We start from the raw sequence: 55808 nt of genomic DNA on the forward strand, positions 1-55808 counted from the left end.
ATGTACTTCCTCATGGTGGTGCTGTTCCTCGGGGCGCTCGGCACCTTCGCGGCGCGCCGCGCCGTGGGGCGGATCCAGCGGTCGGACGACGCGGTCGCGGCGACGCCGCGCACCGACGGCGCGGACGTCACGCGGGTCTGACTCGGCGGACGACCGTCGTGCCGCGAGCCGGCACCCTCCCCGCTACGCGCCGGGCGAGGGTGCCGGCTCGCCGCGTTCCGCCAGCGACCGGCTCCGCACGCCCTCGATGTGGCGGCGCATGAGCTCCTGGGCCTGCTCGGGGACGCCCGACCGGATGGCGTCGAGCACCGCGCGGTGCTCGGCGACGGCGACGTCCTTGTCCGTGACGCCGGTGCCGGAGAACTGGCGGAACCGCTGCACCAGCCCCCCGAGCGCCGCGAACGCGGCCTGCAGGTAGGTGTTGTCGGCGGCCTCCGCGACCAGGGTGTGGAAGCGCTCGTCGGCCTCCCAGTAGTCGCGGAACTCCTGGTAAGTGGGGCCGTTGGGGGAGGCCTCCAGCTCCGCGACGGCGCGCTCGAGCGCGGCGACGAACTCGCCGTCGCCGCGCGCGCAGGCGTAGAAGGCGTTCACCGGCTCGACGGCGAGGCGGGCGTCCATGAGGTCCGCCAGCTCCTTGGCCGTGGGGGCCGGTGCCACGAAGTAGCCCCGCAGGGCCACGCGGTGCACCATGCCGGTGGCCTCGAGGCGGGCCAGCGCCTCGCGCACGGGGGTGGGGGAGACGTCCAGGTCCCGGGCGAGGGCGTCGATGTTGAGGCTGCTGCCCGCCGCCAGGGTGCCGTCCATGAGCCGCGACAGGAGCTCGTCGAACACGTGGTCGGCGAGCACCCGGCGCCGCACGGGCGTCGTGGTCGGAGCGCTGGTCCTGGGCACGGGGGAATTCTATCGACGTGGTGGGGAAAGCGGTCGGCCTGCCCGTCGTTAGGCTGTCCGCAGGCGCGCCACGGTGCGAGCCGGCATCGGGCGGCGCCGTCGCCCCACGACGTGGAGGTGAGACGTGCCCCGAGCGAGGCTGCAGGACGTCGCCGACCGCGCGGGGGTCTCCCTCGCCACGGCTTCGCGGGTGCTCAACGGGTCGGCGCGCCAGCCCGGGGCCGACCTGGTCGCCCGGGTCAGGGCCGCTGCGGCGGAGCTGGGCTACGTCGTGAACGCGCAGGCGCAAGCCCTGGCGCGCGCCCGGTCGGGGCTCCTCGGCCTGGTCGTGCAGGACATCTCCGACCCGTACTTCTCCTCCATCGCCGCCGGGGCGCAGGACGCGGCGCGGGCGAGCGGACGCCTCGTGCTGCTCGCGTCCACCGGTCGGGACCCCGAGGCGGAGCGGGAGGCGGTCGCCGCCTTCGCCGCGCACCGGGTCGAGGCGGTCGTCGTCGCCGGCACGCGCTGGACACCCGACGAGGACGCCGCCCTCGCGGCCGAGCTCGACGCGTTCGTCGCCGCCGGCGGCCGGTCCGTCATCGTCGGCCAGCCCGTAGGCGACGGCGGGGTGGTGCGCCCGCCCAACGCCACGGGGGCCCGCGCTCTCGCGGAGGCCTTGCTGGCACAGGGGCAGCGGCGGTTCGTCGTGCTCGGGGGGCCGGCGCGCGTCGTGACGTCGCGCGAGCGGACCGACGCGTTCACGGCCGCCGCCGGGGCCGCAGGCGCCGAGGTCGCGGAGGTGCTGGTCACCGAGTTCTCCCGCGACGGCGGCTACGCGGCCGGCGACGACGTCGCCGCGCTGGTGCGCGCCGACACGGCCGGCGAGCCGCTGACGGTCTTCGCCGTCACCGACGTCATGGCGATCGGGCTCATCGCCCGCCTGCGCGAGCTGGGCGTCGAGGTGCCGCGCGACGTGCGGGTCGCCGGGTTCGACGACGTCCCCACCCTGCGCGACCATGTGCCGGCGCTGTCCACCGTGCGCATCCCGCTCGAGGAGATGGGCAGCCTCGCCGTGCAGGCCGCCGTCGGCGAGACCGCGCCCGGCGCCGTCACCGAGATCGACTTCGAGGTACAGCTGCGCGACTCCACGCGCTGACGGTCCGACGTCCGCGGCTCAGGCGCGCGCGAGCATCATCCCCAGCCCGCGGTGTGCCCGCTCGACCGTGGCCGAGTACGCCGACAGCATCCGCACGTGGCTGAACCGCGGCCTCGCCGCGACCAGCGCGCCGGTGAGGGCGTCCCGCCGCGCCGCGGCCTCGCGCCACGCCGCGGCGATCTCGGCCGGGTCGAAGCCGGTCACGAGACCGATCCCGTCCACGATCCGCGCGCTGTCGCCCACCGGCGTCGTGACCGGCACCGCCCCGCACATCGCGCCCTCGATGAGGCACAGGGGCGCGGCCTCGCCGAACGTCGACGTGAGCGCGACGACGTCCGAGGCCGCGAGCACCGCCTCCATGTCGTGCCGCACGCCGAGCAGGTGCACGCGGTCGAGCAGGTCGGGCCGGTCGCCGAACGCGGTGCGGAGGTCGGCCGCGAGGTCCGGGTTGGTCGGGGTCATGCCGGAGCCGCACATCACGACGTGCGCGTCGGCGTCGTCCGCGAGCAGCTCGCGCGCCGCGGCGACGAAGAGCCGGGGGTTCTTCATCGGGTCGTAGCGCGCCGCGTACGTCACGACCGTCCCGTCGGCGGGCAGCCGGTGCGCCCCGCGGACCGCCAGGCGGCGGGCGGGGCGCGCGGGACGGAAGCGGGTGAGGTCGACGCCGTTCGGGACGACCCGCAGCAGGTGGGCGGGCACGCCGGCGGCCTCGTAGGCGGCGCGCGTGGACTCGGCGCAGCAGACGACGGCGGCGAGCCGGCCGTCGTCCGCGGCGCGCAGCAGATGTCCGAGCCCCGACCCCTGGTGCTCCGGGTCGGAACGGTGCAGGCAGGCGACCACCGGGCGGTCGGGCAGCAGGTCCGGACGGGAGAGCAGCCGCATCGGCTGCTCCTTGAGCGACAGGACCACGTCGGTGCGCCGCAGCTCCCGGGCCAGGTGCTCGGCCTCGGCGTCGGTGAGGACCTCCGGGTCGTGGGGCACCTCGGACGAGCGGCCGAGCGACGTCACCCGCACGCCCGCGGCCACCAGCTGCCGGAACCGGCGGTCGTCGACCATGCGTTGCAGGGCGGCGTCGCGCCGCACCTCGTCGTGGACGCTCAGCACCGCGTGCTGCTGACGGCCCTGGGCGTGCAGCCCCGCCACGACCGACGAGTGCAGCACGCGGGCACCGCCGCTGAAGAAGCCCTCGTAGAGGGACAGGACTCGGACTGCTCCGTGCCGGACGTTCCGTTCGATCCTGCGCTCGGCCATGGGGACCACCTCCTGCTCCCAGAGTGAGCGGCGATGGTGTGAGGCGGATGACCGGCGTGTGACATTCTCATGACGCGTCGTGGCCCTGTGATGGGCAGGCCTTGGGCATCTGCGGTGCGGTCGTCGTCGCGTCGGGGTCACGTGCCATCGTGGGCCCATGGTCACGGGTCCGCGGTCGCCGACGTCGGTCGCGCTGCTGCGGGGGATCAACGTGGGGGGCAACCACCCGATCGCGATGTCCGACCTCGCCGCGTGCTTCCGCGACGGGGGTCACGGCGCGGTGCGCACCGCCCTGCAGAGCGGGAACGTGCTGCTGGCCGCCGACCCGGCGAGCGGGCCGGAGCTCGAGGACGCGATCGAGCGGATGCTCGCCGCCCGCTTCGGGTTCGCCGTCCCGACGCTCGTCCGCTCGCGGGACGAGCTCGCGGCCACCGTCGCCGCCGCGCCGCCGGACCACGGCTCCGGCGCGCTGCGCAGCGAGGTCCTCTTCCTCAAGCACCCGCTCACCGCGACGGAGGTGCTCGACCGGATGCCGGCGCTGCGCGACGGCGTCGACGCCGTCGCACCCGGGCCGGGGGCCGTCTACTTCTCCCGTGTCGCGGCGCAGGCGCGCAGGACCCGGATCACCCGGCTGATGGCCCTGCCCGTGTTCCGGCAGATGACCGTGCGGACCTGGCGGACGACGACCTGCCTCCTCGCGCTGCTCGACGAGCCGCTGCCCCCGTAGCCAGGGCGGCCCGCCTCAGTCGAGGCAGAACTCGTTGCCCTCGACGTCCTGCATGGTGATGCAGGACTCCTCCTCGCCGTCGGCGTACTGCGTGTACAGGTAGACGGCGCCCAGCGGCTCGAGGCGCTCCTGCTCGGCCCGCAGCGCGGCGAGCCGCTCGTCGCCGACCAGCCCGGTGCCGACGCGGACGTCGAGGTGCACGCGGTTCTTGACGACCTTGCCCTCGGGCACGCGCTGGAAGTACAGCCGCGGGCCCTCGCCGGTGGGGTCGACAGCGACGCTCGTCACGCCCTCCGGCATGACGTAGCCCAGCACCTCGCACCAGAAGCGGGCGACCCGCTCCGGTTCCGCGCAGTCGAAGGTCACCTGGAGGGTCCGCACCGTTGCCATGCGCCCACCGTAGGGGCCGGCCCCGTCGGGCACGACGGGATATCGGGCCGGCTCAGGCGAGCGGATCAGGGGGTGAGGAGTGCGCGGATGTCCCGCTCGGCCTGCGCCGGAGTGGCGGTGCGGCAGCCGAGGTCGGTCCACCGGCGCACCAGCGCCGGCTCGGCCCGCAGCAGCCCCCAGCCCCGGCGCACCAGCGTCGGCAGCGGCTTGCGCGACTCGGCGACGTCGCGCAGGAAGCGGAACCAGAAGGTCACCAGGCGCGGCTGCGTGAGGCAGATCGCGTCCGCGAGGATGCCGTCCGCCCGGCACGCGGCGACCAGCTCCGCCGCGAAGATGCCCTCCGCGACCACCAGTGGGGCGTCGCCGGCCTCCAGCACCGTGCCGCCCGTGCGGCGCGAGGTGGGGATGTCGTACACCGGCACGTCCGCGCGGCCCGTGCGCACCACCGCGCGCAGGGCATCCAGGGCGGCGGCGGAGTCCCAGCTGCGCGGGTCGTCCCAGTCGACGATGCCGTAGCGCATCGGCATCCCCGGGAAGTCGACGTCGTGGTAGAAGTCGTCGAGGTTCACCACCGGGAGGCCGAGGCGTCGCGTGAGCGCCGTCTTGCCCGATCCCGACGGGCCCGTGAGCAGCACGATCCGCCGGGCGGGACGACGGGCGCCGGGCGGCACCTCGAAGAGGGCGTCGGACTCGTTCGCCGGGTCGTCCACCGGCGGCGCGCTGTCGGTCACGGGCACCCATTGTGCGGCCTTCGACGCGCACTGACGACAGGCCGGCGCCGCGGCCTGAGCCATGACCGCCCGGCGACCGTCGCCCAGGTCTTGCGAAAACGTTATCGACATCGTTACCTTGCAGCACGTCGGACCAGTTCGACGGTCTCGCCCGAGCCCGTCGATGACCCGACCGGAGAGGAACAACGATGTCCCATTCCCCCCAGATGAAACGTGCCGCTGCCGTCGCGGCGGCGGCCGCCACCGTCCTCGCTCTGACCGTCCCCGCGGCCCAGGCCGCACGGCCGGAACCGACGCTGCGATCCGAGAGCCCGCGCGACCTCGAGATCGGCAGCGCCGTGTGGGGCCAGAACGAGCTGCTCGGCTACGACCGCAAGCACCCGAACGAGTTCCAGAAGATCCTCGGTGACGAGTTCGGCTCGCTCACCCCGGAGAACGACATGAAGTGGGCCGAGATCCATCCCGAGCCCGACGTCTACGACTTCTCGGGTGCGGACGCCGTCATGGCCTTCGCCCGTGCCAACGGCCAGGAGGTCCGCGGGCACACCCTGCTCTGGCACAGCCAGAACCCTGCGTGGGTGACCGAGGCTGCCGGTACCTGGACCTGCGACGAGGCGCGTGACGTCCTCGAGGACCACGTGCGCACCGTCGTCGGCCGCTATGCCGGCGAGGTCTACGAGTGGGACGTGATCAACGAGGTCGTCCAGGACGACTGGGACGCGGGCGGCGTGCGCCTGCGCACGGAGGCCAACCCGTTCCTCAAGGCCTGCGCGGACGACCCGGTCGGCCTGCTCGGCGACGTCTTCCGGTGGGCGCACGAGGCGGACCCCGACGCGCTGCTCTTCATGAACGACTACAACGCGGAGGGCATCAACGCCAAGACGGACGCCTACTACGCGCTGGCGAAGCAGCTCCTCGCCGACGGCGCGCCGCTGCAGGGGTTCGGCGCCCAGAGCCACCTGAGCCTCCAGTACGGCTTCGACGACTCGATGCAGGCGAACTTCGAGCGGTTCGCGGACCTCGGGCTGAAGGTCGCCGTCACCGAGGCCGACGTCCGGATGCCGCTCGGTGACGACGGCGAGCCGACCGCCGAGCAGGTCGCGCTCCAGGCCGACCGGTACGGCCGGCTGCTGGACGCGTGCCTCGCCGTCTCCGCCTGCACGAGCTTCACGGTCTGGGGCTTCGACGACGAGCGGTCGTGGGTCCCGGGCGTCTTCCCCGAGGGCTACGCCACGATCATGACCGGGGACTTCGAGAAGAAGCCGGCCTACGACGTGCTGCTCGCGGGCCTCCGCGACGCCACCCCGGGCAGGTCGCCGCGCACGCCGCCGGGGCTGAACCGGTAGGCGCGCGCCGCAGGCGCCGCCGGCACGCGGACCGCAGGGTCCACGAGCCGGCGGCGCTGCGCGCGGGGACCAGGCCCGTGGACGCTACGGCGTGGCGCCGACGAGCAGGACGTGCAGGGTCCGCGGGCCGTGCACGCCCTCCACGCGGTCGAGCTCGATGTCCGACGTCGCGCTGGGGCCGGAGATCCAGGTCTGAGGGCGCTCCGGGTGCGCGCCGAGCAGGCGCACCGCCTCCGGCACCGTCTGCACGGCCTGCTCGGCCCGCACGACGCACAGGTGCACGTCCGGCACGAGCGAGATCGCGCGCCGGCCCTGGTCGGGCTCGCCGTCGAGCACGATCGTGCCGGTCTCCGAGATCGCGACCCGGGCGGCGGTGACGACGGCGGCCACGGCGTCGAGGTCGGTCGCGGCGGTCGGGTCCTCTCGCGAGTCCCGCACGACGTCGACCTCTGCCGGCAGGGTCGCCAGCCACGCGTCGTCCAGCCCGGCGGGCACCACGACCCGCACCGACCTGTCAGAGCCAGGTCGGGCCATACCCCCGTCTGGCTCTGACAGGTCGGCGACGAGGGTCGCGATCGTGGCGGGCAAAGCGTCGGCGGCGACCTGGTGCACGTGCGCCTTGTAGTCCACCAGACGGTCGACGAGCTGCTCCAGCACCTCGGGCGACCCGACGGCGTGCTCGCCGGCGGCGCGGTACTCGCGCGGCACGGGCTCCGGGTGCGGCGGTGCGCCGACCCTGCCGGACGGCGTCGTGCCGGAGCCGGTCTGGCCCAGCGCCGCGCGCACGCGTGCCAGGACCTCGGTGCGTGCCTCGCTCATCGGTCGTCCTCCTCGGACGTCGGGCCGTCGGTCTCGACGGTCTCCACCGGCGACGTCTCGTGCTCCGCCGCCCACCACTGCCGGAACGTCTGCCGCGGCGGCGCGGGCAGGTCGCGGGACCGGGTCCAGGCGCTCGCGGGCGGCGGCGCTACCGAGATGGCGTGGTCCCGCCCGCCCAGCCCGCTGCCCAGCGTCGCCGCGCGGCCGGCGAGGGCGAAGCGGTCGCCGTCGGCCATGACCCACGACGCGGCCTTCATGGCCGTCTTCCACGGGTCGACGCCGTGCTTCGAGCGGTCGGCGTCGACCTCCCGCGCCCGCAGGTCGACGAGGATCGACGGGATGTCGATCTTCACGGGGCAGACCTCGTAGCAGGCGCCGCACAGCGTGGAGGCGTACGGCAGGGACGCGTTGGGGTCGTGGTGCCCGGAGACGCCGCCGGTCGACGCGGTGAGCTGCGGCGTGAGGATCGCGCCGATCGGCCCGGGGTAGACCGAGCCGTAGGCGTGGCCGCCCACCCGCTCGTAGACGGGGCACACGTTGAGGCACGCTGAGCAGCGGATGCAGTGCAGCGCGGCCCGCCCGACCTCGTCGGCGAGGACGTCGGTGCGGCCGTTGTCGAGCAGCACCAGGTGGAACTCCTGCGGGCCGTCGCCCGGCGTCACGCCCGTCCACAGGGAGGTGTACGGGTTCATCCGCTCACCGGTGGAGGACCGGGGGAGCAGCTGCAGGAAGACCTCGAGGTCGTCGAACGTGGGCACCAGCTTCTCGATCCCCATCACCGTCACGAGCGTCTCGGGCAGCGTGAGGCACATGCGCCCGTTGCCCTCCGACTCGACGACCGCGAGGGTCCCGGTGTCCGCGACGGCGAAGTTCGCGCCGCTCACCGCGACCTTGGCCGAGAGGAACTTGCGGCGCAGGTGCGCGCGGGCCGCCATCGCGAGCTCGCGCGGCACGTCCGACAGGTCGGGCGGGGCGTCGCCCATGCGGGCGAGGAAGATGTCGCGGATCTCCGAGCGGTTGCGGTGGATCGCGGGGACGAGGATGTGCGACGGCATGTCGTCGGCGAGCTGCACGATGAGCTCGGCAAGGTCGGTCTCGATGGCGGCGATGCCCTCGTCGGCCAGCGCCTCGTTGAGCCCGATCTCCTGGGTGGCCATCGACTTGACCTTGACCACCTCGTCGGCGCCCTTGGCCTTCGCGATGTCGGCGACGATCCGGTTGGCCTCCGCCGCGTCGCGGGCCCAGTGCACGACGCCGCCGCGGGCGGTGACCTGCTCCTCGAGCTGCTGCAGGAGGTCCGGGAGCTGGGCCATCACCTGCTGCTTGACGGCCGAGCCGGCGTCGCGCAGCGCCTCCCAGTCGGGCACCTCCCCGACGACGGCGGCCCGTTTGGTGCGGATGACCTGCGTGGCATGACCGAGGTTGCGGCGCAGCTGGTCGTTCTTCAGGGTCTGCTTCGCGGCGGCGGGGAAGGCGTCGCCCCAGCGCAGCGGCTCCTGGGGGTGCGGGACGGCGCCGAACGGCTCGTCGACGGCGCCCGCGTCGTCGGGCCGGCGCAGCGTGCGCGGCAGGCCGAGGAACGTGCGGCTCATCGGGTGGCCTCCGTCCGCTCGGACCGTTCCGGTCGGCTGAACGTCGTCGCCGGCATGGGCGTCGGATCCGTGCGGGTCGAGGCGAGCACCTCCGCGAGGTGCAGGGCGTGGATCCCCGTGCCCTGCCGGGACAGCCCGCCGCCGATGTGCATGAGGCACGACATGTCGCCGGCGGTGAGCACCTCCGCGCCCGTGCCGCGGACGTTCGCCGTCTTGTCCTCGAGCATCGCGGCCGACGTGTCGGCGTTCTTCAGGGCGAACGTGCCGCCGAAGCCGCAGCACGAGTCCGCGGCCGGCAGCTCGACGAGGTCGATGGCCTCGACGGCGCGCAGCAGTCGCAGCGGCTTGTCGCCCACGTGCAGCATGCGCAGCGAGTGGCAGGTCGGGTGGTAGGTGACGCGGTGCGGGAACCAGGCGCCGACGTCGGTCAGTCCGAGGACGTCGACCAGCAGCTCGGACAGCTCGTACGTCTTGGCGGACACCGCCTCCGCCGTGGCGGCGAGGTCGTCGAGCCCGGCACGGCGGCAGACCATCGCCTGCTGGTGGCGGACCGACCCGGTGCACGACCCCGACGGCATGACGACGGCGTCCCACTCGCCGTCGGCCACGGGCGCGAACGTCTCCACGTGGTTGCGGATCACGGGGACCGCCTCGCGGTAGTAACCGGTGTTGACGTGCATCTGCCCGCAGCACGCCTGGTCGGTGGGGAAGACCACCTCGTGGCCGAGCCGTTCCAGCAGCCGCACGGTGGCACGCGGGGCGCCGGGGAACAGCGTGTCGGCGAGGCAGGTGGCGGCGAGGGCGATGCGCATACGACTCCTCGTACTCGTTCGGTGCCGATGTGACCGCTGCGGTGCGGAGGTGGTCGGTCACCGGTCGGTCGTTCCAGCATGACCCGGGCGGGTCGTCGGCGCCACGGCGGTGGGCGCCGAGCGGCCACTGTAGCGGATGTGGTCTGACCACTGTGCCGCGGGGTGGTTACGCTGACCCCGTGCGCACCCACGAACGAGTCCTCGCCTATCTCGAGGAGGGCATCGCCGCCGGCCGCTGGGGCCTCGGCGAGCGGCTGCCCGGCGAGCGGGCTCTCGCGGAGGACCTGGGCGTCTCCCGTCCCTCGGTCCGCGAGGCGATCCGCGTCCTCGACGCGCTCGGCATCGTGCGCCCCGGCGTCGGCTCGGGGCCGAACGCGGGCGCCGTCGTCATCGACCGTCCCGCCGCGGGCCTGGGCGCCGCGGTCCGGCTCCACGTCGCCACCGGCACGCTCCCCGTGCGGGACGTCGTCGCCACGCGCGTGCTCCTCGAGTCGTGGGCCGTGGCCCAGGCGGCCGGACGGGTGGTCGACCGCGCGCCCGGCACGGCCGCGCACCTCGAGGAGGCGCGCCGGCTCCTCGCGCGGATGGAGGACGACGACGTCGCGGCAGCTGCGTTCCTCGAGCTCGACCAGGCGTTCCACCTGGAGTTCGTGCGGATGGCCGGCAACGTGCTCGTCGAGGCCGTGATGACCGGCCTGCGCGGCGCCATCGGGGGCTACGTCGCGGTGGGGATCGAGCGCCTGCCGTCGTGGCCGCGCACCGCCGACCGGCTGCGGACCGAGCATCGTGCCGTGCTGGACGCCGTCGCGGCCGGGGACGCCGCGGCCGCCTCCGCCGCGGTGAAGGCGCACATCGAGGGCTTCTCCCGGGAGGCCGGCGTCTGACCCTGCGGGGCCTGCGGGTGCGGGGCCCGTGGACGGCGGGCACCGGGGTGTCCCGGGCGGGTACTAGCGTCCTGCCCGGCGGTCGGCGCGGGCCACCGCCCGTCGGACGGAGGTGGGCATGGAGCGGGAGGCTGCGGCACGGCTGGCGCGCCGGCTCATGGCCGAGCACGGCCTGGCCGGCTGGACGTTCCGGTTCGACCGGGCGCGGCGGCGCGCCGGCCTGTGCCGGTACGACCGTCGTGAGATCAGCCTGTCGGGGCCGCTGACGGAGCTGTACGACGAGGCGGACGTGCGCGAGGTGGTGCTGCACGAGATCGCGCATGCGCTGGCCGGCGCCCGGCACGGGCACGACTCCGTGTGGCGTGCGACGGCGCGGTCGATCGGCTCGACCGGCCGGCGTGTGGTGCGCGACGGGAGCCCCGAGGTGGAGGGCGACTGGGTCGGCCGGTGCCCGGCCGGGCACCGGGTGACGCGCTTCCGCCGCCCCCAGCGCCCGCAGGCGTGCGCCCGTTGCTCGCCCCTCTTCGACCGGCGGCACGTGCTGTCGTGGACGTACCGCGGCCAGCCGGTCCCGGACCTCGGAGCGGCGGCGAGCACCGGCCGGGGTCCGGGGGCGGCCGCGGCGTCGCCCGGGTCGAGGGCTCGGACGGCGGCGGCCGGGCCGCGGGTCGACCCGGCGAGCGTGCGAGTGGGGGAGACGCTGCGCGTGGTGGCCCCGGGGAGGTACGACGGGGTGGTCGGTGCGCTGGTCAAGCGCGGCCGGACGCGGTTCCACCTGCGGGTGGGCCGGGCCGTGCTCACCGTGCCGTTCGGGCTCGTCGAGCGCCCCCGACCGGACGACCGTCCCCGCCCCGGTGAACGCGGGTGAGATCAGGGCGGCTGCGGTGGGATGATCGCTCCCATGAGTGAGACCACCGCACCCGCCCTCACGCTGCCGGCGGGCGCCGCCGGGTCCCGCATCGTCGGCCTCGGGCACCACCAGCCCGAGCGGGTCATGACCAACGACGACATCGCGCAGCTCGTCGAGACCAACGACGAGTGGATCCGCTCGCGGACCGGCATCGTCACCCGGCACGTCGCGGCCGACGACGTCACCGTCGCGGACATGGCGACCGCCGCCGCCCGGCATGCGCTCGACGACGCGGGAGTCGCCGGCACCGACGTCGACCTCGTGGTCGTCGCGACCACGACGGCCGTCGACCGCTCGCCCAACACCGCCGGCCGCGTGGCGTACGCGCTGCGCACCGGCGTGCAGCCGGGCGCCAGCACGCCCGAGGGCGAGGACGAGCCGGACCTGCGCAACGTCGTCGGGCCCGCCGTCATCGACCTCAACACCGCCTGCTCCGGCTTCGCGTACGCCGTCGGAGTCGCCGACCAGGCCATCCGCGCCGGCTCGGCGCGCACCGCCGTGGTCGTCGGGGCGGAGAAGCTCACGTCCGTCACCGACTGGTCCGACCGCAGCACGTGCATCCTCACCGCGGACGGCGCCGGCGCGGTCGTGCTGCAGGCTGCGGACGCCCCCGCCGTCGGGCCCGTCGTGTGGGGCTCCGAGCCCGAGCTGACGCCCGCCGTCGTGATCGAGGAGCCGGCGGGCACGTTCGTCCAGGACGGCCGCGCCGTGTTCAAGTGGGCGATCACCCGCGCCGCCGACCGTGCCCGCCGGATCGTGGAGGCCTCGGGCCTCACGCTCGACGACATCGGCGTGCTGGCCGCGCACCAGGCCAACCTGCGCATCATCGAGCCGCTCGCCAAGTCGCTGGGCCTCGAGGACCGCATCGTCCTCGCCGACATCACGGAGTCCGGCAACACGTCGGCCGCGTCCATCCCGATGGGCCTGTCCAAGTGGTGGCACGCGGGCAAGATCCCCGCGAGCACCCCGGCGCTGCTCTTCGGCTTCGGCGGCGGCTTCACCTGGGCCGGCCAGGTCGTCATCACCCCGTCGAGGTAGTCCGAACCGCGCCGAGGTAGTCCGAACCCTGCCGAGGTAGTTCGAACCGCGCCGAGGTAGTCCGAACCCTGCCGAGGTAGTTCGAACCGCGCCGAGGTAGTGGTCCAGTCCACTACCTCGGCGAGATCGGAACTACCTCGGCGAGAGGGGAACTACCTCGTGAGGGTGGGGCCGAGGGCGGCACTCGGGTAGGCTGTCGGAAACCGCTTACCCGACGTCGCCGTCGTGGCGACACCCTAGGAGATCGACGATGCCCTCCGTCCCCGCCGCCCCGACCGGTCCCGACCGTCGCCGCTACGCCGTCGCGGGCACCGGACACCGCGCCGCCATGTACGTGAACGCCCTGATCGGGGACCACGCCGACGACGGCGAGATCGTCGCGTGGGTGGAGCCCAACCCGGTGCGCGCGGCCGTGCACGAGGCCAAGGTCGCCGCCGCCGTGGGTGGCGAGCGCCCCGTCTACCACCCCGACCACCTCGAGAAGGCGCTCGACGAGCAGCGGGTCGACCGCCTCGTCGTGACGTCCGTGGACAACACTCACGCGGACCTCGTGTCCCGCGCCCTGCGCGCGGGCGTCGACGTCGTCGTCGAGAAGCCCGTCGCCGCCACCGAGGCCGAGGCGCGGCAGATCGCCGACGCCGTCACCGAGACCGGTCGCGACCTCACGATGACGTTCAACTACCGCTACTCCCCGCGGAACTCCGCGCTGCGCGAGGTCATCGCGTCCGGCGAGATCGGGCAGGTGCTGAGCGTCCACTTCGACTGGGCCCTCGACACCGTGCACGGTGCCGACTACTTCCGCCGCTGGCACCGCGAGAAGGTCAACAACGGCGGCCTGCTGGTGCACAAGTCCAGCCACCACTTCGACCTCGTCAACTGGTGGATCGACGCCGTCCCTCAGCGTGTCTTCGCCAGCGGCGGGCGCCGGTTCTACGGCGACGACGCCGCGCACGCGGTGGGCTACGAGCCGACGGCGGGGGAGCAGGCCCTGAACGAGCAGGGCGTGGACCCGTGGCGGATCGACGTCGACGCCGACCCGCACCTCGCCGAGCTGTACGGGCCCGAGGCGCAGGCCGTGGACGGCTACCGGCGCGACCGCAGCGTGTTCGACCCGGGCATCACCACTGAGGACACCCTCGGGCTCGTCGTCGAGTACGCGGGGGGCCCGGTGCTCACCTACTCGCTCACCGCCAGCGCGCCGTGGGAGGGGTACCGCGTGGTCGTCAACGGCTCGCGCGGCCGCGCCGAGCTCGAGGTGGTCGAGCGCGGGTCCGTCGTCTTCGGCGCCGACGGCAGGGCGACCGTCGACCCGAGCTTCACCGCGACCTTCGGCGAGGACACCGTGCGCCCCGAGGGCGAGCGGCTCGTGGTGCAGAAGCACTGGGAGCGTGCGGAGGAGCGGCCGATCGTCGCCGTCGGGCCCGGCGGTCACGGCGGGGGCGACGCCCTGCTCCTCGCGGACGTCTTCCGCGGCCGCACCGAGGCCGACCCGCTGGGCCGCGCCGCCGGGTTCCGCGACGGCCTGCGCGCGTCCGGCATCGGCTACGCCGGCAACCGGTCGCTCGCCACGGGCGACCCCGTGCGCCTCGATGACCTGGGCCTCGGCATCGACCTCTGACCCCCACGCCGAGGTAGTTCCTGGCCCTCGGGACAGGAACTACCTCGGCGGTGCTCGAACTACCTCGGCGGTGCTCGAACTACCTCGGCGTGGTGGAGCGGAGCACGCCCGCCCCGGCGCCGGCGTCGACGACGGCGGGCACGGCCCGGGCGGGCAGCAGCCGGTAGCGGTAGTGGTCGGACGGCGTCCACCGGGCGTCGTCGGCGAGGGGAGCGGCGGCCGTGGAGTTGAACGCGCCCACGACGTCGACGGGACGACCGTTCACCAGGGTGCCGGCCTCGCGGAGCATGGTGCCGCCGTAGGCGCCGACCGCCCGCGCGGGGTCGACGCCCGGCGCGAGCCGCAGCGCGTTGTTCTCCAAGACGAGGCTCGACTCCTTGCCGGCGCCCCAGAAGTACTGGAACTCCTCCGCCGTCGACTGCGCGTAGGAGTTGTCGTAGACGTGCACGTCCCCGAAGCGGACGCGCGGCGCGCGCTGGCCGATGTCCTGGAAATGGTTGTGGTGGATCGTCACCCGGTGCTGGCCCCGGTCCTGCAGCCGCGAGTCGGACGAGCCGATGATCATCGTCTTGTCGTGCGTCTCGAAGCGGTTCCAGGACACGGTCACCAGGTCGCCGCCGTGGGTCACGTCGAGCAGGCCGTCGTGGATCTCGAACGGGCGGCCGAACACCTGCGGCAGCGACGACGCCGGGTGGTCGCCGTCGTCGAAGGTGTTGTGGTCCACCCACACGCCGGTGGACGTCCAGACCGACAGGTTGTCGTACGCCGAGTTCCAGCTGCCGAGCTCCCCGTCGGTGGGGTCCCACTGCGGGAAGCAGTCGCGGCCGTCCGAGAGGGTCAGGTTGCGCACGATGACGTTGTGCGAGTCGCGGACCCGGAGGTTGGCGCCCACGACCCGGGCGTCGCCCACGCCGACGATCGTGACGTTCGAGCCGACGTGCACCTGCGTCTGCGCCGCCTGCACCCGGGCGGCGGCGACGCGCGCGTCCTCCAGCGGCCCGCCGGGCTCGTCGGTGCCCCAGACGGCCGGGTCGTACGCCGCGACGTAGTCGTCCATGGTGAACGGGCCGGCGCCGGCCACCGGGACCTGGTCGGCGAAGTCCTGGCAGTCCAGCGCCGCGCCGTCCGCACCCGTGAACGCATCGATCGTGCCGCGCACGTAGACGACGCGCGGCACCTCGAGCCCGCGGCCGTCGTCCAGGTCGGCGCCCGCACGGCCGCCCAGGGCGTCGCGCAGCTCGGCCCACGTGTCGACGACGTACACCTCGGAGGCCGATGCCGCGGCGCCGCCGGTGACCGGTTCGGCCTCCCGCGGGACGCCCTCGGGGGCGGTGGTCGTGGCGACGGACGCCCACCCGTCGGCACCGGGCGTGACGACCTGGCGGCCGAGGTCGGTGCGCGGGTGAGGGCCGGGCCCACCGGCGCCGCCGTGCGCGGCGGCCGTCGCGGCCCCGGACGTGAGGAGCAGGACGGCGGCGGCCAGCCCGGCGACCGCCCGTGAGCGGTGGCGGCCGCGCGGGCGCGCCAGGGCAGGGGAGAGGGGGTGCATGGTGCGAAACTCCTTCGTTCCGGCGGCGGCACCCGGCCGACGACGGTGTCGGCCCGGGGAAGGGTGAGGCAGCTCAGGCGGTCCAGGGCGCCCCGAGCTCGGCGAACGTGCGCTGCGTGCGCGCGACCTCGGCGCACCAGTGCTCGACGTCGCGCACCACGGGGTGGCGCTCGTCGCCGTCGCCCTGCCACTCGACGTGCTCGGGCGCGATCGGGGCCGGGTCGGCGCTGGTGCGCACCGCCTCGAGCACGCGCATGAACGCGCCGGTGTCGCGGACGTCGCACAGCAGGGGCCGGCGGTCGTCGGCGCGCGCGGCGAGCAGGTCCTCCAGCAGGGAGCTGCGCCCGTAGGTCTTGTCCATCTGCACGGCGTCGGTACGCAGCAGCAGACGGTCGTGCTCGTACTCGAGGACGAGCTCGCCGCGGGTGCCGCGCACCACCACGCGCGCGGGCGAGCGCTCGGGCGCGCACAGCGAGAGCCCGAAGCCGTAGCGCCGACCGCCGGCGTCCTTGACACGCACGGACGACGTGTCGTCGGCCTCGATCGGGTTGGCGCGGTACAGGTCGGTGTCCACCCAGGCGACGTCCTGCGCGGTGGTGGCGCCACCGAGCCGCAGCGTGGTCGCGACCGCGTGCGCCAGCGGGTTGGTCACGACGCCGTCGACGACGTCCCGGCCGTCGAGCCGGCGCCGGCCCGCCCATGCGGCGCGCTTCCAGTAGGACGCCGTGCGCACCCAGGTGCCGACGGCGCCGAGTCCCTGCACCTCGCCGATCTCGCCGCGGGCCAGGAGGTCGGCCGCCGCGGGCAGCGCGTGCGAGCCGAACGTCTGGAAGCCCACCTGGCAGCGACGGCCCGTGCGCTCGGCCACCGCGACGAGCTCCGCGTGCTCCGCGAGCGAGGCCGTCGTCGGCTTCTCCAGCAGCACGTCGATACCGGCCTCCATCGCGGCGCGCGCCAGCGGAAGGTGCGTCGGGATGGGGGTGCTCAGCACCACGACGTCCACGTGCGTCGACGGCGTGGACAGCAGGTCGCCGAGTGTCGGGAACCAGGGCGCCCCGGCATCGTGCGCGTCGTGACCCGGGCCCGGCTCGCGCGGGTCGACGACGGCGGCGAGCCGCGCTCGCCCGGCGCGCTGCAGCTCGAGCACGCGGCGCACGTGGGAGGCGCCGTGGCCGTGCAGGCCCACCACCGCGATCTGCGGGGCGAGGCCGTCGGGGGTCGAGTGCGTCATCGTCGTCCTGTCGGTGTCGTCCCGGCGCGCCGGGGTCTGGAGGTCGGGGCGGGCGTCAGCGCAGCGTCGCGGCGAGCGCGGCCGCCTCGGAGTGGTCGAGGGCGCGGTCCACGAGCGCGGCCACCACCCCGGTCTCGACGGTGCCGCCGGCGGGCACGACGAGCGGGGTGTCCCAGGCCAGCGCGGGGCCGGCGCCCGGGTACTCGGCGGCGCGCAGGAACCAGTGCCGCGGCGGGGACGTCTGCGCGAGCAGGAGCGTCGTCGGGCGGTCCTGCTCGTACGGGTCGTGGTGCTGCTGCACGTACGCCACCCACGGCGACGTGCTGCCGTGCGCGCGCTTCTCGCCCTCGCCCGACTCCGACAGCACGACCGTGCCCTGCGAGATCGGCGCGCGCCAGAAGACGCCGCCGTACCCCGCGCCCGGGCGGCCGTTGGTGGCGGGGGAGCGGATCTCCAGCGGCCCGTGCGACGCGTGCAGCGTGGTCCGCCACTCGAGCGCCCACGTGTCGTCGCCGAGGAGGCGGGCGCCGAGCCGGCGCTGCTCCTCGAGCAGGGGCTGGCCGTGCTCGTCGTCCCAGCGCACCGTGTCGTGCAGCACGTGCGGGGCGAGCGGGTCGACCTCGGCGCGGGTGCTCACCTGCCGCCCGTGGTTCGGCAGCAGGGTCGGGCCGACGTCGGCCATAAAGGTGCGACCGCCCCAGAAGCTCGTGCCGTTGACGTCCGGCACCGCCACGCTGACGCCGTAGTGGTGCCGGTGGTCCACCGGCTCGGACTCGGTGAGAGGGACGCCCGCCAGCGAGTGCACGGGGTGCAGGTACGGCCGCGGCGAGTGGATGGCGGGCAGTCGTTCGCCGTCGACGTACCGCGCGAGCGGCACCCGGTCGCGCGTGTGCCGCAGCACGATCTCGCGCGGCTCGACGGACCATGCCGGACCCGGGTCGACGACGTCCGCCTCGGGCGCGGCCGCGGGCGCGGGCTCGGTGACGACGGCACGCTGCAGGGCGCGGGGCGCCGGGCCGGTGCTGGAGCGCGCCTCGAGCCGGGCCGTGAACCGGGTGCTGGTGGCCGCGTGCGCGTCGTCGTCGATGACGGCGTGCAGCTCGCGCCACGCCTGCCGGCCGAGCTCTGCCTGCGGCACGGAGACCGTGGTGAGGCCGGGCGTGGCGTAGCGCGCCAGGTCGATGTCGTCGTAGCCGGCCACCGAGATGTCGCCCGGCACGGCCACGCCCGCCTCGTTGAGCGCGGCCAGAAGGCCGAACGCGACGAGGTCGTTGTACGCGACGACGGCCGTGGCGCGGCTGGCGAGCACCTCGCCCGCGGCGGCGTGGCCGGACGCGAGGTCGGCGCCCACGGGGAGCTCGACGATCTCCAGGTCGGGGTGGCGCTCGCGGGCGGTGGCGAGACCGGCGCGCCGGGCGACGTCGGTGGCCGCGGCCCGGGGCCCGGCGAGGTACGCCAGCCGACGGTGCCCGAGCCCCACGAGATGCTCGACGACCTGCACGGTGGCGTCCTCGTAGTCGATGACCAGGCTCGGCGTGGCCGGGTGCTCGACGGCGCGGTTGATCACGGCCGCGGGCGTCACGAGGGGGAGCAGGGCGTCGAGCGCGGCGCCCGGCATCCGGGGCGCGACCAGGATCAGGGCGTCGCAGCGCATGCGGGCCTCGCGCGCGATGGCCGCCTCCTCCGAGGGGTCCTCCGCGGCGTCGGCCACGAGCACGCGGTAGCCGTCCTCGGCGGCGGCGGAGGTGACGCCGCGCAGGATCTGCTGGAACACCGGGTTGCCGAGGTCGGGCACGACGAGCGCGACGGTCTCCGTGCGCCCCAGGGACAGGCTGCGTGCCACGTTGCTGGGGCGGTAGTTCAGGTCGATCGCCGCCTCCTGAACCCGCGCGGCGATGGCCGGGTCCACGGTGCTGCGACCGTTCATCACGCGGGAGACCGTGGCGCGCGAGACGCCGGCGGCGGTGGCGACGTCGGCGATGGTCACGGACGGTCGCCGGACGTTCAGCTCAGGCATCGATGCCTCCCGGGGCTCACGAGCCGACCGTACACCATTGGAAACCGGTTCCCCTCGTGGTACGTTCCCGAGAAGCAACCGGTTTCCAGGCGATGGAACCCTGGAAGCCCTCGGATCGACGATGATCGGGAGGCCGGCGATGACGCCCACCAGCACGCCGATCGGCAGCGTGATCGGCAGGTTGATCGGCAGGGTGCCACGATGGCGGTGATCCAGGAGGTCGCTCGCACCCGCGGTGCCGCCCCGGAACGGCGCAAGGGCGACGGCCGGGCCGCGGTGCTCTTCCTCGCCCCGTGGTTCGCCGGGCTGATCCTCGTCACGGCCTTCCCGCTGGTCGCGTCCCTGTACCTGTCGTTCACGGACTACAGCCTGCTCGAGGCGCCGGGCTGGATCGGGCTCGAGAACTACACGCGCATGTTCGACGACCCGCGGTTCTTCCAGGCACTGAAGGTGACCTTCACCTACGTGCTGGTCTCGGTGCCGCTGCAGCTGGCCGCCGCGCTCGCGCTCGCCATGGTGCTCGACAAGGGGCTGCGCGGCCTGGCGTTCTACCGGTCCGTGTACTACCTGCCGTCCCTGCTGGGCGGCAGCGTCGCCATCGCCATCCTGTGGCGCCAGGTCTTCGGGGCCGACGGCCTGCTGAACCAGGTGCTCGGGTTCTTCGGTATCGAGGGCGTCGGCTGGGTGTCGCACCCGGACTACGCGCTCGGCACCCTCATGGTGCTGAACGTCTGGACGTTCGGCGCGCCGATGATCATCTTCCTGGCCGGTCTGCGGCAGATCCCGGCGATGTACTACGAGGCCGCGTCGATCGACGGCGCGGGCCGCTGGCGCCGGTTCCGCAGCATCACGCTGCCGCTGCTCACGCCGATCATCTTCTTCAACCTGGTGCTGCAGCTCATCGGCGCGTTCCAGTCGTTCACGCAGGCGTTCATCGTCAGCGGCGGCACGGGCGGCCCGGTGGACTCCACGCTCTTCTACACGCTGTACCTCTACGAGAAGGGCTTCGGCTCCTACCAGATGGGGTATGCGTCGGCGATGGCGTGGTTCCTGCTGCTCGTCGTGGCGGGCATGACCGCCGTGAACTTCCTCGCCTCCAAGTTCTGGGTCTTCTACGATGACTGACGCTCCCGCGCGGACCGACCCGCGCCCGACGCCCGCCCGCCCGACGCTGTCCGAGGTGGCGGCGACCTACCCCGAGCGCCGCCCGCCGCGCCGTCGCGCCTGGGCCGCCGTCCGCCGCGTGCTGCGCCATGTCGCGCTGATCGCGTTCGGGCTGGTCATGCTCTACCCGCTGCTGTGGATGCTGGCGAGCTCGTTCAAGCCGACCGAGCTGATCTTCCGCGAGCCCGGGCTGATCCCCACCGCGTGGGACTTCGGCAACTACACCGACGGGTGGAACGCGCTGCTGGACCCGTTCAGCCACTACCTGCTGAACTCGGCGATCGTCGTGCTCGGCTCGGTGCTGGGCAACCTGGTCTCGTGCTCGATGGCGGCCTACGCCTTCGCCCGGCTGAAGTTCCGCGGCCGCAACCTGTGGTTCGCGATCATGCTCATGTCGATCATGCTGCCGATCCACGTGATCATCGTGCCGCAGTACATCCTGTTCTCGTCGCTGTCGTGGATCAACACGTTCCTGCCGCTGATCGTGCCGAAGCTGCTGGCCACCGACGCGTTCTTCGTCTTCCTCATGGTGCAGTTCTTCCGCGGCATCCCGAAGGACCTGGACGAGGCGGCCCGGCTCGACGGGTGCGGGCACGTGCGCATCTACCTGCGGATCATGCTGCCGCTGTCGCTCCCGGCGCTCGCCACCACAGCGATCTTCACGTTCATCTGGACGTGGAACGACTTCTTCAGCCAGCTCATCTTCCTGACGAAGCCGGACATGTACACCGTGCCCATCGCGCTGCGGACGTTCGTGGACGCCACGAGCAACAGCTCGTGGGGGCCGCTGTTCGCGATGTCGATCGTCTCGCTGATCCCCGTGTTCCTCGTCTTCCTGTTCGGCCAGAAGTACCTCGTCAAGGGCATCGCCACCACCGGCATCAAGTAGTGCGCACCCGACGTTCGAAGGAGAACCTCATGCGAGTCACAGCTACCCGGGCGACGCGACGCCGCGGCGTCGCGCTCGTCGCGCTCACCGCGGCGGGGGCGCTCGCCCTCACCGCCTGCTCCGGCGACTCCGGCGCCCTGCCGTCCGACGGCGACGGCGGCGGCGACGGGGACGTCGAGATCCGCTTCTCCTGGTGGGGGTCGGACGACCGGCACCAGACGACCCAGCAGATCATCGACCTGTTCGAGGAGAAGAACCCCGGCATCACCGTGGTGCCGGACTACACGGACTGGGACGGCTACTGGGACAAGCTCGCCACCGCGACGGCGGGCGGCGACACCCCGGACGTCATCACCCAGGAGGAGCGGTACCTGTCGGACTACGCCTCGCGCGGCGTGATCGGCGACCTCGGCGAGCTGGGGGTCGACACCTCCGAGATCGCGGACGACATTCTCGGCACGGGCGAGGTGGACGGCACGCTCGTCGGCATCCCGACCGGTGTCAACGCGTACGCGATGGTCGCCGACCCGCAGATCTTCGCCGACGCCGGCGTCGAGATGCCGGACGACACGACGTGGACCTGGGACGAGTACGTCGACATCGCGGGGAAGGTCGCGAAGGGCGCGGGCGACGGGGTCTGGGGCGCACAGGACTACGGCTTCAACGAGGCGGGGCTCAACGTGCTGGCACGGCAGCAGGGCGAGACGCTCTACAACGCGGACGGCACGCTCGGGGTCTCGAAGGAGACCGTGGCGCAGTTCTTCCAGACGTCGCTGGACCTCATGGCCAACGGCGGCCAGCCCGACGCGTCACGGTCGGTGGAGTACCAGAACGCCGGGCCCGAGGGCTCCCTGCTCGGCACCAACGCGGGCGCGATGGGGGTGTGGTGGTCCAACCAGCTCGGCGCGCTCTCAGACGCCTCCGGGCACGAGCTCGAGCTGCTGCGCCTGCCGGGAGAGTCGGAGTTCGACCGCACCGGCATGTACTTCAAGCCCGCCATGTACTACTCGATCTCGGCGAAGACGGAGCACCCGCAGGAGTCGGCGAAGCTCGTCGACTTCCTGCTCAACGACCCGGAGGTCGCCAAGCTGCAGCTCACCGACCGCGGCCTGCCGGCCAACGAGTCGGTGCGCGAGGGGATCCTCCCCGAGCTCACCGCCGCGGACCAGAAGGTCGCGGACTTCATGGCGGACCTGGAGCCCGACATCGTCGACAACCCGGCCGTGCCGCCGAACGGCGCGAACGAGATCCAGGACATCATGATCCGCATCAACACCGAGGTCCTGTTCGAGCGCATGACCCCCGACGAGGCGGCCGACGCGTTCCTCGAGGACGTCGGGGCGGCGATCGGCGGCTGACCCGCGCTCCCTCCGAGAACGGGATCCGTCCCGCCGTCCGACCGGGCGGCGGGACGGATCCCGTTCTCGTCCGCAGGACGACGAGGGACCGCCAAGGGCGGGACACGCCATGTCCGAATCTCGCCAGCGACGCCGTTCGGGCGGTGGTGTGCTGAGCGTCCGCCCTCGCCACGAGGCGGGGAGGACATCGTCTCTGAGAGGACCGCTCATGCAGATCGCACTCGTCACCGGGGCCACCCGCGGGCTCGGCCTGGCCACCGCGCGCCGTCTGGCCCGCGGCGGCGCGCACGTCGTCGTCGGGGCCCGGGACGCCGCGGCGGGCCGGGCGGTCGCGGCCGCGCTGGTCGACGAAGGGCTGGCCGCGAGCAGCGTCACGCTCGACGTCACCGACCTCGTCCAGGTCCGAGCAGCAGCCGCAGAGGTCGAGGTGGCGCACGGCAGGCTCGACGTCCTCGTGAACAACGCGGGCATCCTGCCGGAGGCGACCGCGGCCGAGGGGCGCGAGGTCGTGGACGCCGACCTGTTCCGCGCCACGTACGACACCAACGTGCTCGGGCCGGTCGCCGTCACCGAGGCGTTCCTGCCCCTGCTGCGCCGGAGCCCGGCGGGCCGCATCGTCAACGTCACCACCCGGATGGGTTCCCTCGCGGACCAGCAGGACACGACGTCGCCCTACTACGCCATGGTGGTGCCGGCCTACCAGTCGTCGAAGGCGGCGCTCAACGCCGTCACCGTCGCGCTGGCGAAGGCGCTCGCCGGGACCCCGATCAAGGTCACGTCCGTCTGCCCGGGCTTCGTCCAGACCGAGCTCACGCCGGTCAACCGGACCCAGGCACCGCTGACGCCCGCAGATGCGGCCGAGGTCGTGCACCGGGCGGCGACGCTCCCCGCGTCGGCGCCGTCGGGCACGTTCGTCGACGCGTCAGGCCCCGTGCCGTGGTGACTGCCGGGGGCCGGTCGGTCGCGCGCGGTCAGGCCTGCGGGTCGACGACGCGCGCGACGACGGCGCACCGGTCGTCGCCGGGCGCGGCGCCGGTGGCGGCGCGCACGAGCAGGTGGCGCAGGGCGTCGCGCTCCGCGTCGTCGAGGCCGGCGAGCAGCTCGTCCTCCGCGACACGCACGCGGGCGTCGAGGTCGGCGAGGACGACGCGGCCATGGTCGGTCGCGACGATGCGGCGCGCGCGACGGTCGGCGGGGTCCGGCTGGCGCTCGACGAGCCCGCAGCCGGCGAGCTCGTCCAGCAGGTACGTCATCACGGTGCGGTCGATGCCGAGCCGGGCGGCCAGCGCCGCCTGGGTGGGCGGGGCGTCGTGGGTGACCGCGGCGAGGACCTCGTAGCCGCGGCCGCCGTGCGGGACGTCGGCGCACGCGGCGGCGACGCGGGCGCTCCACTCGCGCAGCAGCGCGGCGAGCGACCAGCCCAGCGGGGACGGGGCGTCCGGGCCGGTCGTCGGGATCCGCGCGGTGCTGGGCGTCGGGTCGGCGGTGGTGCTCACCGGGCCATCGTAGACGGAATGCGCGGCATACCAGAAGAGTTGCCGCTGATATCGTCTGCCTGACAGACGATCTCCCGGACCTCGGGAGCGGCCCTCCCCGCGAAAGGCCCCGCATGACGGACTACGGCCACGACCTGGTCTTCGGCACGTTCATCACGCCCACCAACGCCGACCCCCAGGCGCCCGTGCGCCTGGCGAAGGTGACCGAGGCGGCCGGGCTCGACCTGGTGACGTTCCAGGACCACCCGTACCAGCCGGGGTTCCTCGACACGTGGACCCTGTTGTCGTGGGTGGCCGCGCAGACCGAGCGGGTCACCGTCGCGGGCAACGTGCTCAACCTGCCGCTGCGCCCGCCCGCCGTGCTGGCGCGCGCCGTCGCGTCCCTCGACCTGCTCTCCGGCGGCCGCGCTGCCCTGGGGCTGGGCGCCGGCGGGTTCTGGGACCCGATCGTCGCGATGGGCGGCACCCGCCTCACCCCCGGCGAGTCCGTGGACGCCCTCGACGAGGCGCTCGACATCATCCGCGGCATCTGGGACGGCCGTGAGCGCCGCGCCCTGCGGGTCGACGGCACCCATCACCGGGTGGCCGGCGCCAAGCGCGGGCCCGAGCCGGCGCACGACGTCCCGATCTGGCTGGGCGCGCTCAAGCCCCGCATGCTGCGCCTCATCGCCCGCAAGGCGGACGGCTGGCTCCCGTCCCTCGCGTACCTCAAGGACGGCGACCTGCAGCGGGGGCACGCGATCATCGACGAGGCCGCCCAGGAGGCGGGCCGCCACCCGGCCGAGATCCGGCGCCTGCTCAACGTGCAGGGAGCGGTCACCGCGCAGCCGCAGGGGTTCCTGCAGGGCCCCGTGGAGCAGTGGGTCGACGAGCTGGCGACGCTGGTGCTCGAGGACGGGATCGGCACCGTGATCCTGGCCGCCGACGACCCGAACCTCGTCCAGGTCTACGGGCAGGAGATCGCGCCCGCGGTGCGCGAGCTCGTGGCGCGCGAGCGCGCGACGTCGGGCACCGCGCCCGCCGCCACGCAGCGCGGCGGCCGGGCGATCGCGCTGCGCCGCCCCGGCATCGACTACGCCGCCGTACCGGCGGCGCTCGCGGCGGCCGCCGTCGAGCCCGGCGACCGCGCGTACGACGCGGTGCGCCACAACTACCTGCGCTCCGGCGCGCCCGGCCTCGTGCTGTATCCGGCCATGGCGGCCGAGGTGGCTGAGGCCGTGATCTGGGCACGCACGCAGGACGTGCCGCTCGGCGTGCGGTCGGGCGGGCACGGCATCAGCGGACGGTCGACCAACGACGGCGGGATCGTCGTCGACCTGGGCGCGCTGGACCAGGTCGAGGTGGTCGACGAGGCGACCCGGCGCGTGCGGGTCGGCGTCGGCGCCACGTGGGGCCGGGTCGCCGAGGCGCTCGCGCCGCGCGGCTGGGCCATCAGCTCGGGCGACTCCGGCGGTGTGGGCGTCGGCGGGCTCGCCACGGCGGGCGGCGTCGGGTTCCTGGGCCGCACCTACGGGCTGACGATCGACCACGTCGTCGCCGCCGAGGTCGTCACCGCGGACGGGCGCGTGGTGCGCGCGTCGGCGGACGAGCACCCCGACCTGTTCTGGGGGCTGCGCGGCGCGGGCGGCAACCTGGGCGTCGTGACGTGGGTCGAGATCGAGGCGATGCCGCTGGGGGACCAGGGCGCCGTCGTGTTCTCGCAGATGACCCTCGACGCGACCGACGTGGCGGGCGTGCTGGAGCGGTGGGGCGCCGTCGTCGAGTCGGCGCCGCGCGAGCTGACCAGCTTCCTCATCCTGTCGCCCGGGCGCCGGGGCAGGCTCCCCGACGGGAGCGACGACCAGGGCCCCGTGGCGCAGCTCATGACCGTCTGGGCGGGCGACGACACGGACGCGGCCGTCGAGCAGCTCGAGCGCCTCGCCGGCGCGGGCCCGCTGCTGGGCCACCAGGCGTACCTGCTGCCGTACGCGGGCGTCGTGCAGGCGGGGGAGAAGCACCACCAGGGCGGCGGCGACCCGGCCGTGCGCTCCGGGCTGGTGGCGCACCTGGACACGGCGACGGCCCGCGCGTTCGAGAAGCTCGCACTGTCGGGGGAGGCGTACTTCCTGCAGGTGCGCGCCACCGGTGGGGCGGGGAACGACGTCGAGCAGGGGGCGACGGCGTACGCGCACCGGCACCAGAACTTCCTGCTGTCGGCGATGTCCTCGTCGCAGGACCGGCTCGACGCCGTGTGGGACGCGGTCATGGCGCCGTACACCGACGGGCTGTACCTGTCGTTCGACACCGACACGCGGCCCGAGCGGCTCACCGACGCGTTCCCCGAGCCGACGCTCACCCGCCTGCGCGAGGTGAAGCGGGACTGGGACCCGGACAACGTGTTCCGCGCCAACTTCCCGGTGCCGCCGGCGGCGTGAGCGGCGGCGCGGCGTGTCGGTCGGGTGCGCGAGGATGGGGGACATGCCTCTCGCACCTCGGTACCTGGCCGACGACGCCCGCTACGAGTCGATGACCTACCGCCGCACCGGCCGCTCCGGCCTCGACCTGCCCGCGCTGTCGCTGGGCCTGTGGCACAACTTCGGCGACGTGAACCCGTTCGACACACAGCGCGCCATCCTGCGCCGCGCGTTCGACCTGGGGATCACGCACTTCGACCTCGCCAACAACTACGGCCCGCCGTACGGCTCGGCGGAGGAGAACTTCGGCCGTCACCTGGCGAAGGACCTCGCGCCCTACCGCGACGAGCTCGTCATCTCCACCAAGGCCGGCTACGACATGTGGCCCGGCCCGTACGGCGACCACGGCTCGCGCAAGTACCTGCTCTCCTCGCTCGACCAGTCGCTGACCCGCATGGGCCTGGACCACGTCGACGTCTTCTACCACCACCGTCCCGACCCCTCGACGCCGCTCACCGAGACGATGGGCGCGCTCGCGTCCGCCGTCCAGCAGGGCAAGGCGACGTACGTCGGCGTCTCCAACTACTCGCCGTCGCGCACCCGCGAGGCCGCGCAGGTGCTCGCCGACCTCGGCGTGCCGCTGCTCATCCACCAGCCCAGCTACTCGATGTTCAACCGGCACGTCGAGATCGCGGACCGGGACGACGCGTACGACGGTCGGCAGAGCGAGTCGCTGCTCGACGTCGTGGGGGACCTGGGCGTCGGCACGATCGTCTTCTCCCCGCTGGCGCAGGGGCTGCTCACGGGCCGGTACCTGGGCGGGTCGGCGCCCGAGGGCTCGCGCGCCGCGCGCAGCGACTCGCCGTTCCTGTCGTCGTCGAACCTCACCGGCACCTACCTGGAGCGGGCCCGCGCGCTGAACACGATCGCCGAGGGCCGCGGCCAGACGCTCGCGCAGCTCGCCCTGTCGTGGGTGCTGCGCGACGACCGGATCACGTCGGCCCTCATCGGCGCGTCGTCGGTCGCGCAGCTCGAGGACAACGTGGCCGCGCTGTCCGCCCCGGCGCTCACCGACGAGGAGATCGCCGCCATCGAGCCGCACGCCGTGGACGGCACCGGGCGCTAGGACGCACTCGGTGGCTGAGCCTGTCGAGCCCACGTCCTGGGTTCGACAGGCTCAACCACCGGGCAGGAAGGGTGGGCGGATGACGGTCTGCTGGTTCGTCGGGCTGACGACGCTCGACGTCGTGCACCGGGCGGCGGGGCGTCCCGGCGCGAACGAGAAGGTCACCGCCACGCGGCAGGACGTCGCGGCCGGGGGGCCGGCGGCCAACGCCGCGGTGACCGCGGCCGCGCTCGGGGTCCGGGCGGTGCTGGTCAGCGCGCTGGGCGCGGGCCCGGTCGCGCAGGCGGCCCGCGCCGACCTCGACGCGTGCGAGGTGCAGGTGCACGACGTCGCGGGCCCGGACGAGGGGTTCCCGCTCCCCGTGTCGTCGGTCCTCGTCGACGACGCGACCGGGGAGCGGTCGGTGGTCTCCGCCGACGCCGCGCTCGCCGTGGCGCCCGCGCCGTCGCCGGGCGAGCTCGGCGCGCTCCCGCGGCCCGACGTCGTCCTGCTCGACGGCCACCACCCCGCGATCGCGCGCGCCGTGCTCGCCTACGTCGACGGGCTGCGCCCGCGGCCACGGGTGCTGCTCGACGGCGGCCGGTGGCGGCCGGTGTTCGCCGAGCTGCTGCCCGCGGCGGACGTCGCGGCCCTGAGTGCGGACTTCACCGTGCCGGCCGACATCGCCCCCGGGGCGACGGACGCCGCGCACGGCGCGCTGCTGCTCGGCGCCCGGGCTGCGGTGGTGACCCACGGCGCCGACCCCGTGGAATGGACCGACGGGCGCGACCACGGTTCCGTGGCGGTGCCGCGCGTCACGACCCGCGACACCCTGGGCGCGGGGGACGCGTTCCACGGCGCGCTCGCCGCGGCGCTGGCACGCGGGGCCGGCGTGCCCGACGCCTGTGCCGCGGCCGTGCGCGTGGCGAGCACCCGGGTGCGGTTCGTCGGGCCACGGTCGTGGCTCGCCCACGTCCCCGACGTGTCGGGCCCGCGTGCCGCCATGGCCCCCCGCGGGTCCGGCCGCTCGCGGGAGGACGGGTGACGCGGGACGCGACGACCGCGGAGCTCGTCGCGCGCGCCCGCCGCCTGGCGGTGCCGGGGGAGCGGCGCGTCCTCGGCATCGTCGGCCCGCCGGGCGCGGGGAAGTCGACGCTCGCCCGCGTGCTGGTCGCGACGCTCGGCCCGGGGCTGGCCGTCGAGGTCGGGATGGACGGCTACCACCTGTCGAACGCGGTCCTGGCCGGCCTCGGACGCGACCACCGCAAGGGCGCGATCGACACGTTCGACGATGCCGGGTACGCGGCGCTGGTCGCGCGTCTCGCCGCCGCCCGGCCCGGCGACCCGCCCGTGTACGCGCCGGTGTTCCGCCGCGAGATCGAGGAGCCCGTGGCGGCGGGCGTCGCCGTGCCGTCCGACGTCCCGCTGGTCGTGACGGAGGGCAACTACCTGCTCGCGCCGTCGGGCGCGTGGCCCGCCGCGCGGGCCCGGATGGCGGAGGTCTGGTACCTCGACGTGCCCGGCGACCTTCGGCTCGCCCGGCTGGAGGAGCGGCACCACGCGTTCGGCAAGAGCCGCGACGACGCCCGCCGCTGGGCGAACGGCTCGGACCAGGTCAACGCCGACCTGATCGAGGCGACGCGCGACGGCGCGGACGTCGTCGTCCGCTGGACCTCCTGACCGCCGGTCGCCGTCGGAGACCGCGACCGCCGCCGTCCGGTGGTTGAGCCTGTCGAAACCAGGACGTGGTCTCGACCCTTCGACAGGCTGAGAGCGGCGCGGGCTCGACCGGGGAACCTGGCCGCGCCGACCGTCAGAGGTTGCGCCGCGCGGCCTCGATGAGCGGCTGGATGCGGTAGGGGATCAGCTCGCCCATGGACAGCGAGGTCTCGGTGCGCTCCACGCCGTCGATGGCGAGGATGGCGGCGTCGATGCGGAACAGGTGGTCGGTGTCCCGGCACACGACGTGCACGCGCAGGTCGGCGGCGCCGCTGTGCCCGTACGCCTGCACGACCTCGGGGATCTCGGCGAGCCGGTCGACGATGGCGGGCAGCTCCCGCTGCCGCACGGTGACCTCGAGGAAAGCCGTCAGAGGATGCCCGAGAGCGGCGGGGTTGATGCGCCGGTCGAAGGCGAGGAAGGCGCCCGACTCCTCGAGCCGGGTCAGCCGGGCGTGCACCGTGTTCCGGGACAGGCGCAGGCGCTCCGCGAGGGCGGCGATCGTGGCCCGCGGGTCCTCGGCGAGGGCCGTCAGCAGGCTCAGGTCCACGGCGTCGTAGCTGCGCACATCGACCAGCCTAGCGGGGGCTGGCTGAGCACTCTGCTCAACGTGTGGCGGGGTGCTGGTCGCACATCTGTGAGCGGCGTTACGTTCGCGGTATCCGGCGCTCGACGAGGAGCGTCCGGCGACACACGAGGTGAGGCGACGATGCCCAGCACCATGGGTTCGACGTCCCGCGACGACCTGTCACGAGCGGGTGGAGCGAGGGCGGAGACGGCGTCCGGTACGACGGACGGAACGACGGCAGGCAGCACGAACGGCGGCACGACGGCGGGCACGGCACCGCCGGGCGACGTCCCTGTCCGGCTGCTCGACGAGAAGGGCGTGCGGCACCCGGACCCGGGGCTCGACCGCTGGCTGACGGACGTGGACGCGGGCACGGACGACGCCCGGGGGGCGCTGCTGGCGCTGTACGAGGACATGGTCGTGGCCCGGCGGATCGACGCCGAGGCGACGGCGCTGCAACGGCAGGGCGAGCTCGCGCTGTGGCCGCCGCTGCAGGGGCAGGAGGCGGCCCAGGTGGGTTCGGCCGCGGCGCTGCGCGACGACGACTTCGTGTTCTCCAGCTATCGCGAGCACGCGGTCGCCCGCCGGCGCGGCGTCGCGTCGGTGGACCTGCTGCGCGTGTGGCGCGGCGTCACCGCGTCGGGCTGGGACCCGTACGCGGTGGGCATGGCGACCCCGCAGGTCATCATCGGCGCGCAGGCGTTGCACGGCGTGGGCTACGCGCTGGGGATCCAGGCCGACGTCGAGCGCGGTGTCGTCGCGCCGGGCGAGGGCGGGACGGCCGCCGTGGTCGCGTACGTCGGCGACGGCGCGATGAGCCAGGGCGACGTCAACGAGGCGTTCGTCTTCGCCGCCACGTGGCAGGTGCCGCTGGTGCTGTTCTGCCAGAACAACCAGTGGGCGATCTCCGAGCCGGTGGCGCTGCAGTCGGCCGTGCCGCTCGTGCGGCGCGCGTGGGGCTTCGGCGTGCCGGGCGTACGCGTGGACGGCAACGACGTGCTCGCCGTCCTGGCCGTGACGCGCGAGGCGCTGCACCGCGCGCGGACCGGCGGAGGCCCCACCTTCGTCGAGGCCGTGACCTACCGCATGGGCCCGCACACCACGGCCGACGACCCCACCCGCTACCGCGACGCGTCCGAGCTGGACGTCTGGGCCGAGCGCGACCCGATCGCGCGGCTCGCGGCGTACCTGCGGGCGGGCGGCCTGCTCACCGGCGACGACGAGGTGCGCGTGCGCGCGGCGGCCGACGCGGTCGCCGCCGAGCTGCGGGCCGGCGTCGTCGCCATCGAGGACCCGCCGCCGCTGAGCGTCTTCGACCACGTGTACGCCGAGCCCCACCCCACGGTGGCCGCCGAGCGCGCGGAGCACGCGGCGTACCTGGCGGGTTTCGCCGACACGGGCACCACGACGACCGGCACCACGACGACCGACACGACGACGAGCGGCGAGGGGGCCGACCGATGACCACCCAGACGCTCACCCTCGCCAAGGCGCTCGGCGCCGGGCTGCGCCGGGCCATGACCGACGACCCGACCGTCATGGTGCTCGGCGAGGACATCGGCCGCCTCGGCGGCGTGTACCGCGTGACCGACGGGCTGCAGGCGGAGTTCGGCCCGCGCCGGGTGGTGGACACGCCGCTGGCGGAGTCCGGCATCCTCGGCACCGCCGTCGGGCTCGCCTACCGCGGCTACCGGCCGGTGGTGGAGATCCAGTTCGACGGCTTCGTCTACGTCGCGTTCGACCAGATCGTCAGCCAGCTCGCCAAGATGCACGCCCGAACGAGGGGCGCGGTGAAGCTGCCCGTGACGATCCGCATCCCCGTGGCCGGCGGCATCGGCGCGGCCGAGCACCACTCCGAGTCGCCGGAGGCGTACTTCGTGCACACCGCCGGGCTGCGCGTGGTGTCGGTGTCGAACCCGCAGGACGCGTCGACCGTGCTGCGCCAGGCGATCGCCTGCGACGACCCGGTCGTGTTCTTCGAGCCCAAGCGCCTGTACCACGTCAAGGGCGAGGTGGACCCGGGCCTGCCGCTCGACGACGCGCCGCCGATGGGCACCGCGCGAGTGGTCAGTCCGGGGGACGACGTCACGCTCGTGACCTTCGGCTCGCACGTGGCGACGGCGCTCGACGCCGCGACCGCGGCGTCCGACGAGGGGGTCTCGATCGAGGTGATCGACCTGCGCTCGCTGTCCCCGATCGACCACGACACGATCGCCGCGTCCGTGCGGCGCACCGGGCGGCTCGTCGTGCTGCACGAGGGCCCGCGGCAGGCCGGCGTCGGCGCCGAGATCGCGACGTCGGTCACCGAGCGGTGCTTCGACTTCCTCGAGGCGCCGCCCGTGCGCGTCACCGGGTACGACATCCCGTACCCGCCCGCGAAGCTGGAGGGCAACCAGGTGCCCGACCTGGACCGCGTCCTCGTCGGCGTGGACCGGGTGCTGGGGCGGTCCCCGGCGTCGTCCGCCCCGGCGGGCGCGGAGGTGGGAGCGTGATGGCGACGCGCGAGTTCAAGCTGCCCGACCTCGGCGAGGGGCTGACCGAGTCCGAGGTCGTCGAGTGGCGCGTGGCGGTGGGCGACGCCGTCGAGCTCAACCAGGTGATCGCCGAGGTGGAGACCGCCAAGGCGCTGGTCGAGCTGCCGTCGCCGTGCGCAGGCATCGTGCGGGTGCTGCACGCCGAGGAGGGACAGACCGTCGAGGTCGGCGAGCCGCTGGTCACCTTCGACCTGTCCGACGGGACGCCGGTCGAGCCTGTCGAGACCACGGACCGGGTTCCGACCCTTCGACAGGCTCAGGACGGCGCAGGCTCCACCAGCGAGGACGGGCCGGAGCCGAACCTCGTGGGGTACGGCGCGCGGCCCGCGCGCACGGGGAGACCGGCGCGGCGACGCCGTCGGGCGGCCCCCGTCCCGTCGGTCGAGCCCGTCGAGACCAGGGTCTCGACGGCCCCGACCGACGGGGAGGCGAGCGACCGGCCGCGCTCGACACCGGTCGTGCGGGCGATGGCACGGCAGCGCGGGATCGACCTCGCCACGATCACCGGCTCCGGTCCGCACGGCCGCATCACGCGCGACGACGTCGAGGCGGCGTCGTCGGGCGCGACGACGAGCCCGACGACACCGGCCCCCGCGACGAGCGCGACCAGCGGCGAGGAACGCACCCCCGTGCGCGGCGTGCGCAGGCGCACGGCGGCGGCGATGGTCGCGAGCGCGGCGGCGCCGCAGGCATCGGTGTTCCTCACGGTGGACGTCACGGCGAGCATGGGGCTGCTGGCGCGGCTCAAGACGCACCCGATGGCGGGCGGGCAGCGGATCACGGTGCTCGCACTGACGGCACGAGCCCTCCTCGCCCTGCTCCCGAAGCACCCGGCGCTCACGAGCCGCTGGGTGGACCTGGCGGACGGCGAGGCGGAGATCGTGCGCCCGGCGCACGTGAACCTCGGCATCGCGGTCGCGACCGACCGCGGCCTGGTCGTGCCCCACGTCCCCGCCGCGGACACGCTGTCGTTGACCGGGCTCGCCGCCGCGCTGACGGACCTCACGACCACGGCGCGGGCCGGCCGCACCACCCCCGAACGGCTCAGGAACGGGACGCTGACGATCACCAACGTCGGTATCTTCGGCGTGGACGCCGGCACGCCGATCCTCAACCCGGGCGAGCCCGCCATCCTCGGCCTCGGCCAGGTCGCCCGCCGCCCGTGGGAGCACGACGGCGAGGTGGCGCTGCGCCAGGTGACGACGCTCAGCCTCACGTTCGACCACCGCGTCGTCGACGGCGAGCAGGGCGCCCGCTTCCTCGCCGAGCTGGGGGCGGTGCTCGCCGACCCGGCGCTCGCCCTCCTGCTGCCGTCGGTCGAGCCTGTCGAGCCTGTCGAGGCCACGGGGGCCCGGGTGTCGACAAGCTCGACCGGCGGGGTGGAGGGCGCATGACCGTCCTCGACTCGGCCGTCGACCCCCGCGCCGACGCCACCCGCGCCAACGACGAGGCGCAGCGGGCGCTCGCGGACCGCCTCCGCGAGCGCACCGCCGCCGCCGCCGAGGGCGGCACGCAGCGCGCCCGCGACCAGCACACGTCGCGCGGCAAGCTGCCGCCGCGCGAGCGCGTGGCCCGGCTGCTCGACGAGGGCAGCCCGTTTCTCGAGGTCGCCCCGCTCGCCGCCTACGGGCTGGACGACGGCGCGTGGCCCGGCGCGGGCGTCATCGCCGGCATCGGTCTGGTGAGCGGGCGGCAGGTGATGGTGGTCTGCAACGACCCGACCGTCAAGGGCGGCACCTACCACCCGCTCACCGTGAAGAAGCACCTGCGGGCGCAGGAGATCGCGCTGGAGAACCGGCTGCCCTGCGTGTACCTCGTGGACTCGGGCGGTGCGTTCCTGCCGCGGCAGGACGAGGTGTTCCCCGACCGCGACCACTTCGGCCGGATCTTCTACCTCCAGGCGAGGCTGTCGGCGGCGCGCGTCCCGCAGGTCTCGGCGGTGCTGGGTTCCTGCACGGCGGGCGGCGCCTACGTGCCCGCGATGAGCGACGAGACCGTCATCGTGCGGGGCCAGGGCACGATCTTCCTCGGCGGCCCGCCGCTGGTGAAGGCCGCCATCGGCGAGGAGGTCACGGCCGAGGAGCTGGGCGGCGGCGAGCTGCACGCCCAGCGGTCGGGCGTCGTCGACCATCTCGCCGAGGACGACGAGCACGCGCTCGACCTCGTGCGCGACATCGTGAGCACGCTGCCGCCGGACCCCGAGCCGGCGTGGGACGTCGTGCCGTCCCGCGAGCCCGTCGTCGACCCGCAGGGCCTGTACGCCGCCGTGCCCGTGGACGTGCAGCAGCCCTACGACCCGCGCGAGGTGATCGCCCGGATCGTCGACGGCAGCGAGCTGCACGAGTTCAAGCCCGAGTACGGCACCACCCTGGTCACGGGGTTCGCGCGCATCCACGGCCACCCCGTCGGTGTGCTGGCCAACGCGGGCGTGCTGTTCCGCGAGTCGGCGCTCAAGGGCGCCCACTTCGTCGAGCTGTGCGACCAGCGCGGCATCCCGCTGCTGTTCCTGCAGAACATCTCCGGCTTCATGGTGGGGCGCGACGCCGAGGCAGGGGGCATCGCCAAGGACGGCGCCAAGATGGTCACGGCCGTCGCGACCACCCGGGTGCCCAAGCTGACGGTCATCGTCGGCGGGTCCTTCGGCGCGGGCAACTACGCCATGTGCGGGCGGGCCTACTCGCCGCGGTTCCTGTGGTCGTGGCCCGGGTCGCGGATCTCCGTGATGGGCGGCGCGCAGGCGTCGTCGGTGCTCGCCACCGTGAAGCGCGACCAGCTCGCGCGCCGCGGCGAGGAGTGGGACGCGGGCGAGGAGGCGTCGTTCCGCGCTGAGATCCGTGACGGCTACGAGGTCGCCGGCGACCCGTACCACGCCACGTCGCGACTGTGGGACGACGGCATCGTCGACCCGCCCGACACCCGCCGCGTGCTCGGCCTGGCGCTCGGCGTGTGCGCCCGCACGCCGCTGCCCGGTGCCGACCCGACCGAGCCCCGCTTCGGGCTCTTCCGGATGTGAGCGGCGTGAGCACCCGACCCTTCACCACCGTGCTCGTCGCCAACCGCGGCGAGATCGCGTGCCGCGTGATCGGCACGCTGCGCCGGCTGGGCATCCGGTCCGTCGCCGTGTACTCCGACGCCGACGACGGCGCCCGCCACGTGCAAGAGGCCGACGTCGCCGTCCGGCTCGGCCCGGCGCCCGCGGCACCGGGCCTGCCTCGACTCGGGGGCTACCTCGACGTCGACGCCGTGGTCGCCGCGGCCGTCGCGACCGGTGCGGACGCGATCCACCCCGGTTACGGCTTCCTGTCCGAGAACCCGGCCCTGGCGCGGGCGTGCGAGCGCGCCGGGATCGTCTTCGTCGGCCCGTCCGTGGCCGCGCTGGAGACGATGGCGGACAAGGCGGCCGCCAAGCGGCTGGTCGCGTCCCACGACGTGCCCGTGCTGCCCGGCACCCACGAGGACGGGCTCGACGACGCGGCCCTGGTCGCGGCGGCGCACGAGGTCGGCTTCCCGCTGCTGGTCAAGCCCGTCGCGGGCGGCGGCGGCAAGGGGATGGTCGTGGTGCCGGCGGCGCACGAGCTGCCCGCGGCGCTGGCCTCCGCCCGCCGCGTCGCCGCGTCGTCGTTCGGCGACGACGGGCTGCTGCTCGAGCGGCTCGTGGAGCGGCCGCGGCACATCGAGGTCCAGGTGCTCGCCGACGCGCACGCCGGCGTCGTGCACCTGGGGGAGCGCGAGTGCACGCTGCAGCGCCGCCACCAGAAGGTGGTCGAGGAGGCGCCGTCGCCGGTCGTCGACGCCGCGACCCGGGCACGCCTCGGCGAGGCGGCCTGCGCCGTGGCGCGGTCGGTCGGGTACGTCGGCGCGGGCACGGTGGAGTTCCTCGCGCCCGGCGACGACCCCGGCACGTTCTGGTTCATCGAGATGAACACCCGCCTCCAGGTGGAGCACCCCGTGACCGAGATGGTCACCGGCCTCGACCTCGTGGAGCAGCAGCTGCGCGTGGCGGCGGGGGAGCCGCTCGCGGTCCGGCAGGAGGACGTGCGGCTCACCGGGCACGCCGTCGAGGCCCGCCTGTACGCGGAGTCCCCCGCGCGCGGCTTCCTGCCCGCGGCGGGCCGCGTGCTCGCGTACGACGACGCCGGCGCGGGGGCCGGGCCCGCCGCCACGCCCCTGCGGCTCGACAGCGGGCTGCTGCCCGGTGCGGAGGTGACCGGCGACTACGACCCGATGCTGGCCAAGGCCGTCGCCTGGGCGCCGACCCGGGCCGAGGCGATCGACCGGCTCGACGGGCTGCTGGCCGACGTCGTCGTGCTCGGCGTCGAGACCAACGCCGGGTTCCTGCGCGACCTGCTGGCCGACGACGACGTCCGCGCCGGCCGCCTCGACACGAGCCTCATCGACCGCTTCGTCGCCCGGTCCCTGGAGGAGCCTGCTCCGGCGGTCGAGCCTGTCGAGACCCAGGTGGCCGTGGCGGCGGCGGTGCTCGCCCTCGTCAGCGGCACCGCCGGGGCGTCCGGACCCTGGGCCGCCGCCGACGGTTTCCGCCTCAACGCGCCCGCCGCGCCGCGTCGCGCGGTGCTCGCCCACGTGACGGGCGCCGAGCACAGGGTCGCGGTCACCGGGACGCCCGACGACGCCGTCGTCACGGTCGACGACGGCGAGCCGGTCCGCGCGTCCGCGCGCCCGCTCGGCGACGACCGCTACCTGCTCACCGTCGACGGCACCACCAGAAGCCTGGTCGGTGCTGTGAGCGGACGACTGGCCCACGACACGCCGACGGACGGGGCCGAAGCCCCGCTCACATCGTCGCCCGCGGTGGTGTGGGTGCACGTGGACGGGCGGACGACGTCGTTCACGGTGCTCGACCGGGCGGCGCTGGCCGCTCACCGTCGCGCCGCCCGCGCGCTCACCGGCGACGGCGCGGCGGGCGGAGCGACCCGTGCGCCGGTGCGCGTCGCGATGCCCGGCACCGTGTCCGCCGTGCCCGTCGCGGACGGTGACGTCGTCGCGGCGGGCCAGCCCGTCGTCGTCGTCGAGGCGATGAAGATGGAGCACCCGCTGCTCGCACCCGTCGGCGGCGTCGTCCGCCTCGACGTGCGGGCCGGCGACCAGGTGCGCCTCGACCAGGTCGTCGCCGTCGTCGACCCCGACGGCGCGCCCGCGAACCCTGCTCCCGCCCCGGCAGACCCCGCCGTGGCGGCAGCACCCACTCAGGCCGACCCCGCCACCCGAGGAGCGTCATGATCAGCGAGACCCAGTCCACCGTGCTCACCGACGAGCAGCGCAAGCTCAGCGCCGTGGTGCGCGAGTTCGCCGACCAGGTGGTGGCGCCCGCCGCGTACAAGTACGACACCGAGCGCCGCCTTCCCCTCGAGATCATCGGCCAGATGGGCGAGCTCGGGCTGTTCGGCCTGCCGTTCCCGGTGGACGTGGGCGGGCAGGGCAAGGACTACGTGTCGCTGTGCCTCGCGGTCGAGGCGCTCGCCCGCGTGGACCAGTCGATCGCGGTGACGCTCGAGGCGGGGGTCGGGCTCGGCATCATGCCGATCTTCCGGCACGGCACGGACGCGCAGAAGCAGCGCTGGCTGCCCGACCTCATGGCCGGGCGCGCGCTCGCCGCGTTCGGGCTCACGGAGGCGGCCGCCGGGTCCGACGCCGGGGCCACGCGCACCAGCGCGCGGCGCGACGACGCCGCGGACGAGTGGGTGATCGACGGCTCGAAGCAGTTCATCACCAACTCGGGCACGCCGATCACCAGCGTCATCACGGTCACTGCCGTGACCGGGCGCCGTCGCGCCGAGGACGGTACGGAGCAGCCCGAGCTGTCGTCGTTCCTCGTGCCGGCGGGCACGCCGGGGCTCACGGTGGAGCCCAGCTACGACAAGGTCGGCTGGCACACCTCCGACACGCACCCGCTGTCGCTGCGCGGCGTCCGCGTCCCCGCCGGCAACCTGCTCGGCGAACGGGGCCGCGGCTACGCGAACTTCCTGCGCGCGCTGGACGAGGGGCGCATCGCGTTCGCCGCGCTCGCCACGGGCGCGGCGCAGGGCTGCCTCGAGGAGGCGCTGCGCTACGCCAAGGAGCGGCATGTCTTCGGGCACGCCATCGGCAGCAACCAGCACATCGCGTTCACGCTGGCCCGCATGCAGGCGCGCGTGCACTCGGCGCGGCTGTGCTGGCTCGACGCCGCGCTCAAGCAGGTGCACGGCAAGCCGTTCAAGGCGGAGGCGTCGGTGGCGAAGCTCGTGGGCGGGGAGGCGGCGATGGCGAACGCCCGTGACGCGTCGCAGATCTTCGGCGGCTACGGCTTCCTCAACGAGAACGCGGTGGCCCGGCACTATCGGGACTCCAAGATCCTCGAGGTCGGCGAGGGCACCACGGAGGTGCAGCTCATGATCCTCGCCCGCGACCTGGGGCTGGCGTCGTGAGCACGAGGAGGGGAGAGCGCGATGCGTGACGAGGTGCAGCGCGGCCTGTACTACGACGAGCTGGAGCCGGACGTGCGGTACGTGCACCGGCCGGGCCGCACGATGACGGAGGCGGACGACGTGCTCTTCACGTCCGTCACGATGAACCCCCAGGGGCTGCACCTGGACGCGGCGTGGGCGGCGACCCAGCCGTTCGGGAAGCCCCTGGTGAACTCGATGCTCACGCTGGCCACCCTCGTGGGCCTGTCGGTGGCGCACCTGACGCGCGGCACGCTCGTGGCGAACCTCGGCTTCACCGAGGTGGCTTTCCCGCACCCGATGTTCCACGGCGACACGCTGTACGGGGAGACGACCGTCGTCGACCGGCGGTTGTCGCGCTCGCGCCCCGGCACGGGCGTCGTGACGGCAGAGCACGTGGGGCGCAACCAGGACGGTGACGTCGTGGCCCGGGCGGTGCGGACGATGCTGATGTGGACGCGCGAGGGCCACGAGGAGCACGAGCACCAGCGCGAGAGCTCCCACGGCGGGGGAGTGCTGTGAACCCCGCCCCCTTCACCCTCGGGCCGGCGCTGCTGTTCTGCCCGGCCGACCGGCCCGACCGGTTCGCCAAGGCCCTGGACCGCGCGGACGCGGCGATCCTGGACCTGGAGGACGCCGTCGCGCCCGGTCGCAAGGCGGCGGCCCGCGCCGCGCTCGTCGACACGGTGCTCGATGCGGAGCGCGTCGTCGTGCGGGTCAACGCGGTCGGCACCCCGGAGCACGACGCCGACCTCGCCGCCCTCGCCCGCACGCCGTACCGCACGGTGATGCTGCCCAAGGCGGACGGCCGGTTCGTGGGCCCGCTGCTGGCGCCCGACGGGGGCCCGTACGCCGTCGTCGCGCTGTGCGAGACGGCCGCGGGGGTGCTCGCCGCGCCCGCGCTGGCCGCCCGGCCCGACGTCGTCGCGCTCGCCTGGGGTGCGGAGGACCTGGTGGCCTCCCTGCACGGCACGTCCAGCCGGGCCGACGACGGGAGGTACCGCGACGTCGCGCGGCACGCCCGGTCGGCGGTGCTGCTCGCGGCGGGCGCCGCGGGCAAGGCGGCGATCGACGCCGTCCACCTGGAGCTCGACGACCTCGAAGGCCTGCGGGACGAGGCGCGGGACGCCGCGGCCAGCGGGTTCGTCGCCTCGATGTGCGTGCACCCGAGCCACGTGGCCGTGGTGCGCGCCGCGTTCGCGCCGTCCGAGGCGCAGGTGGAGCGGGCGCGCGAGGTGCTGGCCGCGGCGTCCGGGCGGGCGGCGGCGCTCGCCGACCTGCCTCCCGGGGCCTCGGCCGACTCCGGGGTCCTCACCGTGGGCGGGCAGATGGTCGACGCCCCCCTGCTGCGGCACGCCGAGGCGGTGCTGCGGCGGGCGGGCGAACCAGGCGTCGAAGGGACTCCCGGCGGCCCCGCCGCCGGACGTACGGTCGAGGAGAACGGGGGACGACGATGACCAGGACCACGGACCGGCGGCAGCCCAGCGCCGTGGCCGCGCTGGACGGCCTGCTGCGCGACGGCATGACGATCGCGGTCGGCGGGTTCGGCCTGAGCGGCAACCCGACCGACCTCATCGAGGCGGTGCGCGACTCGGGGGTGCGGGACCTGACGGTCGTGTCCAACAACATGGGCGTGGACGGCAAGGGCCTCGGCATCCTGCTGGAGAACGACCAGGTGCGGCGCGTGCTCGCCTCGTACGTGGGGGAGAACAAGCTGTTCGCGCAGCAGTACCTGGACGGCGCTCTCGAGGTCGAGTTCGTGCCGCAGGGCACGCTCGCCGAGCGGCTGCGGGCGGGCGGCGCGGGCATCCCCGCGTTCTACACGCCCACGGGCGTCGGGACGCCCGTGGCCGAGGGCAAGCCGGTCGACGAGATCGACGGCCGCCGGTACGTGCTGGAGCGGGCCGTCGTGGCCGACCTGTCGCTGGTGCACGCGCGGCGCGCGGACCGGTTCGGCAACCTCGTCTACCGGTACACGGCGCGCAACTTCAACCCCGTCGTCGCCATGGCGGGCCGCGTGACGGTCGTCGAGGCGGAGGAGATCACCGACGAGCCGATCGACCCGGACGTCGTCGTGACGCCCGGCATCTACACCCACCGCCTCGTGCTGGCGCGCGAGCGGGTGAAGGACATCGAGCAGCGCACGGTGCGCCCCGACCCGCTGGTCGAGCCTGTCGAGACCACTCCGCCGGTCGAGCCCGTCGAGGCCCGGGTCTCGACAGGCTCGACCGACGGTCGGGACCAGGGAGGTGCGGCATGACCTGGACACGTGACGAGATGGCCGCCGTGGCGGCCGCCGAGCTGCGCGACGGCGACTACGTCAACCTCGGCATCGGCATCCCGACGCTGGTGGCCAACCACCTGCCGCCGGGCGTCGGCATCACCCTGCAGAGCGAGAACGGACTGCTCGGCATCGGCCCGTTCCCGCTGGAGGGGCAGGAGGACGCCGACCTCATCAATGCGGGCAAGCAGACGGTCACCGCGATGCCGGGCGCGAGCTACTTCGACGCGGCGGCGTCGTTCGCGATGATCCGCGGCGGGCACATCGACATCGCGATCCTCGGCGCGCTGCAGGTGTCGGCCACCGGCGACCTGGCGAGCTGGACCGTGCCCGGCAAGCTCGTCAAGGGCATGGGCGGCGCCATGGACCTGGTGGTCGGCGCTCGACGCATCGTGGCGCTCATGGAGCACGTGGCCCGCGACGGGTCGCCCAAGCTGCGCCGCCGCTGCACGCTGCCGCTCACCGGCGAGGGCGTCGTCGACCGGATCGTCACCGACCGGGCGGTGCTGGACGTGACCGACCACGGGCTCGAGGCGGCGTTCGTGCTGCGCCGACTCGCGCCGGGCGTCACGGTCGACGAGGTGCGCGAGGCGACCGAGGCGGAGCTGCTCGTGGAGCTGGAGGAGCCCGTCCCGCAGGTCGAGCCTGTCGAGACCCGGGTTCCGACAGGCTCGACGGACGATCAGGAGGAGCAGTCATGACCGTGATCGCGGGATACCGGCGGACGCCGTTCGTGCGCTCGAACGGGGCGTTCGCGACCGTCCCGGCGACGGCGCTGGGCGCGCACGCGCTGGCAGGTGCGCTCGCCGCGGCGGGCGTCGAGCCGGGCGAGGTGGACGTCGTCGTCGGCGGGCAGGTGCTGCAGGGCGGCGCCGGGCAGAACCCGGCACGGCAGGCCGGGGTCGGCGCGGGCGTGCCGATGACGGTGCCGGCCGTGACGCTCAACGCCGTCTGCCTGTCGGGGGCGGAGGCCGTGGTGCAGGCCCACCGGCTGATCGCGGGCGGGGAGGCCCGGGTCGTCGCCGTGGTCGGGATGGAGTCGATGACGCTCGCCCCGCACGCCTGGGTCGGCTCGCGCGCCGGGCAGAGGTTCGGGTCGGTCGAGCTGATCGACACGATGGCGCACGACGGCCTCACCGACGCGTTCGAGCACGACTCGATGGGGCTGAGCACCGAGCGGCACGGCGAGGCGATGGCGGCCGCGGCCTGGAACACCCGCGAGGCGCAGGACGCGCTCGCCGTCGCGTCGCACACGCGCGCGGCCAAGGCCGCCGACCTGCTGGCCGAGGAGATCGCGCCCTACGACGTGCCGGGCCGGCGCGGCACGGTGCGCGTGGATGCCGACGACGGCGTGCGACCCGACTCCACGCTGGACGGCCTCGGCCGGCTGCGTCCGGCGTTCCGCGAGGACGGCACCATCACGGCGGGCAACGCGTCGCAGATCTCCGACGGAGCCGCGGCGCTGGTGCTCGTGGCGGACGACGTCGCGGAGGCCCGCGGACTGACCGGCGTCCGGGTGCGCGGGCACGCGCTCGTCGCCGGGCCCGACGTCGGGCTGCACGCCCAGCCCGCGAACGCGATCGCGACCGCCTGCGAGCGGGCCGGCGTCGCGCCGCGCGACCTCGGCGCCGTCGAGATCAACGAGGCGTTCGCCGCCGTCGTGCTCGCGTCGGTGGACATGCTGGGGCTCGACCCGGAGCTGGTGAACGCCCACGGCGGCGCCATCGCGCTGGGCCACCCGATCGGGGCGTCCGGGGCCCGGGTGGTGGGTCACCTCGCCCGCCGGCTGCAGCTGCTCGGCCCCGGGTCGGTCGGCGCGGCGGCGCTGTGCGGTGGTGGCGGCCAGGGGTCGGCGGTGCTGCTGGAGGTATGACGGCTTCGCCTTCGGGCGGGCTACTCCGCGGGCATGTTCGCCAGCAGCGCGCTCAGCGCGCTGGCCTGGGTGCGCCAGTCGAACACGTTGGCCTTCTCCGTGCCGCTGCCACCGGCCCAGCGCAGACCGAGGCGGTCGTCGCCGTCCCGGTCGTGCGCCCAGACGGACGACGCCTGCCGGTCGACGAACTTGCGGTACGGGTGGTCGTCCAGACTGTCGTCGAGGTCGTCCAGGTACCGCACGAAGATCCCCTTGAACTGCTTGGCGTTGTCGTCGCAGTCGCCGGCGACGTCGCACTTCTCGGTGAGGATCCCGTCGGAGACCAGCTCGGGCGCCGTGGTCCCGGCGTCGGCGAGCTCGCGCGCGGTGGCGAGCACCTCGGCGTCGCCGGTGGCCCGGTAGAGCTCGATGCCGCCACCGATCGCGAGGCCCTGGTTGTAGCTCCAGACGGTGTCGCCGTTGGACCGGCAGTCGTCGGTCAGGCCGTCGCGGACCAGGCCGTCGGCGTCGATCATGCCGCTGCCCTGCATCCAGTCCCAGCCGGTCCGGGCGCGGTCCAGCCACTGCGTGTCGCCGTCGATCCGATTGTGCAGCTCGGCCGTCAGCCGTACCCACAGGCCGTTGGTGACGGCGTTCTTGTAGGTGCGCTCGTGGTTCCACCAGATGCCTCCACCACAGGTGGAGGTGTCCCAGTACCCGTGCATGAACTCGCCGATCGTCTCGGCCATGTCGAGGTACTTCTGGTCGCCGGTGAGGTCGTAGGCCTGCACCCACGCCAGGCCCCACCACCCGGCGTCGTCGATCGCGCGACTGGTGAAGTTGCCCCAGATCTCGTCGCTGGACATCTCGCCCGCGGGGAAGGGGGCCTTGTTGCGCTCGAACGTGCGGTCCACCTGCGGCAGGTAGCCGGTGTCCCCGGTGCGCTGCATGTACTCGATCACGGTCTCCGTCGCGACGGCGGAGTTCCACCAGCTCGACGGCCACCAGGCCTTCTCGGGGTCGTAGTCGTCCATGAGCACGGCCGCGGCGCGGGCGGCCTTCGCCTCGGCGCCGGGTTGCGGGTGGCCGCCGCCGCCGCCGGCGGCGGCCGCGGTCGTCGCGCCCAGACCGGCGGCGGCGAGGGTGGCGGCGACGAGCGCCGCGGCCGCGCGGCGCACACTGCGGCGGCGGGGGTGGCGGGACGGGGTGGTGCGGGCGGAGCGAGCAGGCATCGTTGTCCTCTGGCTTCCTGACGGCGGGGCGCCGTCGAGTGACTCGGGCGACAGTGACCGTGCGCCGAACAGCCAACCACAGGGGGGCTCGGATGCAAGCGACGCGCGCGGCGCGCCGCGCATCGCCGGAAGGAGTCGCCACCCCGTGAGCGGTTCCGACCGATCGGTGGCTCCGGGCGGGTGTCGCCGGGCAGGATGGGGCGTCGTGACGACGACGCGCGACTCCCGACCGCCCCGCATCCTGATCCTCGCCGGCCGTGGCCGCCACGAAGACCCCTGGCACGACCACGCGGCCACCTCCCACCGGCTGGCGCTGGTGCTCGCCGGCCCGGACGCCGGAGCCGACGCCCCGGAGGTCGTCGTGCGCAGCACGTTCCCCGACTCCCTCGACGACCTCGACGACGTCGACCTGCTCGTGGTCAACGCCGGCAGCCCGTGGCCGGGCCTGCGGGACGCCGGCATCGGCCCCGACGACGCGGCGTGGGCGCCGTTCCACGCCCGCCTCGACGCGTGGGCCCGCGCGGGCGGGAGGATCCTCGCCGTGCACCAGGCGGCCAACGCCTTCGGCGACCACCCCGCGTGGGAGGAGGTGCTGGGTGGCCGGTGGGTGCCGGGCACCTCGATGCACCCGCCGCTCGGGCCGACCTCCGTGCCGCTGGCCGTCGGCGCGCACCCGATCACCGAGGGCCTGGGCGCCGTGGACGTCGTCGACGAGCGCTACTGCCACCTCCGCGTGGCGCCGTCGTCGCAGGTGCTGGGCTGGGTGACCGACGACGAGGGCGAGCGCCACCCCGCCGTCTGGGTCGCCGACGCCCACGGCGGTCGCACCGTGTACAGCGGGCTGGGGCACGACGTGCGCGCCTACGACTCGCCGTCGCACGCCGAGCTGCTGCGCCGCGCGGCCACCTGGCTGCTGGAGGGCTGAGGGGTGCGGGTGCTCGTGATCGCGGTGCTGTTCGTGGTCGCGGCGGGTGCGTCGGTCTACGTCGTCGAGTGGCTCGCCCCGGGAATCTCCGACCTGGGCCGCGCGGCCGTGACGGCACCGATCGTCATCGGGGGCGGGCTGTCGGTCCGCGCCGCCGCGGAGCCCCGCCGTCGGGAGCGGGCCCGCGACCGGATATCTTGACGTCGAGATACTTCGACGACGAGGGAGAAAACGTGCGACTCCATCATGTGCAGGTGGCCTGCCCGCGGGGCGGGGAGGACGCGGCCCGCGCGTTCTACGCCACGGGCCTGAAGCTGACCGAGGTGGCCAAGCCGCCGGAGCTGGCGGGCCGGGGCGGCTGCTGGTTCCGCGGCTACGACGAGGACGGCGCGGTCGTCGCCGAGATCCACGTCGGCGTGGAGGACCCCTTCGCCCCGGCGCGCAAGGCGCACCCGGCGCTGGTGGTCGACGACGCCGCCACGCTCGACGCCACGGCGGACCGGCTCGAGGCCACCGGGTTCGCCGTCGACCGCACCGAGCGTGAGACGTTCAGCGGCTACCTGCGGTTCCACACCCGCGACGGCGCAGGCAACCGGGTCGAGGTGCTCGCGCCCGCTTGAGCGGTCCGGGCGGCCCTCGGGCCGCCCGGACCCGGCGTCAGTTCTGGTTCGGCAACGGGTGGCCCTCGGAGGCCTGCACGACGACGATCCCCTGGCCGGTGAGCCCCAGCTGGTACGCCTCGCCCGAGCCACGGCCGATGGCGGCGCCGAGCTTCGCCGTCTTGCGCACGGTGCTGGTGAGCGACGTCGACCAGAGCACCACGCTCTGCATGTCGACGAACGTGGGCTCGTCGACCTCGAGCACCACCGGGGTGCCGTACGCGGTGACCGCGAGGGCGCCGGAGCCGGTGAACGTCGTGTTGAAGAGCCCGCCGCTGAGCACGGACGCGCCCTGGACGCGGTTGATGTCCCAGGTGAGCGTGCTCTCGAACGCCAGGATGTTGCTGCCGGAGACCGTGACGCTCTCGTTCTCCAGGTAGAGCACGAACACCTCGTCGGCGTCCTGGGCGAGGAAGACGTCGCCACCGCCGGAGACCTTCATCAGCGACATGCCCTCGCCGGTGAACGCCTTCTTGAACAGCTTGGTCATGCCGCCGGCGCCCTCGTAGGCGAAGTCGACGTCGCCCTGGTAGGCGACCATCGACCCCTGCTTGGCGTAGAAGAACCCGCCGGAGCCGGCGAGGTCCACCTTGAGCATCCGGGGGTTGACGAGCTGGAAGCTGCCGGGCTCGCCCTGCGGCTCGGTGTGGTGGAAGAGGCTGCTGCGCATGGTCGCCATCCTGCCGTGCAGCGGGAGGCGGGGCATCCGCCGGAGGGATGACAGCCGGTCGGTCAGGGGTATCCGAGCTCCCGGCGCAGCTCGGACACCCCTTGCTCGAGCCGGTCCGCGGACCGATATCGCAGCAGACCTGTGAGAGCGACCTGGCGGGCGGACTCGTCGCTGCAGCCGAGGGCGACGGCGATGCGCGTGACGGCCTCGTCGTCCGAGCGGGCGGTGGGTGGGACCCGGCCTCGCGTGCTTCCAGTGGGAGCCACCGACTGCCACCGGGACGCGCAAGCCGCCGGGACCCCGTCGTCAGGAGGCGCCCGGGAAGCCCGCCTGCCGCCACGCCTCGTACACGACGATCGACGCGGCGTTGGTGAGGTTGAGCGACCGGCGCCCGGGCAGCATGGGGATCTTCACGCGGTCGGTGACGCGCGCGTGGTCCATCGCCTCGTCGGGCAGGCCGGTGGGCTCGGGGCCGAAGAGCAGCACGTCGCCGGGGCGGTACGCGAGGTCGGTGTAGGTGGTGTCGGCGTGCGCGGTGAAGGCGAAGACGCGCGCACCCGGCAGGGCATCGAGCGCGGCGTCGAACGTCGGGTGCACGTCCATGACGGCCAGGTCGTGGTAGTCCAGCCCGGCGCGCTTGAGCTTCGCCTCCGTCAGGTCGAAGCCCAGCGGCTCCACGAGGTGCAGCCGCGCGCCGGTGACGGCGGCGAGCCGGATGGCCGAGCCCGTGTTCCCGGGGATCCGGGGCTCGTAGTACACGACGTGGGCGAACGGGGACCCCTCGACAGGCTCAGGGGGGACCGGTGGCGTGGGCGGGAGCTGGTCGGGCACGGGCCGATTCTCCCACCGGCCGGACGACACGCCGCCGTCCCGATGACGCGACGTGCTCGCGCCCCTAGGCTCACTTGATGGCGGAGATCCCGGCGGTGATGAAAGCGGTCCAGCTCGTCGGCCACGGAGGCCTCGACCGGCTGGAGTATCGCGACGACGTGCCCACGCCCGTGCCTGCGGCGGGCGAGGTGCTGATCGACGTTCACGCCTGCGGCATGAACAACACGGACGTGTGGGTCCGCGAGGGCGCGTACGGCACGGAGACCGACCCTGGCTCCGTCTCGACCTGGAGGCGAGGGAGATCGACCCTCACGTTCCCGCGGATCCAGGGCGCGGACACCGTCGGCGTGATCGCCGCCGTCGGCCCCGGGGTGCCCGCCGACCGGGTCGGGGAGCGCGTGATGGTGGACTTCTCGATCTACCACCGGCCCGAGGGCGACGACAGCCTCGCGGACATCGACTACATCGGGCACGGGCGGGACGGCGGGTACGCCGAGTACGTGGCCGTGCCCGCGGAGAACGCGTACGAGATCACGGCCGCCATCGCGGACGCGGAGCTCGCGACGTTCTGCTGCGCCTACCTCACCGCCGAGCAGATGCTGGACCGGGCGCGGCTGGGCGCGGGGGAGCGGGTGCTCGTGACGGGCGCGTCCGGCGGGGTGGGCTCCGCTGTCGTCCAGCTGGCGCGGGTGCGGGGCGCGATCCCGTACGCCGTGACGAGCGCCGGCAAGGAGGACGCGCTGCGGGCGGTGGGCGCGCAGGACGTCGTGCTGCGCGACGCCCCGGACCTCGTCGCCGAGGTGGGGCGCGTGGTGGACGGCCCCGTCGACGTCGTCGCTGACCTGGTCGCCGGGCCGATGTTCAACGACCTGCTGCGCATCCTGCGCCCCGAGGGCCGGTACACCACGGCGGGCGCCATCGGCGGGCCCGTCGTGCAGCTCGACCTGCGCACCATGTACCTCAAGCAGCTCGAGCTGCACGGCTCGTCCCAGGGCACGCGCACCGCGTTCCGACGGCTCGTGCGGTACGTCTCCGAGGGCGCGGTCCGGCCCCTCCTGGACCGCACGTTCCGGCTGTCGGACCTCCGCGAGGCGCAGCGCGCGTTCCTGGCCAAGGCCTACGTCGGCAAGCTGGTCGTCGTCCCCGACCGGCACTGGGACCTCGTGGGGGCGCCGTATGCGCAGCCGTGAGCGCACCCTCGAGCTGATCGACGCGCAGTCCGGCGGCGACGTCAGCCGGGTCGTCATGTCCGGCGTCGAGCCGCTGCCGGGGGCCACCGTGCTGGAGAAGGCGCGCTACCTGCAGCGCGAGGGCGACGGGCTGCGTCGCCTGCTGCTCTCGGAGCCTTACGGCGACCCGGCGATGTCGGTGGACCTGATCGTCGAGCCGAGCCATCCCCGGGCGCAGGCCGGCTACGTGATCATGGAGGCGATGGGGTACCCGCTGTACTCGGGCTCCAACACCATCTGCACGGCCACCGCCCTGCTGCAGAGCGGGGCCATCCCGCTGCGCGAGGGCGACGGGCTGCAGGACGTGACGCTGGAGTCGCCTGCGGGCCTGGCCCGGGTCAGCGCCCGGGTGGTCGACGGCCGCGTCGTGTCCATCACCACCGAGGGCGAGCCGGCGTACGTGGCGGACGAGGCGCTGAGCGTCGAGGTGCCGAACCACGGCGACGTGCTGTTCGACCTGGTGTGGAGCGGCGCCTACTACGCCCTCATCGACGCGTCCCGGTACGGGTTCGGCCTCGGGGTGACCGAGCAGATCGCGCTGACCGCGTTCGGGGACGCCTTCGTCCGCGCGGCCCGGCCGGGACTGCGGCAGGAGCACCCGGACCTGGGCGACGTCGGGCCGCTGCCGTTCGCGCACTTCATGGGGCCGCTGCGCGAGGTCGGCGACGGACGGTGGGAGTCGCCGTCGGCGACCTACGTGCATCCCGGCGTGCTCTGCCGCAGCCCCACCGGCACCGGCACGTCCGCGCGGCTCGCGCTGATGGCCCGGCGCGGGGAGATCCGCGAGGGCGAGTCGCTGGAGACGGTCTCGCCGCGCGGCAGCAGGTTCGTGGGCACGGTGCTGCGGCGCACGCAGGTGGGCGACTACCCGGCGCTCCGGTCCGCCATCACCGGCGCGGCCCGGGTGATGGCGCGCTCGCAGCTGACGGTCGACCTCGACGACCCGCTGGTGGACGCCTCGGACCTGGAGCCGTTGCTCACGCCCCCAGCCAGGACGCACGCGTGAGGGTGGTCCCCCCGGCCGTACGGCAGGGGGACCACCCCGGCGTCACGCCTGGACGAACGCCACCAGGTCCTTCGTGAACTCGTCCTCGTACGCACCCACGATCCCGTGCGACGCGCCGGGGTAGACCTTGAGCGTCGCGTCGCTCAGGATCTCCGCCGAGCGCAGGCCGGCGGCCTTGATCGGCACGATCTGGTCGTCGTCCCCGTGCGCCACGAAGACCGGGACGTCGATCTTCTCGAGGTCGGCGGTGTAGTCGACCTCGGAGAACTGCGCGATGCAGTCGTACGCGGGCTTGAGCCCGGCCTGCATCGACAGACGCCAGAACTGGTCGAGGGCGCCCTGGGAGACGGACGAGCCCTCGCGGTTCGCGCCGAAGAACGGCACCGCGAGCTCGCGGTAGTACTGCGCGCGATCCTTGAGCACGCCCTCGCGGATCCCGTCGAAGACCTCGATGGGGGTGCCGTCCGGGTTCTGGGGGGTCTGCACCATCAGCGGCGGGACGGCGCCGACCAGCACGGCCTTGCGCACCCGCGCCGAGCCGTGCCGCGCCAGGTAGTGCGCCACCTCGCCACCGCCGGTCGAGTGCCCCACGAGCACGACGTCCGTGAGGTCGAGCTGCTCCAGCATGGCCGCGAGGTCGTCGGCGTAGTGGTCCATGTCGTTGCCGGTGGAGGTCTGGGTGGACCGTCCGTGGCCGCGGCGGTCGTGCGCGACGGCGCGGAAACCGGCGTCGACGACCTCGGTCATCTGACGGTCCCAGGCGTCGGCGTTGAGCGGCCAGCCGTGCGAGAACACGACGGGCGTGCCGCTGCCCCAGTCCTTGTAGAAGATCTCGAGACCGTCGGTGGTGGTGATGAACGGCATCACAGCCCCTTTTCCTTGAGCCACGCGAGCGCGGCGTCCGCGACCTCGGTCCAGCCGTGGTCGATGGTGAGCGAGTGCCCCCGGTCGGGGAACTCGACGAGATCGGTGACGGCGCCGGAGTGCTTCCGGTAGATCCTCGCGGACGTCCGCGTCAGGGACGCGGGCGCCGTGTGGTCCATGCCGCCACCGATGAACAGGAGTGGACCGCGGTCCGCGTCGTGGGTGTCGACGCGCGCGGGGGACCCGGGCAGCAGGTTCGCGGCGGCGTCCTCGAACAGCGGACGGCCGGGGGACGGGATCGTCCACTGGTCGTAGAGCGCCGCGGCCTCGTCGTCCGAGAGCTCGTTGGCGAAGCCGTAGCGGAACTCCTCGGGGGTCAGCGCGACCGTGCCCCGGAAGCTCGCGGGGTTCCTCAGCGCGACGGCGGCCACCCGCAGCGAGCTCGGCGGCAGCAGGATGTTGCCGCGCATGGGCGCGGGGTCGATCGCGACGGCCGCGGCGGCGTGGCCCTCGGTGAGCAGCCGCTGGACGACCAGCCCGCCGAACGAGTGCCCGACGACGACGGGCCGCGGGTCGAGGCCCTCCACGTGCAGGCCGTCGAGGACGTCGGCGTAGTGCGCGACGACCTCGTCGAGGCCGACGCCGCCCGCCCGGTCGGGGTTCTCGCGTGCCTCGGCGACGGTGGCCGAGTCGCCCGGCCAGCCCGGGTTGTGCGGGTCGTACCCGGACTCCGCGAAGCGATCCATCCACGGCGTCCAGGAGTCGGCGTGGAGCCACAGCCCGTGGACGAAGACCACGGCGCGGCGGGCCGTGCTGAACTCGGTCATGGTGGTGCCTCCCGTCGGGGTCGGAGACATCACCATCGCCCGGCCGGGCGGCCGGGCGCTTCTGTCAGATGACTGGTCCTCGTTCTGCGGCCGGGTCGACGAGGTCACGCAGCTGGGCCCGGGACGTCACGCCCAGCAGGGGGAACACCCGGTAGAGGTGGAACCCGACGGTGCGCGGCGACAGGAACAGGCGCTCCGCGATCTCACGGTTGGTGCGCCCCTGGGCGGCCAGGCGCACGATGCGGCGCTGCTGCGGGGTGAGCTGCGCGAGCGCGTCGGGAGTGCGCTCGGCCACGGCGACGCCCGCGGCCCGTAGCTCGGCGGTCGCCCGGTCCGCGTAGGTGGCGGCGCCGACCCGCAGGAACGTCTCGCGGGCCGCGCTCAGCTCCGTGCGTGACTCGCTCACGCGGTGCAGCCGCCGCAGCCGCTCGCCCAGGTCGAGGCGGACGAGGGCCCGCTCGAACGGCCAGGTGGCGCCGGCGGGGTCGACGAGGGCGGCGCGGTACTCGCGCTCCGACTCCTCCGGCGGGGCCAGCAGCCCGCGGGCGTGGTGCAGCAACGAGGCCACGCGCGGCCCCGGCTCCGCACCGACGTGCGTCGCGACGGCCGCGACGACCCGCGCCGCGTCATGGGCCCGCTCCGGCCGCTCCGTGTGCGCGGCGGCCGACGCGAGCAGCGCGACCCCGTGCACGGACGCGTGCCGGTGCGTCGGGAGGCCGTCGGGCGTGAAGGTCTGCCGCAGCGTGTCGTACGCGGCCTCGGGCTCACCGGCGGCCAGCGACGCGAGCCCCAGGGCCTGGCGTGCGCGCACCTCCACCGACCGGGTCGCGCCCGGCCCGACGTCGGCGAGCGCGTGCTGGGCCAGGTCCCGCGCCTCGTCGACGCGGCCGCGGCCCGCGGCCAGGAGCGCCGCCGTCTCGACGGCCGACGCCCGGACGACGGGCATCCCGGTCGCCTCTGCCACCCGCACCGCGTCCTCGGCGTGCGCCTGCGCCTCGTCCCACCGCCCCAGCTCGTGCAGCGCCGCGGCCAGGGTGGCGGAGACCAGCGCGTTCGTGCCCTCGGTGGGGCCGTGGGCGAACAGCTCCAGCAGCTCGCCGAGGAGCCGGGCGGCGAGCACGGTCTCGTCCAGCACCCAGGCGGCGCCGCCGAGCACGTTGAGCTCGTTGATGCCGAGGTGCGTGTTCGCGCGGACCGCGCGGTCCAGCGTGGCCCGCGACGCCGGCGCGAACGGCGCCGCCGTGCCGCGCACCCACGCGGTGACCGGCAGGGTGTCGTCGGGCGCCAGCGCCTCGAGGCAGGCGACGACGGAGGCGATCAGCTCGTCGTCTCCGGAGTTGTAGGCGGCCACCGCGGCGGGGGCCAGGGCGGCGAGGGCCAGGTCCGGGTCGGCGGCGCCCGCACGGCGCGCGACCGTCGTCAGACGCTCGACGGCGGCCCGGTGCCGCGGCGTCGAGGCGGCGGCCCAGCCCGCGTACAGGTCGGCCTCCCACCGGGTGTGCTCGTCGTCGGTGGTGTCGCGGGCGCGCTCGGCCAGGCGCTCCACCCAGGGCGTGCGCCCGGTGTACATGGCGGCCGGCGCGGCGAGGAGGAACCGCCGGGCGGCCTCGGCCGGGTCTGCCGAGAGCTCCCCGGCGCGCTCCAGGGCGCGGGCGCTGGCGGCCCAGCCGCCGCGCTCGCGGGCCCGGTCGGCGGTCTGCTCGAGCTCGGCGGCGACGTCGGTGTCCGGGCCGACGGCGGCGGCCGCGCGGTGCCACGCGCGGCGGTCCGGGTCGTCGATCGCCTCCGCCAGGGCCAGGTGCGCCCCGCGCCGTCCGGCGAACGGGGAGGCGTGGTAGACGGCCGACCGGGCGAGCGGGTGGCGGAAGCGGAAGCGCGGGCCGTCCAGGCGCACCAGCCCGGCGGCCTCGGCCGGCACCCAGGCTGCCAGCGGGTCGTCCTCGCCTTCGTCGTCACCGCGGCCGGCCGCGAGCACCGGGGCGAGGTCGTCCCCGTCCGCAGCGGCCGCCAGGAGCAGGAGCCACCGCGTCGCCGAGGGCAGCGCCGGGAGCCGTGCCGCGAACGCCTGCTCGATCCGCTCGCTCACGGGCCAGTGGCCGCCCGGGGACTGCCCGGGCGGGGGCACCGCGCCGTCGGGCCGGGACAGCTCCACCAGCGCCAACGGGTTGCCCGCCGCGTGCTGGATCAGGTCGTGCCGCACCGCCGGCGACGGCGGGACGGGCTGCAGGTCGAGCACCCGGGCGGCGTCCCGGGTGTCGAGCCCGGCCAGCGTGATCGTCGGGAGAGGGTCCGGAGGAGGGGCCGGCCGCGTCGCCACGAGCAGCGCTGTGGCCGCCGAGGCGTCGGCCAGGCGGCGCGCACAGAACAGCAGCACGTCGCGGGACGCGTCGTCCGCCCAGTGCAGGTCGTCGACGACGGCGAGCGTGCCGCCGTCGTCCGCGGCGCCCGGGCCCACCTCGCACAGGAGGGTGAGCGCCCCCGCCGCGAGGTGCAGCCGGTCGGGGATCGCCGTGTCCTCGCGCAGCCCGAGCGCGACGCCGAGGGCCCGCGCCTGGGGTGCAGGCAGGCGGTCGAGGTGGTCGAGGCGCGGCAGGAGGAGCTGGTGCAGGGCGGCGAACGGCAGGTCGCGCTCGCCCCGGGCGCACCGCGCCGTCAGGACGCGCCGGCCCGCCCGCCGCGCGTGCACGAGGCCGTGGTCCAGCAGGCTCGTCTTGCCCAGGCCGGGCTCGCCGACGATCAGCAGCGCCCCTCCCGCGCCGGGGCCCGCGAGGCGCTCGACCCGGGCGAGCTCGGCGTCACGCCCGAGGATGCGTCCGTGGCCGGCGTCGCGGTGCGGGTCTCTCTCCACGGGAGCATCTGATCACGGCCCGCGCCAGGACTGCGCCCCCCCGCGGGACCGCACCCCCGTCCCCGCGCCGGCGTAGGGTGGACGGTATGACGACGCGCGCGTGCTGGTGGTGGCTGCCTCCGCAGCCCTGACCCGACGCGCCCACGTCCCCGTCCCGAGCTGCCCGTCGCAGCCGGGACGTCGTCATGTCCGGACCGGACCGACGGGCGGCGATCCCCCGAGGAGCCGACCCGATGACTGCACCGACCGTCCTGACCGCCCCGACCGCGCCGGCCGTCCCGACCTCCGCCGCACCCACGGCGACGGCGAGCGCCGCCGTCGCGCAAGCCCGTTCCGCCGAGATCGAGGCCGAGATCGCGCGCGACCCGGGCCGCTTCCGCGTCCTGACCGGCGACCGGCCGACCGGCGCCCTGCACCTCGGCCACCTGCTCGCCACGCTCGACAACCGGGTGCGCCTGCAGGACGCCGGCGTCGACGTCGTCCTCGTCGTCGCCGACTACCAGGTCATCACCGACCGCGACGACGCGGGCGACCTGCCCGCCGTCGTGCGCGAGGTGGTGCTCGACTACCTCGCCGCGGGCATCGACCCGGCGCGCTCCACGGTGTTCACCCACTCCTCGGTGCCGGCGCTGAACCAGCTGCTGCTGCCGTTCCTGTCGCTGGTCAGCGTGGCCGAGCTGGAGCGCAACCCCACCGTCAAGGCGGAGGCGGCCGACGCCGAGAGGCGCCAGGGGCGCGGCATGTCCGGGCTGCTGTTCACGTACCCGGTGCACCAGGCCGCCGACATCCTGTTCTGCCACGGCAACCTCGTGCCGGTGGGCCTGGACCAGCTGCCGCACCTCGAGACCACGCGGACCGTGGCGCGGCGGTTCAACCAGCGCTACGCGGCCGCCCGCCCCTACTTCCCGGAGCCGGAGGCCCTGCTCACGCCGTCGCTCACGGTGCTCGGCAACGACGGCGCCAAGATGAGCAAGTCGCGCGGCAACGCCCTGGAGCTGCGGGCGTCCGAGGACGAGACCGCGCGGTTCTTCCGCCGTGCCCGCACGGACTCCGAGCGCCGGATCGCCTTCGACCCGGAGGGTCGGCCCGAGGTGGCGAACCTGCTGCGGATCGGCGCGCACTTCGCCGGCACGACGCCGGAGGACCTCGCCGCGTCGGTCGGGGACGCGGGCGCCGGGCGGCTCAAGGCGGTCGTGACGGAGGCGGTCGTCGAGGGGTTGCGACCGCTGCGCGAGCGGCGGGTGGCGCTGGCCGCGGACGCCCCCGTCGTCGTCCGCGACGTCCTGGCGCGGGGCAACGCGCGCGCGAACGACGTCGCCGAACGCACGCTCGCCGACGTCCGCGAGCTCATGGGCACCGTCTACTCCTGACGACCCCGGGTACGGCATCGAGCGTGCTGACTTGATCCTCAAACAGGAGGTTTGAGGATCAAGTCAGCACGCTCGATGCGTCGGTCGGGCCCGGGGTCGGTGGGTCAGGCCGCGCCGAGCCGCTCGCGCAGCAGGGAGAGCTGCGCCCAGAGCTGGTCGGGCACGCGGCCGGCGAAGGTGTCGAAGAACTCGCCGGTCAGCGCCGCCTCGGCGAGCCACGCCTCGGCGGGGACGTCGAAGAGGGCGACGAGGTCGTCGTCGGACAGGTCGAGGCCGTCCGTGCGCAGCGCGCCCGGCGCGGGCAGCAGGCCGACGGGGGAGTGCACGGCACCCGCGTCGGTGCGCAGGCCGCGCGCCCGGTCCAGCTGGGTGACGACCCACTCGACGACGCGCGAGTTCTCGCCGAACCCGGGCCACAGGAAGCTGCCGTCGGCGCCCTTGCGGAACCAGTTCACCTGGAACACCTTGGGCCGCTTGTCGGCGTCGAGGCCCCTGCCGACCGCGAGCCAGTGCGACCAGTGGTCGGCCATGTTGTAGCCGCAGAACGGCATCATCGCGAACGGGTCGCGGCGCAGCTCGCCGACCGTGCCCTCCGCCGCGG

At 74.5% G+C, this 55808-nt stretch carries 52 protein-coding genes (2 of these 52 cut by a window edge); 33 read left to right on the top strand and 19 right to left on the bottom strand.

Going from position 1 to position 55808, the window contains the following annotated elements; genetic code table 11:
- Positions 1-141 carry the 3' end of an MFS transporter gene (locus tag B5Y66_RS04870; RefSeq protein WP_217700732.1) on the top strand. 1161 nt of this gene lie to the left of the window's left edge, so only the last 141 of its 1302 coding nucleotides appear in the window; its start codon lies off the left edge, out of view; the stop codon is at positions 139-141.
- Positions 142-183: 42 nt separating this feature from the next.
- On the opposite strand, the gene B5Y66_RS04875 is transcribed toward B5Y66_RS04870, so the two are convergent.
- On the bottom strand, positions 184-891 hold the full coding sequence (locus tag B5Y66_RS04875; protein ID WP_245806944.1) for a GntR family transcriptional regulator: 708 nt from the start codon (positions 889-891) through the stop codon (positions 184-186).
- A 124-nt stretch (positions 892-1015) separates the two neighbouring features.
- On the opposite strand from B5Y66_RS04875, the gene B5Y66_RS04880 reads away from it, so the two are divergent.
- Entirely contained in the window at positions 1016-2029 is a 1014-nt protein-coding gene (locus B5Y66_RS04880; protein ID WP_079571976.1) for a LacI family DNA-binding transcriptional regulator, read from the top strand.
- An 18-nt stretch (positions 2030-2047) separates the two neighbouring features.
- On the opposite strand, the gene B5Y66_RS04885 is transcribed toward B5Y66_RS04880, so the two are convergent.
- Positions 2048-3280, bottom strand: coding sequence for a glycosyltransferase (locus B5Y66_RS04885; RefSeq protein WP_079571978.1), 1233 nt, complete (start codon positions 3278-3280; stop codon positions 2048-2050).
- A gap of 157 nt (positions 3281-3437) precedes the next feature.
- On the opposite strand from B5Y66_RS04885, the gene B5Y66_RS04890 reads away from it, so the two are divergent.
- A complete protein-coding gene (locus B5Y66_RS04890; protein ID WP_079571981.1) occupies positions 3438-4007 on the top strand; it encodes a DUF1697 domain-containing protein in 570 nt (189 codons plus the stop codon).
- A gap of 15 nt (positions 4008-4022) precedes the next feature.
- On the opposite strand, the gene B5Y66_RS04895 is transcribed toward B5Y66_RS04890, so the two are convergent.
- Both B5Y66_RS04895 and B5Y66_RS04900 read right to left on the bottom strand, forming a co-directional pair.
- Positions 4023-4397: a VOC family protein gene (locus B5Y66_RS04895; protein ID WP_079571984.1), complete on the bottom strand. Its 375-nt coding sequence runs from the start codon at positions 4395-4397 to the stop codon at positions 4023-4025.
- A 65-nt stretch (positions 4398-4462) separates the two neighbouring features.
- The gene (locus B5Y66_RS04900; protein ID WP_079573195.1) at positions 4463-5128 is read right to left on the bottom strand and encodes a uridine kinase family protein; all 666 of its coding nucleotides are present in this window, start codon (positions 5126-5128) and stop codon (positions 4463-4465) included.
- 188 nt (positions 5129-5316) lie between these two features.
- Here B5Y66_RS04900 and B5Y66_RS04905 point away from each other — a divergent pair, with 188 nt between their 5' ends.
- Complete coding sequence (locus B5Y66_RS04905) at positions 5317-6474, top strand: endo-1,4-beta-xylanase (protein WP_079571990.1); 1158 nt, start codon at positions 5317-5319, stop codon at positions 6472-6474.
- An 84-nt stretch (positions 6475-6558) separates the two neighbouring features.
- Here B5Y66_RS04905 and B5Y66_RS04910 read toward each other — a convergent pair whose 3' ends face one another.
- Genes B5Y66_RS04910 through B5Y66_RS04920 form a run of 3 tightly spaced genes read right to left on the bottom strand, consistent with a single transcriptional unit; the run spans position 6559 to position 9697 of the window.
- Positions 6559-7293, bottom strand: coding sequence for a LutC/YkgG family protein (locus B5Y66_RS04910; protein WP_079571994.1), 735 nt, complete (start codon positions 7291-7293; stop codon positions 6559-6561).
- Positions 7290-8885: a LutB/LldF family L-lactate oxidation iron-sulfur protein gene (locus B5Y66_RS04915; RefSeq protein ID WP_139820744.1), complete on the bottom strand. Its 1596-nt coding sequence runs from the start codon at positions 8883-8885 to the stop codon at positions 7290-7292. Before B5Y66_RS04915 ends, B5Y66_RS04910 begins: the two co-directional genes overlap by 4 nt.
- The gene (locus B5Y66_RS04920; RefSeq protein WP_079571997.1) at positions 8882-9697 is read right to left on the bottom strand and encodes a (Fe-S)-binding protein; all 816 of its coding nucleotides are present in this window, start codon (positions 9695-9697) and stop codon (positions 8882-8884) included. The genes B5Y66_RS04915 and B5Y66_RS04920 overlap by 4 nt, the downstream gene beginning before the upstream one ends.
- A gap of 179 nt (positions 9698-9876) precedes the next feature.
- Between B5Y66_RS04920 and B5Y66_RS04925 the strand changes: the two genes are divergently transcribed.
- From B5Y66_RS04925 to B5Y66_RS04940, 4 genes are all read left to right on the top strand, one after another.
- Positions 9877-10581: a FadR/GntR family transcriptional regulator gene (locus B5Y66_RS04925; RefSeq protein ID WP_079572000.1), complete on the top strand. Its 705-nt coding sequence runs from the start codon at positions 9877-9879 to the stop codon at positions 10579-10581.
- 118 nt (positions 10582-10699) lie between these two features.
- On the top strand, positions 10700-11449 hold the full coding sequence (locus B5Y66_RS04930) for a SprT-like domain-containing protein (RefSeq protein ID WP_079572003.1): 750 nt from the start codon (positions 10700-10702) through the stop codon (positions 11447-11449).
- 33 nt (positions 11450-11482) lie between these two features.
- A complete protein-coding gene (locus B5Y66_RS04935) occupies positions 11483-12529 on the top strand; it encodes a beta-ketoacyl-ACP synthase III (RefSeq protein ID WP_245806945.1) in 1047 nt (348 codons plus the stop codon).
- A 250-nt stretch (positions 12530-12779) separates the two neighbouring features.
- Positions 12780-14147 (top strand): Gfo/Idh/MocA family protein, encoded by a 1368-nt coding sequence (locus tag B5Y66_RS04940; protein ID WP_079572008.1) that lies wholly within the window; start codon positions 12780-12782, stop codon positions 14145-14147.
- Between the two features lie 79 nt (positions 14148-14226).
- Here B5Y66_RS04940 and B5Y66_RS04945 read toward each other — a convergent pair whose 3' ends face one another.
- The 3 genes from B5Y66_RS04945 to B5Y66_RS04955 form a co-directional block, all read right to left on the bottom strand.
- Positions 14227-15696, bottom strand: coding sequence for a pectate lyase family protein (locus B5Y66_RS04945; protein WP_079572011.1), 1470 nt, complete (start codon positions 15694-15696; stop codon positions 14227-14229).
- Positions 15697-15769: 73 nt separating this feature from the next.
- Positions 15770-16927 carry a Gfo/Idh/MocA family protein gene (locus B5Y66_RS04950; protein WP_079572014.1) on the bottom strand — a complete coding sequence of 386 codons (1158 nt, stop codon included), beginning with the start codon at positions 16925-16927 and terminating at the stop codon, positions 15770-15772.
- Between the two features lie 55 nt (positions 16928-16982).
- A complete protein-coding gene (locus B5Y66_RS04955) occupies positions 16983-18944 on the bottom strand; it encodes a DUF6807 family protein (protein ID WP_079572017.1) in 1962 nt (653 codons plus the stop codon).
- Between the two features lie 201 nt (positions 18945-19145).
- On the opposite strand from B5Y66_RS04955, the gene B5Y66_RS04960 reads away from it, so the two are divergent.
- The 4 genes from B5Y66_RS04960 to B5Y66_RS04975 all read left to right on the top strand — a co-directional run bounded on the left by B5Y66_RS04960 (position 19146) and on the right by B5Y66_RS04975 (position 23298).
- Positions 19146-20069: a carbohydrate ABC transporter permease gene (locus B5Y66_RS04960; RefSeq protein WP_079572020.1), complete on the top strand. Its 924-nt coding sequence runs from the start codon at positions 19146-19148 to the stop codon at positions 20067-20069.
- Entirely contained in the window at positions 20062-20997 is a 936-nt protein-coding gene (locus B5Y66_RS04965) for a carbohydrate ABC transporter permease (protein ID WP_079572023.1), read from the top strand. Before B5Y66_RS04960 ends, B5Y66_RS04965 begins: the two co-directional genes overlap by 8 nt.
- Before the next feature lie 29 nt (positions 20998-21026).
- The gene (locus B5Y66_RS04970; RefSeq protein WP_079572025.1) at positions 21027-22355 is read left to right on the top strand and encodes an ABC transporter substrate-binding protein; all 1329 of its coding nucleotides are present in this window, start codon (positions 21027-21029) and stop codon (positions 22353-22355) included.
- A 208-nt stretch (positions 22356-22563) separates the two neighbouring features.
- The gene (locus tag B5Y66_RS04975; protein ID WP_079572027.1) at positions 22564-23298 is read left to right on the top strand and encodes an SDR family NAD(P)-dependent oxidoreductase; all 735 of its coding nucleotides are present in this window, start codon (positions 22564-22566) and stop codon (positions 23296-23298) included.
- A 28-nt stretch (positions 23299-23326) separates the two neighbouring features.
- On the opposite strand, the gene B5Y66_RS04980 is transcribed toward B5Y66_RS04975, so the two are convergent.
- Positions 23327-23851, bottom strand: a complete 525-nt coding sequence (locus tag B5Y66_RS04980; protein WP_079572030.1) for a MarR family winged helix-turn-helix transcriptional regulator — start codon at positions 23849-23851, stop codon at positions 23327-23329.
- Positions 23852-23964: 113 nt separating this feature from the next.
- Here B5Y66_RS04980 and B5Y66_RS04985 point away from each other — a divergent pair, with 113 nt between their 5' ends.
- From B5Y66_RS04985 to B5Y66_RS05000, 4 genes are all read left to right on the top strand, one after another.
- Complete coding sequence (locus tag B5Y66_RS04985) at positions 23965-26265, top strand: LLM class flavin-dependent oxidoreductase (protein WP_079572032.1); 2301 nt, start codon at positions 23965-23967, stop codon at positions 26263-26265.
- Positions 26266-26308: 43 nt separating this feature from the next.
- The gene (gene mgrA / locus B5Y66_RS04990; RefSeq protein ID WP_079572035.1) at positions 26309-27370 is read left to right on the top strand and encodes an L-glyceraldehyde 3-phosphate reductase; all 1062 of its coding nucleotides are present in this window, start codon (positions 26309-26311) and stop codon (positions 27368-27370) included.
- Positions 27371-27449: 79 nt separating this feature from the next.
- Entirely contained in the window at positions 27450-28394 is a 945-nt protein-coding gene (locus tag B5Y66_RS04995; RefSeq protein ID WP_079572038.1) for a PfkB family carbohydrate kinase, read from the top strand.
- A complete protein-coding gene (locus B5Y66_RS05000) occupies positions 28391-29029 on the top strand; it encodes a nucleoside/nucleotide kinase family protein (RefSeq protein ID WP_079572041.1) in 639 nt (212 codons plus the stop codon). Before B5Y66_RS04995 ends, B5Y66_RS05000 begins: the two co-directional genes overlap by 4 nt.
- Positions 29030-29162: 133 nt before the next feature.
- On the opposite strand, the gene B5Y66_RS05005 is transcribed toward B5Y66_RS05000, so the two are convergent.
- Positions 29163-29636 (bottom strand): Lrp/AsnC family transcriptional regulator, encoded by a 474-nt coding sequence (locus B5Y66_RS05005; RefSeq protein ID WP_079572044.1) that lies wholly within the window; start codon positions 29634-29636, stop codon positions 29163-29165.
- Positions 29637-29777: 141 nt separating this feature from the next.
- Between B5Y66_RS05005 and B5Y66_RS05010 the strand changes: the two genes are divergently transcribed.
- Genes B5Y66_RS05010 through B5Y66_RS05060 form a run of 11 tightly spaced genes read left to right on the top strand, consistent with a single transcriptional unit; the run spans position 29778 to position 42767 of the window.
- The gene (locus B5Y66_RS05010; protein WP_079572046.1) at positions 29778-31100 is read left to right on the top strand and encodes a thiamine pyrophosphate-dependent dehydrogenase E1 component subunit alpha; all 1323 of its coding nucleotides are present in this window, start codon (positions 29778-29780) and stop codon (positions 31098-31100) included.
- Positions 31097-32128 (top strand): alpha-ketoacid dehydrogenase subunit beta, encoded by a 1032-nt coding sequence (locus B5Y66_RS05015; protein WP_079572049.1) that lies wholly within the window; start codon positions 31097-31099, stop codon positions 32126-32128. Before B5Y66_RS05010 ends, B5Y66_RS05015 begins: the two co-directional genes overlap by 4 nt.
- Positions 32128-33564 (top strand): dihydrolipoamide acetyltransferase family protein, encoded by a 1437-nt coding sequence (locus B5Y66_RS05020; RefSeq protein WP_079572052.1) that lies wholly within the window; start codon positions 32128-32130, stop codon positions 33562-33564. The genes B5Y66_RS05015 and B5Y66_RS05020 overlap by 1 nt, the downstream gene beginning before the upstream one ends.
- On the top strand, positions 33561-35183 hold the full coding sequence (locus B5Y66_RS05025; protein WP_079572055.1) for a carboxyl transferase domain-containing protein: 1623 nt from the start codon (positions 33561-33563) through the stop codon (positions 35181-35183). The genes B5Y66_RS05020 and B5Y66_RS05025 overlap by 4 nt, the downstream gene beginning before the upstream one ends.
- A 5-nt stretch (positions 35184-35188) precedes the next feature.
- Complete coding sequence (locus B5Y66_RS05030; RefSeq protein WP_079573199.1) at positions 35189-37411, top strand: ATP-binding protein; 2223 nt, start codon at positions 35189-35191, stop codon at positions 37409-37411.
- Positions 37408-38595, top strand: a complete 1188-nt coding sequence (locus B5Y66_RS05035) for an acyl-CoA dehydrogenase family protein (protein WP_079572057.1) — start codon at positions 37408-37410, stop codon at positions 38593-38595. The genes B5Y66_RS05030 and B5Y66_RS05035 overlap by 4 nt, the downstream gene beginning before the upstream one ends.
- Positions 38596-38616: 21 nt before the next feature.
- On the top strand, positions 38617-39135 hold the full coding sequence (locus tag B5Y66_RS05040; RefSeq protein WP_079572059.1) for a MaoC family dehydratase: 519 nt from the start codon (positions 38617-38619) through the stop codon (positions 39133-39135).
- Positions 39132-40070: an HpcH/HpaI aldolase/citrate lyase family protein gene (locus B5Y66_RS05045; protein ID WP_079572060.1), complete on the top strand. Its 939-nt coding sequence runs from the start codon at positions 39132-39134 to the stop codon at positions 40068-40070. The genes B5Y66_RS05040 and B5Y66_RS05045 overlap by 4 nt, the downstream gene beginning before the upstream one ends.
- Positions 40067-40873: a CoA transferase subunit A gene (locus B5Y66_RS05050; protein WP_079572061.1), complete on the top strand. Its 807-nt coding sequence runs from the start codon at positions 40067-40069 to the stop codon at positions 40871-40873. Before B5Y66_RS05045 ends, B5Y66_RS05050 begins: the two co-directional genes overlap by 4 nt.
- Complete coding sequence (locus B5Y66_RS05055) at positions 40870-41595, top strand: CoA transferase subunit B (protein WP_079572064.1); 726 nt, start codon at positions 40870-40872, stop codon at positions 41593-41595. The genes B5Y66_RS05050 and B5Y66_RS05055 overlap by 4 nt, the downstream gene beginning before the upstream one ends.
- Positions 41592-42767 (top strand): acetyl-CoA C-acyltransferase, encoded by a 1176-nt coding sequence (locus B5Y66_RS05060; RefSeq protein WP_079572067.1) that lies wholly within the window; start codon positions 41592-41594, stop codon positions 42765-42767. Before B5Y66_RS05055 ends, B5Y66_RS05060 begins: the two co-directional genes overlap by 4 nt.
- A gap of 20 nt (positions 42768-42787) precedes the next feature.
- On the opposite strand, the gene B5Y66_RS05065 is transcribed toward B5Y66_RS05060, so the two are convergent.
- Positions 42788-43978, bottom strand: a complete 1191-nt coding sequence (locus tag B5Y66_RS05065) for a glycoside hydrolase family 76 protein (protein ID WP_079572069.1) — start codon at positions 43976-43978, stop codon at positions 42788-42790.
- A 205-nt stretch (positions 43979-44183) separates the two neighbouring features.
- Here B5Y66_RS05065 and B5Y66_RS05070 point away from each other — a divergent pair, with 205 nt between their 5' ends.
- Genes B5Y66_RS05070 through B5Y66_RS05080 form a run of 3 tightly spaced genes read left to right on the top strand, consistent with a single transcriptional unit; the run spans position 44184 to position 45523 of the window.
- On the top strand, positions 44184-44903 hold the full coding sequence (locus tag B5Y66_RS05070) for a ThuA domain-containing protein (protein WP_079572072.1): 720 nt from the start codon (positions 44184-44186) through the stop codon (positions 44901-44903).
- 9 nt (positions 44904-44912) lie between these two features.
- Positions 44913-45104 carry a hypothetical protein gene (locus B5Y66_RS05075; RefSeq protein ID WP_176168791.1) on the top strand — a complete coding sequence of 64 codons (192 nt, stop codon included), beginning with the start codon at positions 44913-44915 and terminating at the stop codon, positions 45102-45104.
- Positions 45105-45136: 32 nt separating this feature from the next.
- Positions 45137-45523 (top strand): VOC family protein, encoded by a 387-nt coding sequence (locus B5Y66_RS05080; protein WP_079572078.1) that lies wholly within the window; start codon positions 45137-45139, stop codon positions 45521-45523.
- A gap of 37 nt (positions 45524-45560) precedes the next feature.
- On the opposite strand, the gene B5Y66_RS05085 is transcribed toward B5Y66_RS05080, so the two are convergent.
- Positions 45561-46232, bottom strand: a complete 672-nt coding sequence (locus B5Y66_RS05085; protein WP_079572081.1) for an AIM24 family protein — start codon at positions 46230-46232, stop codon at positions 45561-45563.
- 306 nt (positions 46233-46538) lie between these two features.
- Positions 46539-46991, bottom strand: a complete 453-nt coding sequence (locus tag B5Y66_RS05090; RefSeq protein ID WP_245806981.1) for a tRNA (cytidine(34)-2'-O)-methyltransferase — start codon at positions 46989-46991, stop codon at positions 46539-46541.
- 149 nt (positions 46992-47140) lie between these two features.
- Between B5Y66_RS05090 and B5Y66_RS05095 the strand changes: the two genes are divergently transcribed.
- Both B5Y66_RS05095 and B5Y66_RS05100 read left to right on the top strand, forming a co-directional pair.
- The gene (locus B5Y66_RS05095) at positions 47141-48253 is read left to right on the top strand and encodes an alcohol dehydrogenase family protein (RefSeq protein ID WP_079572084.1); all 1113 of its coding nucleotides are present in this window, start codon (positions 47141-47143) and stop codon (positions 48251-48253) included.
- Entirely contained in the window at positions 48240-49298 is a 1059-nt protein-coding gene (locus B5Y66_RS05100; protein ID WP_079572087.1) for a proline racemase family protein, read from the top strand. The genes B5Y66_RS05095 and B5Y66_RS05100 overlap by 14 nt, the downstream gene beginning before the upstream one ends.
- 42 nt (positions 49299-49340) lie before the next feature.
- Here the strand turns inward: B5Y66_RS05100 and B5Y66_RS05105 are convergent, their stop codons facing one another.
- The 3 genes from B5Y66_RS05105 to B5Y66_RS05115 all read right to left on the bottom strand — a co-directional run bounded on the left by B5Y66_RS05105 (position 49341) and on the right by B5Y66_RS05115 (position 53837).
- Positions 49341-50162 (bottom strand): alpha/beta fold hydrolase, encoded by an 822-nt coding sequence (locus B5Y66_RS05105; protein WP_079572090.1) that lies wholly within the window; start codon positions 50160-50162, stop codon positions 49341-49343.
- Positions 50162-50989: an alpha/beta hydrolase gene (locus B5Y66_RS05110; RefSeq protein WP_079572093.1), complete on the bottom strand. Its 828-nt coding sequence runs from the start codon at positions 50987-50989 to the stop codon at positions 50162-50164. Before B5Y66_RS05110 ends, B5Y66_RS05105 begins: the two co-directional genes overlap by 1 nt.
- A 64-nt stretch (positions 50990-51053) precedes the next feature.
- Complete coding sequence (locus B5Y66_RS05115; RefSeq protein WP_079572095.1) at positions 51054-53837, bottom strand: helix-turn-helix transcriptional regulator; 2784 nt, start codon at positions 53835-53837, stop codon at positions 51054-51056.
- Between the two features lie 233 nt (positions 53838-54070).
- Between B5Y66_RS05115 and trpS the strand changes: the two genes are divergently transcribed.
- On the top strand, positions 54071-55207 hold the full coding sequence (gene trpS, locus B5Y66_RS05120) for a tryptophan--tRNA ligase (protein WP_079572098.1): 1137 nt from the start codon (positions 54071-54073) through the stop codon (positions 55205-55207).
- 104 nt (positions 55208-55311) lie between these two features.
- On the opposite strand, the gene B5Y66_RS05125 is transcribed toward trpS, so the two are convergent.
- On the bottom strand, positions 55312-55808 hold the end of the coding sequence (locus B5Y66_RS05125; RefSeq protein WP_079572100.1) for a phosphoenolpyruvate carboxykinase (GTP). 1441 nt of this gene lie beyond the right edge of the window; 497 of the gene's 1938 nt are visible here — the last part of the coding sequence; its start codon lies off the right edge, out of view; it ends in the stop codon at positions 55312-55314.

Source organism: Krasilnikoviella flava, from assembly GCF_900167525.1.
In the GTDB taxonomy this organism is placed as follows: Bacteria; Actinomycetota; Actinomycetes; order Actinomycetales; family Cellulomonadaceae; genus Isoptericola; species Isoptericola flavus.

Excerpts from the sequence above, each read along its gene's own strand:
- B5Y66_RS04885 (WP_079571978.1), bottom strand. The coding sequence starts at position 3,280 with ATGGCCGAGCGCAGGATCGAACGGAACGTCCGGCACGGAGCAGTCCGA.
- B5Y66_RS04890 (WP_079571981.1), top strand. The coding sequence starts at position 3,438 with ATGGTCACGGGTCCGCGGTCGCCGACGTCGGTCGCGCTGCTGCGGGGG.
- B5Y66_RS04895 (WP_079571984.1), bottom strand. The coding sequence starts at position 4,397 with ATGGCAACGGTGCGGACCCTCCAGGTGACCTTCGACTGCGCGGAACCG.
- B5Y66_RS04905 (WP_079571990.1), top strand. The coding sequence starts at position 5,317 with ATGTCCCATTCCCCCCAGATGAAACGTGCCGCTGCCGTCGCGGCGGCG.
- B5Y66_RS04910 (WP_079571994.1), bottom strand. The coding sequence starts at position 7,293 with ATGAGCGAGGCACGCACCGAGGTCCTGGCACGCGTGCGCGCGGCGCTG.
- B5Y66_RS04915 (WP_139820744.1), bottom strand. The coding sequence starts at position 8,885 with ATGAGCCGCACGTTCCTCGGCCTGCCGCGCACGCTGCGCCGGCCCGAC.
- B5Y66_RS04920 (WP_079571997.1), bottom strand. The coding sequence starts at position 9,697 with ATGCGCATCGCCCTCGCCGCCACCTGCCTCGCCGACACGCTGTTCCCC.
- B5Y66_RS04930 (WP_079572003.1), top strand. The coding sequence starts at position 10,700 with ATGGAGCGGGAGGCTGCGGCACGGCTGGCGCGCCGGCTCATGGCCGAG.
- B5Y66_RS04935 (WP_245806945.1), top strand. The coding sequence starts at position 11,483 with ATGAGTGAGACCACCGCACCCGCCCTCACGCTGCCGGCGGGCGCCGCC.
- B5Y66_RS04940 (WP_079572008.1), top strand. The coding sequence starts at position 12,780 with ATGCCCTCCGTCCCCGCCGCCCCGACCGGTCCCGACCGTCGCCGCTAC.
- B5Y66_RS04945 (WP_079572011.1), bottom strand. The coding sequence starts at position 15,696 with ATGCACCCCCTCTCCCCTGCCCTGGCGCGCCCGCGCGGCCGCCACCGC.
- B5Y66_RS04950 (WP_079572014.1), bottom strand. The coding sequence starts at position 16,927 with ATGACGCACTCGACCCCCGACGGCCTCGCCCCGCAGATCGCGGTGGTG.
- B5Y66_RS04955 (WP_079572017.1), bottom strand. The coding sequence starts at position 18,944 with ATGCCTGAGCTGAACGTCCGGCGACCGTCCGTGACCATCGCCGACGTC.
- B5Y66_RS04960 (WP_079572020.1), top strand. The coding sequence starts at position 19,146 with ATGGCGGTGATCCAGGAGGTCGCTCGCACCCGCGGTGCCGCCCCGGAA.
- B5Y66_RS04965 (WP_079572023.1), top strand. The coding sequence starts at position 20,062 with ATGACTGACGCTCCCGCGCGGACCGACCCGCGCCCGACGCCCGCCCGC.
- B5Y66_RS04970 (WP_079572025.1), top strand. The coding sequence starts at position 21,027 with ATGCGAGTCACAGCTACCCGGGCGACGCGACGCCGCGGCGTCGCGCTC.
- B5Y66_RS04975 (WP_079572027.1), top strand. The coding sequence starts at position 22,564 with ATGCAGATCGCACTCGTCACCGGGGCCACCCGCGGGCTCGGCCTGGCC.
- B5Y66_RS04985 (WP_079572032.1), top strand. The coding sequence starts at position 23,965 with ATGACGGACTACGGCCACGACCTGGTCTTCGGCACGTTCATCACGCCC.
- mgrA (WP_079572035.1), top strand. The coding sequence starts at position 26,309 with ATGCCTCTCGCACCTCGGTACCTGGCCGACGACGCCCGCTACGAGTCG.
- B5Y66_RS04995 (WP_079572038.1), top strand. The coding sequence starts at position 27,450 with ATGACGGTCTGCTGGTTCGTCGGGCTGACGACGCTCGACGTCGTGCAC.
- B5Y66_RS05010 (WP_079572046.1), top strand. The coding sequence starts at position 29,778 with ATGCCCAGCACCATGGGTTCGACGTCCCGCGACGACCTGTCACGAGCG.
- B5Y66_RS05015 (WP_079572049.1), top strand. The coding sequence starts at position 31,097 with ATGACCACCCAGACGCTCACCCTCGCCAAGGCGCTCGGCGCCGGGCTG.
- B5Y66_RS05020 (WP_079572052.1), top strand. The coding sequence starts at position 32,128 with ATGGCGACGCGCGAGTTCAAGCTGCCCGACCTCGGCGAGGGGCTGACC.
- B5Y66_RS05025 (WP_079572055.1), top strand. The coding sequence starts at position 33,561 with ATGACCGTCCTCGACTCGGCCGTCGACCCCCGCGCCGACGCCACCCGC.
- B5Y66_RS05035 (WP_079572057.1), top strand. The coding sequence starts at position 37,408 with ATGATCAGCGAGACCCAGTCCACCGTGCTCACCGACGAGCAGCGCAAG.
- B5Y66_RS05040 (WP_079572059.1), top strand. The coding sequence starts at position 38,617 with ATGCGTGACGAGGTGCAGCGCGGCCTGTACTACGACGAGCTGGAGCCG.
- B5Y66_RS05050 (WP_079572061.1), top strand. The coding sequence starts at position 40,067 with ATGACCAGGACCACGGACCGGCGGCAGCCCAGCGCCGTGGCCGCGCTG.
- B5Y66_RS05055 (WP_079572064.1), top strand. The coding sequence starts at position 40,870 with ATGACCTGGACACGTGACGAGATGGCCGCCGTGGCGGCCGCCGAGCTG.
- B5Y66_RS05060 (WP_079572067.1), top strand. The coding sequence starts at position 41,592 with ATGACCGTGATCGCGGGATACCGGCGGACGCCGTTCGTGCGCTCGAAC.
- B5Y66_RS05065 (WP_079572069.1), bottom strand. The coding sequence starts at position 43,978 with ATGCCTGCTCGCTCCGCCCGCACCACCCCGTCCCGCCACCCCCGCCGC.
- B5Y66_RS05085 (WP_079572081.1), bottom strand. The coding sequence starts at position 46,232 with ATGCGCAGCAGCCTCTTCCACCACACCGAGCCGCAGGGCGAGCCCGGC.
- B5Y66_RS05095 (WP_079572084.1), top strand. The coding sequence starts at position 47,141 with ATGGCGGAGATCCCGGCGGTGATGAAAGCGGTCCAGCTCGTCGGCCAC.
- B5Y66_RS05100 (WP_079572087.1), top strand. The coding sequence starts at position 48,240 with ATGCGCAGCCGTGAGCGCACCCTCGAGCTGATCGACGCGCAGTCCGGC.
- B5Y66_RS05105 (WP_079572090.1), bottom strand. The coding sequence starts at position 50,162 with ATGCCGTTCATCACCACCACCGACGGTCTCGAGATCTTCTACAAGGAC.
- B5Y66_RS05110 (WP_079572093.1), bottom strand. The coding sequence starts at position 50,989 with ATGACCGAGTTCAGCACGGCCCGCCGCGCCGTGGTCTTCGTCCACGGG.
- trpS (WP_079572098.1), top strand. The coding sequence starts at position 54,071 with ATGACTGCACCGACCGTCCTGACCGCCCCGACCGCGCCGGCCGTCCCG.